The organism is Nitrospira sp. CMX1 (genome assembly GCF_054902215.1).
The window spans coordinates 1-56048 of record NZ_JBUBKD010000071.1; the positions used below are offsets into that span (position 1 = coordinate 1).

Sequence of the window (56048 nt, forward strand, 5' to 3'; positions counted from 1 at the left end):
GGGGAAAGCATGAACGCCAAACAAGCCGTTAAACGTTGGGTAATGGGCTTCTGCGGGGTTGCGACGCTGGCGTTCACGCCTGTTGTTGATATCACTCCTGCATTTGCTCACGGAGAGCGGTCCCAGGAACCATTCCTGCGGATGCGGACCGTTAATTGGTACGATACAGAGTGGGTTGGTAAGTCGACAAAGGTTAATGATGTCACAGAGTTGCGGGGCAGGTTTCACTTGTCAGAAGACTGGCCTCGTGCGGTCGTAAAACCGCACCGGACGTTCTTGAACGTCGGGTCTCCCAGTTCCGTGTTCGTGCGATTAAGCTCAAAGATGAACGGTGTTCCGATGTTCAATTCGGGCCCGCTCGATATTGGCGGCGACTATGAGTATGTCGTCAAGCTTAAGGCCAGACTCCCAGGTCATCACCACATTCACCCCATGCTTGCGATCAAGGAGGCGGGTCCGGTCGCTGGTCCTGGCGGGTGGATGGATATCACGGGTCGTTATGAGGACTTTACGAACCCAATTAAGACTCTCACTGGCGAAACGTTCGACTCTGAGACCATGGGTGGAATGACCGGAGTCATGTGGCACCTGTTCTGGGTGGTCGTTGCATGTTTCTGGGTGGGTTGGTTTATGATTCGCCCAATGTACCTGGTTCGTGCGCGTGTTCTGGCGGCTTACGGTGATGAGATTCTGTTGGATCCTATTGATCGTAAGGTTGGGGCTGCGCTTCTCGTGTTCGTCCTGGTGGTTGTGGTGGTTGGGTATTTGGCCGCTGAGTCCAAGCACCCGATCAGCGTTCCTCTGCAGGCTGGCGAAACCAAGGTGAAGCCATTGCCTGTGAAGCCGAATCCATTGACCATTGAAGTGACTCATGCGGAGTACGATGTTCCTGGTCGTGCCTTGCGTATGAATCTCCATGTTATCAACAATGGTACTCAGCCAATCAGCATTGGGGAATTCACCACGGCAGGTATTCGGTTCACCAACAAGGTTGGTGCGGCCAAGGTGGATCCAAACTATCCGCCAGAGCTGGTTGCAAGTGCCGGATTGACCATGGATAAAGAGAGTGCAATCCTTCCAGGTCAGACGGTTGATATTAAGATTGAGTCGAAAGACGTTCTGTGGGAAGTGCAGCGGTTGGTGGACATTCTCCACGATCCGGATCAGCGCTTCGCAGGGTTGTTTATGTCTTACACCGAGGGTGGTGAAAGGCTTATCAATCCAGTCTGGGCTCCAGTTCTCCCTGTCTTCACGAGATTGGGAGCATAACGAGCTCGGTCGCGGATAAGTAAGATGTCGGCCCGTCTCATCGCTAGATGAGACGGGCCGGTGTTTTATTGGGCTAGCCATACCTATGTCTTCATGTGTATAGCTCAAGACTTCTTCTCCTTGGTCAGTGGCACACTGTCGATGAACGTGTGCATGGGCGGCTTGCCAGAGCACAAGCGGCTCTGATGCGGGCGCTGCTCGTTGTGCTCCTGGATCCACGCATCCAAATCAGCCTGGAGTTCCTCCAGCGTTTGATAGATCTTCTTCCGGAACGCCACGCGGTAAAACTTGTTTAACATGGTCTTGTGAAACCGTTCACAGATCCCATTGGTCTGGGGATGCCGCGTCTTGGTGCGGGTGTGATCATTGTTCTCCACGGCCAGGTACAGTTCGTACGCATGGCGCTCTGGAGCCCCACAGTCTTCTGTACCGCGATCAGTGAATTGCCGCCTAAGGCAAACACCTCCCACATAACCCCCCAAGAAACCACAAATGATGACTCTGGCACGATTGGTGCTGATGGGTCTGGTTTGTCTGCTTCTAGTGACAGCGTAGTGACAGGTGGTGTGGAGAGAAACCCTAATCATACCACTAAAAATGACTAACTACCTGCGGTTTATCAATACACAGGTTAGCGGAAGGTCATGCTGCTCGAAGAACGGCAAAACCAGGTCGTCGAGCAATTCTGCGGCCGTCACCGGCGTCTTGCGGTCGTACAGCTTGGCAAAGCCGACCTTGCTGTAGGTATCAATGAAGGTCTGTTGATAGATCAGGCCCACTCCCTTCAAGGTACCGACGTAGAACGTATCTTGCGCGCCGCAGTACCCAGGCCATTCGCTTTCGAATTCCCCGTGCGCTTCTTTATCTGCCGTGGCCTTTTCTCACGCTACCACTTGTGCTTCGGTCAGCACTAAGCCTTCTTGCGCCACTGTTGCTTCCAACGCCTTTAAGCGTTTCCGCATCGTTTCAAGATCATGGCGGAGCCAGATACAACGCACGTCTGCTGGATAGATGCTCAGCGCCTGCTTGCGCAGTTCATTCGCCACGCGGGTCTGTCCTCACGCTGGTTGCTCAATGGCGATCTGCACGATCATCTGCTCGACATCCGGCGCCACCAGGTTCTTCAGGAGCGGCTTCTGTCGTGATATCTCCTGGAGGGCGGCTTCACCGCCTGTCTCGTAGAGTTCCTTAAATCGATAGAAACTGTCACGGCTCTACCCCATCAACTGACAGGCTTTGGAGACATTGTCGAGTTGCTTCGCCAGTTCCAACACGCCGGCTTTCATCTTGATGATCTTTTGCTCCGTCGTCATTGTCCGCGCTCCTTCCGTGAAGAGGGAGGACTCTAGCTGACTGTCAGATTAAACTCTAGCTTTCACAATTGAGAGGATGATGACTATGTGAGAAATCATCGCCAAGTGGCGTGCTACATCGTTCAGGTGTTTGGTGGCCAACTTGCGGTCAGTAGCTGGTTTCTCGTACCACATAGTTTCCTTTCTCATATTGATAGTCAGCGTGAACTGATTAAGTTGTTGCCTGCTCTCAGCAAACCAAGATGTTGTTGACGTAGGTGTAGTCTTGCCTGTGTATGCGGTGGTTCTTCGCTTGTGCAAAGAACCATCGTCGATATGTCATCGAGTGGTATTGTCGAGTGAGAGAGCCGCTGCCGTTTCCTAGTGGGTTGCCGGCAAGATAAAGCGGACGACTCTGGCATCGTCATTGTTTGTGGGAGTATTTTTCGAGGCGACCACGCCCTTCCATTCCACGGCGGCGGCATGTGTCAGGTCGGAGTCAAAGTAAGTCCGAACAGGGCGTCAGTCGGACCCCCGAAATCAAGAAGGGTGATACCGTTACCGTTCAGCCTCGTCTCGCGCTGGCCGTTGGGCGTGAGTAAAACGACAGCTCCGTCTTGACTGGTGGCGGTTGGTTTCCCTTGTCCAACGATCAAGATATGTTGGTCCAGCAAGACTTTCAGTATTCTGCTCCGATCATCTCGGCCGGCAACGTCCTTGCTACGGGGATCCTCATCTCTGGTACCCTCGGATGCATGGCGAATCAGAGAGAAGAGGAGGTGAGAAAGGGAGCCCACTGTGCGTGGCAAATCCACGACCATAGTGTGTTTCCGGTAAAATATCGCAAGGCATTGCTAGAGCAGGAGGTGACGGTGATTATCCAGGAGACGGCGGCAGAGATTGCGGATCGGTTTCCGATCGAGATGGAAGCGATTGGAACGGATAAGAATCACATCCTTCTGCGCTGCAGTGCGCATCCGAAAATGGCGCCGGGACGGATGGTGCCGATCGTCAAGCGCCTCACAGCCCGAGAAAACTTTCGACGGAAACCCGCTGTGGAACGAGTACTGTGGGGCGGGGAATTTTGGACTGACGGGTACGATGTGGCGACGGTGGGGGAGCGAGCGAACTGGCAGACGGTCGAACGGTCTGTGCAACGGCAAGGGCAACCCCACGACAATCTCCGGCAACTCCGAATGTTTTAGTTCTGTGATACCCCGCAGCTTGCTGCGGGGAGCTTTATTGAGAGTTGCGCCACCCTCTCCATAGGTTTTGTCCCACGTTCCATCGGATAAAAACCGTGCACTGAGCCCGGATTCTGCAGTTGAGATGCGCTTAGGGGAGGCCCTGGACGCCTGATGCAGGGATCGGAGGGGTGATGCAGCGGGATTGGAGGCCTGAATCAACTCGTCGGGCTCCGTGAGCAACCATTCCAACTGCGCCGCAATTGGCAGCCCAGCGGAGAGTGTCCGGAGGCGGTGGAGGAACTCCGGTCGTTCCTCCGGTGGCACCGCAAACCGGACGCGCAGTCGTCTGGCCTTGGGAATCAGATCGGCTCCAACCAGGAATACCCGATCCCGGACCGTCCGCAGCCGCCGTTCAAACCAACAGGACGGAAGCACCGTCTCCCGGAACCCCACCAAGAAATTGTAGAGGACGCAGCCCGTTCGGAAGGCCGCATCGGTCGCGTCAAACGACTGGAGACAGAACGTGTCCAGACTCAGATCCTCTTTCAGCTCCTTGATCCGATTCTCGCTGTCCGCGCGCTCCGCGTACATGCGGGTCACCAGCTCCGCGGCGTAGGGCACGGAGGTGACGAAGACCCGATAGGTATAGCCCGGACACTCGATCAGCCGTCGCCCACTGGCGTCAGGCCGGTCGGTCAGTGTTTGACGCAGGCACACAAACCGCCGGTGCTGCCCGTGCCAGGCTGGCACGGTAGCCATGAGGTCGGCGACCGCGATGCCCCGCGCGAGGGGGCACCAGTCGGCTTCGGGAATCCGGTGGATCACCAGCTTGCGTATGAACGGCGTCAACCGCGCCACGACGATGTACGGAAGCTCGCGCGCGTCCAACGCGGTGAGAAACGCCGTCACACAGAACCCCGAATCCACCCGCACCAACCCGATCCGGTGCCCTGGCGGTCACATCGTCAGCGCTTGGGCCAAAAACTCCCGCGCACCGTTTGCCGTCCCGGTATGGCCGGCTCGTAAGGTGGCCCACAAGAGCCGTCGGCGTTCGCTTAACCACGCGACCACCGGATGATGGGAGGGCCGCCCATGTTTGATCGGGGTATGTCCCTTCAGGCTGCCGCCCTGCTCGCCATATCGACAAAAGACGGTCAAATCCAAATCCAGCGTATGGCCCAGCAGAATCGGCCGCATCGCCCCCAACGACACTCGCAGCAGGGCCTCGGACACCTCGATGGTGTGCCCATAGCTGAAACCGTGCAAGAAGCGTCGGAGCGTATCCGGGGATGGAAATCGGCGAAGTTCCAGCAAGCGCGGAAGCAGCGGATCCCGCCGATACCGGGTGAAATGCTCAAACCGTGTTCGTATAAACAGAGAGCCCATGGCTGATGAACAACCATGGGCTCTGGACTTCAAGTCCTTTGGCTGGATTTCTGCCGATCAACAGGGGGATCGGCCATTCGTGGACAGTTGCGTTGCGGTTCCGCTCAGATCATAGGGTTGTGCCTTCTCGTGTAGGCGTACGCGCTATTCGGCACGCTGCTCCTCAATCGTATTTCCTCTATGCGTCGAGAAGTTATAGGTGGAGAAACTTCCTCAGCCAGGCTTTCAGTCGTCGTGTCTGCATCGAATTCTCGAGTCCTCTGGCTTGCCCGCGCTGACGTTTGAGGCATCGGCACTTGATGCACCACAGTGTTGGATTCTGGTGACAGATTGGTTCATGACAGCGCTGGCAGGCCATCACAAGTGAAGAGGAACACAGAGGTGATTCCATGGATTGCACCTGTCTGACTGATCTGTATATGGTGTGGGGTTTCGACATGCTATCCCTACTGATAGTCCTCGTTGAGTGATTTGAGAAAGGCTGCGAGTGGAACAAGATCAGCGGGTTTAAGCGCGATCCCTCGAAGCTGAGTCGCACCGTTGCGCAGTGTTCCGTTCCGTGCAAGATCTGATACCTCTTGGTAAAATTCCAGAACGTCGTCGAGACTGTCGAATTGGCCGTTATGCATAAAGGGGGCGGAGTGCCCAAGGTCACGCAGACTCGGGGTCTTAAATCGAGCGATGGCACGATTCAAGAGCTCGCTCTGTGATGCGGAACAAGGCTGGTCCTCATCGCAGAGAATATTTCTGATCTTGGCCTGGGGTTCAGGCTTATCGGAGTTGGCAAAGACGTTCCACAAACCTAGATCGGTCAATGTGGTCCCGGCTGCGGGAATGGCTCGGAATCGTTCGCTGGCGGTCGGATGTTGTTCGGTTGCCGGTAAATCGTCGGCCGTTCGTGTGGCAAGCGTGGGAATCGCAAGAGTTAGAAAGGCACCAGAGCCATGGCCTGAGACTTCATCGTATTCCTTCTGGGTCGTTCCCGTATTGTGAGCCTTGAAATCGGTGAAGTGTGGAGCAGCATGACAGGCAATACAGTTCCCAATCTTGCCGCCAGCAAGTTCTGCTGGTGAAATGGGGATGGTCGCTGGTTCAGAGAGGAATATTTTTAGGCCGGCGAGCTCAGTGGATCCAAATTCGAACGCCTGGGTGTGAAACTCAAATTGTCCATCGGATCGATTAGGGTTGGATGTTACAAATTGGGGAGCAAAGCCTGGCGCGGTAACGAGTGCTTGGAGACGGCGACTATAGGCCAACGGCGACTCATTCGAATCTGGTTGTTGGGGGAGCCCATTCAGAGAGAGAAAGACATCGAACGGCGAACGGATGGGTTTCCCAGCTTCCGTGGTTTGTGAAAAGCGGAGCCCGTTGACATAGGCGGCCACTACTCGAACGACGGCGTCGAAGATTTCCTGGTCGGTTCCTGATCCAACAAACGTACGGAATTGGGGTGGGAGTCTTAGCTCTTTAGGGATGTTCGGGTTTGTGCCGGTAAACAGAATGCGGTAGGAGAGGCCGGTGTCGGTCAGATCGAAGGAACCATCGTCTCCTCGGAGGACGTTTGCGATGTGCGCAATGGCCTGCGCCTTTTCTCCGGGGAGCCAGCCGAAGTTCCGACCCGTAAAGGTTGCCGCAATCAATTCTTCGATCGAACTAAACTCGGCATCGAAGTGGAGTAGGATGCCGTCTGGTCTATCGAGGGTCGAGTTCACCAGGGGAGGAGAGTTTCTCGGGGCGTGTGTCTTGCCGTCGGCTCTCGCCGGGATCGGACTGCGGCGCGCAAAATCGGCGTAGGTTCGCATACCTCCATCTGGAGCGGCTAGGACATCATCGACAAGGTGGCAAGCACGGCAATTCATCGACATGCCCTTGAATGGTCCTGGATCGATCGGTGCTCTTACGGTTTCGACAGTATCGACGATGACATCTCCGGTCTTGGGATCGTTGATGTTGCCGCCGTTGTCGAGGAATATCTTGAATGTCTGGGCGAAGCGTGTTTCGAGAAAGAGCCGCTCACCGACAGCCTCCTCCGCACCGGGTGTGCCGGTATCGGCAATCGGAGGCGGTGAGCTCCCTCCACCGGAACAGGATACGAGCCCAATGAGGAGAAGGATCGAAAGAAGAAAGCTCAGCGAGAGCGTTGGTTGAGGTGGAAGGGCCGTAAGACTCATGATGGCGCAGGTCCTTTCTTTCGTAATAAGTGTGTTGTCCGTTCTGTGCTGTGTCCATATCCGTGGTTTGCGAGGGGGCAGCATCATTTGTTGGGAGGCAAGGGGCCTCGGGAGGCGAGGCCCCTTGCCCGTTACAGTGGGAGGGGTGGGGCCTCCCACTTTGAAGCCGGCGTAGGTAGTACGCCGGGGGGAATATCGACTCTCTGCGTTCCGAGAAGGTCCGATGGCTGGTTCCCAAGGAACTCGATAAGAATGTCAACCACAACAGGATCAAACTGAGTGCCTGAGGCGATCCGTAGGATTCGGAGTGCGATGCAATCACGCAGGGCTCGATTGCGAATCTGTGGCACCTGAATGGCCACAAACGCGTCAGCAACGGCTAGAATTCTCGCTCCCAACGGAATGAACTCTCTCCTGAGACCGTAGGGGTACCCTGATCCATCCCATTGCTCATGGTGATGCGCGATCATGGCAGTCGCCTCCCGGAGGAAGGCAAACGGCTCAAGCAAGATAGATCCGAGTCGAGGATGATTCTGAATAGTTGCGTAGGAGTCCGCATCGAGCGGTTGTCGACTCGTCCGCAGGGGAGCAGGGAGCATCAAGAGACCGATGTCATGGAGGAGAGCAGCCAGCTCCAATTGGTGCAGGACCTCCTTATGCAATCCCATGGCTTGTCCGATTTGCATGGTAATGACCGAGGTGGCTTCGCCATGTCCGGCTTGCCAAGGCAGAAGGCAATCTAGTTCCTTCGTCACTTGTCGAACCAAAATGCTCTCCAAATCACATCGGGATGTCGGAGGAAGATTGAGTCGGTCGATCTTCTGGAGCATGCCTTGAATGGTAAGAACAGCGGGTTTGACCTGATCAACGCTATGGATATGCATGAGGCTACCTCCTGAAAAACAAAGAGCCCGAAACCACTTGTGTGATTCCGGGCTCTGGGTGAACAACCGCTGGCCGCTAACGGGATCTGTGTTTGCTCTATTGTAGAGCTACGATTCCGGTGGTCGTTTCCCCCCCATGAGCGGCTGTCCGAGCACCCACATTTCATATAGTGGAACAACCATCATGACCAGAAAGCTTAGGGTCATCAGCGTGTCTCCCGTGAGCATGGAGAGCACAAAAATCGGAGACACGTAACTGATGAGCCAGGGCGACAGCAGATCAAGTATGACTCCGCCAAATCCGGCCCAGGTGACGATGGCCTTGAGGGCGTGGCTGGCATTGGTCAGGTACATCACATGGATCAAAATCATGAATACAACCGGCATGGTGAAGAGGTGGAAATGAGTGATTTCCGCCAACTCTCGAAACGACATGGGCTCGCCGAAAGTGGCATCCGATCCGCGATAGTGTTCAGCAATGCCCTGTGGTGATAATCCTGTCATGCTATGGGCCCAAAAAAATGAGAAGCAAAATCCGACGAGCATCAATAGTAAAAACAATGTGTAGAGCAACCGGATATGGCGATCAGAGTCACGCAGCCTAAATTTTCGGTTGAAGTTTCTCATGTCTGGGACGCGGGGTCCGCTTTGACTAATTGCCAAATATCGACGGCAGGAAGCCTTTGTCCTTTTTGGAGACCACCGTATCACTACCGATTCCAGCCGGTTTCAGGTAAAATTCGTCGACCAATACCAGCACTCGTTTAATTCCGGCGCTCATGGAACGGACGGACATGGTGGCACCAGAGATGTTGATGATGTCCTTATTGATCCGGACTGGGTCGAGGACGGACTTGCCCTCATATTGTGTGTTAAACCGCTTCTGCCGAACTTCACTACCGCGCGCTTCGCGGAAGACCAGTAGCTCGATATCTGAGACGAATCCTTTGTTATCGATGCCGACCATGTAGGTCATCGGTTTGTGTTTGCCGATCGTGTTTTGCACGACGGCGTAGCCATCGATCTGCGTGCCGGTTTCTCCGATATAGACGTCGAATGATTCTTCAGGAAACTTCCAGCCGATACGCTCCTCGATCTGAGTTTTTTTCTCGGGATTTAGTCTGATGATCTCTTTTCGGACGCGTTCGGATTTTGGGAACATGAGCTTCAGGCTCTCGTCTTCTTTGAGATAAACCTCAGCCATATTCATCTCTTGATCGGTGAGAAAGCGTTTCAGATCGGTATCCCAAATACGCTCAGCTCCGATTGAGAGGGTAGGGATTAGAGATAGAGTGATCAATAAGCACAAAAGGCTGATACTCATGGGTTGGTTCCGCACCCTTTCTCCTTGATTCGAGCATTGAGTTTATCCGTGATCTCGTCCATTACTTCCTCGGAAGGCTCTACAGGCCACCATTTTGCCGCTTGCTGAGAGGCCCCACCCCTCGCGTGCCAACGTTGCCGAATCTCAAGGACATTGACCGAGGACTGGCCATTGTTGTCCCTGACGGCCACTGTCAACCGGGCTCGTTCACGATTGCCAAATCCCTCGCGTCCAAAGATCCCATAGGGACGGTTTTTCCCTTCCATTTCTATCCATGCCGTTTCAATCGTTCCAGTACTTTTGTTTTCTGATGTGACTGAGTAGCCGTTCATGGTGTCCAACGTTGTGTCCCAGACGGTATCGTAGGGGCAGAGGAATGTATGATCACGGCTTCCACTCAATGAGGCACAGGCTGTTAATGCTAAAACGGGGAGGAGAAAAATTACGCGCATGAGTTGGTTCCTATTACATGATGTTATGGAGGCCGGCAGAACCGGCCTCCATAAACTCTCTAAAAATACGTTGCTGCTGAAAGGACGAGCGCACCATCATGAATCCGCTGTCCGTTGTTTGCGTTAAATGCCTTTGGCATATACTGGTAGCTTATCTTGAATACCGTGTCTTCAACTGGGCGATAGTTCAATCCGAATGAAATCTGTTCGAGCTCACCCGCATTCTCTCCTTTATTATCCAAATTCAAATTGACTCGATCGTAACGAATCACAGCTGTGAAGGTTGATCCTTCGCCAAATCGCTTGGGTGAGAGCTTCGTCAAGAACGACGGCATGAAGTGGTAATTCCCTTGGACGTAAAACCCTTGCAGTCGCTGGGGGGGGGTAGCGAGTGAATTCAGCGAGCCGAATCCGGTCAGCAGAGAACCCGGCGTAAATCCAAAGCTGCTTCCAGGAATTGCACGGGAGTTATTCCTGGCATAAGCCCACGCCGCTTCACCGATGAGTTCGAACGGCCCCCGTTGGATTGTCCAGTCGATAGCGAAGATACTGAGGGGATTATAACTCGTTGGGGAAGAATTGCCGTAGTAGCCTGACCCTGCGACTTCTACGCCAAGCATCGGACTGTATGCTAGACGCCCAGAGACCGTTTTCCCATTATTGATATCGAGCCCGTCTGAGGCGGAACATTTTCGTTGGCGAGCAGCTTTTGTGCCAGATTCCTCAGAAATACGGGGGGTACCGTCGCTATCATATCCACAAGGACCTGTCGAAAAATAGACCTCATAATCCAGCTTTCCGGTTCGACCAGGGTACAACGTACCGTAAAGCCCGGCACCGGTTTCCGAAAGGGTTGTCGGAATGATGAATTGGCTCACAAGTGGCCGATCGGTCAAGTCATTTAGTGGTGAGTCATGGAGAAGGTTGAATTTGCCGATTGGGAGGAGAAGAATTCCAGCCCGGAGATTGATTGGTTCGTTTATGAGATAGTCTATATGGGCAAATTCCAGACTGATCTCAAACTCATTGGCTGCTCTAATCCCATGCTCAATTTCAAGTTCTGAGGCGAATTTTACGTGTTCCGTGATATCCGCGTAAATGAACGGGACGAATCGTTGTTGGTCGAATCCGTTAGTTGTGCCTTGGCCATAGCCTGTTTCCAACACGCTGTTTCGATGGGTGCGGTATTGAATGTCCATGTAACCGCCAACGATGGCCTTAGGCGATGAGACAAATGGTTTTGCATAGATCAGTCGACCTGACCCGCTTGAGCCGAACGATAAAGGCTGTGCCTGGTCCGTGCGGCGTTCTTTGCCGACTTCCGGAAGCGAGCCAATCCCTGGCTCAGCAACCGGTGTTGCTGTACCTTCGCGCCGTTCAACGGCACCTTCTCGTCGCTCGCGTTCTTGCAGGCGTTTTTCTACTGCCTCATCGACCAACTTCTTAATTTCCTCCGGGGTCATGTTTTCCGCGAATACCGGCATGGCCGGTAAGCTCATGATCACAAGAGCCCCGAGGATTGACCGTAACTTCATCGGTATCCTCCCGTATTAATGGTGTTGTGGTCTGACTCGGGACTCGAGGGTCTCTGGTCTTTAGCGTAACTCGTATGGATGGTCTAGGTACGACTGCCTCCTGTGTGAGAGAAGACTATGTGGAAACGGTTCCCCACCCTTCGATTGAAGAAAAAGGGATGACGACAATGCGTTTGCACCGCTTACACTTGAGCTCGAGCCCTTGTCCGCACACTTTGGCGATCAATTGCCCGCACTCACAGCGCGTCTCAAGAATCTGGTGACTTTCGGATAAGGAAGCTCTTGCACTTGTCATAAATACACGAGCCGCTGGCTTAGGTGAAATTGAGAACGATTATTAATATCCTGATCGGTGCTCTGCTGTCAAGGTAGAATTTCAGTCGAGTAGAGCTGCCAGTGTCTCTACAAATTTCGTATAATTTCCAGGCAAGTATGAAGCTTGGTCTGGCTCAAGGAATGTTCGTGCTGACCTCGACGCTGGCTTGTGGGGATGTGTGACCCAGCTGATATGACGGAGAGTCTGGTTGTTGGGCAAGTTATGGCGGTCTTGACAGGTGATCAATCTCGGCGGTATTTGCCAGCCGTACGGTTGGACAACCACACGTCTCACAAGCGATTCCAAGTTGAGATGAACCTCCACGATCGATATGTTGCTGTGAATCTGCCGTCCGGGCAGTACCGGCTGTCACACGTACAGATTGGTGAAGGACCGTTCATGTCTATGGCGGATGTCTCTATGATCTTTGTGGTCGATGTTCCTGTTAGTACGTATGTGGGGACTTGGAGGCTTGGAGTTAAGTCACCGTATTATGGGAGGATGATTGTGGTCTCGGTGTTTGCTGATCAAGCCGAGGCGGTGAGGGTACAGGACTTTCTCGCTGACGAGTATCCGGCCTTAGGTGGGTGCCCAGTGCTTGAAACACTCCTGCAAGCGGCACAACTGGAAATACGGCTCTATGAGGTCATGCCGTACCCGCGGTATCCGAGAGACTTTCGCCGGCATTGATGGTAAGGGTGATAGGACAATGAAAATCTCTCAATCCTCTCTCAGCTTCTTGACGATCCTCCTTCTTGCTCTGATCATGCTAGGAGGTTGTGCAGAAATACGCTCAGCCTCTCCGTCCATTGTCACGAAACGTGCTCAGATGCACATGGGGACGCTTGTGACGGTTACAGCCGTTGCGTCGGACAAAAAGAGGGGTGACCATGCTGTTCAGGCTGCTTTCGATGAGATTAAGCGACTTGAACAGTTATTGAGTACGTGGCGTTCTGATAGTGAACTCTCACGGGTGAATGCCGAAGCCGGTCGTCAATCTGTCGAGGTAAGTCGAGATACATTTGAGGTGGTGGTGCGATCTCTGGAAATGGCGCAACTCACACATGGAGGCTTCAATATTGCGCTGGGACCTGCAATCGAAGCGTGGAGTGTAACCGAGCGACAGGATATTCCATCCGAGAGCGAGTTGCAGCACGTGAAGCCCCTCATCGACTGGACGAGCATTCGCGTGGATCACGAGGCTCGAACCCTTTTCCTGCCACGCAACGGAATGAGAGTGGATGTTGGTGGAATTGGCAAGGGATATGCCGCCGATCGAGCGGTTGAGGAGATGAAGCGGGCAGGAGCTGAAGGGGGAGTGGTCGCATTGTCAGGAGACATCAAAACATTCGGCGCGCTTCCGGATCGCCGTGGATTTCCCGTCGGTATCAGACACCCACGGGAAGAAGGAGCGTTGATTGCCGTCATTGATCTGCAAGATGAAGCGATCTCAACAGCTGGCGACTATGAACGGTTCTTTGAACGGGATGGCGTGAGGTATCATCATATCCTAGACCCTCACACGTTACAGCCGGCACGTGGATGTCAGAGTGTGACGGTGATTGCCAAGGACGGTGTAGTTGCCGACGGGCTCGATACAGGGATTTTTGTCCTGGGACCAGAAGAAGGGATGGCGTTGGTAGAACGCCTATCGGACGTCGAAGCGATCATCATCGATGCGAACGGCACCATGAGGGTGTCCTCAGGGCTTCGTGATCGGTTACGCATACGATGAGGATGACAGGCGATTATCGGGCCGTCCGTAGATCGTAGCTGATAGAGAGTTTTACCGATATCTGAGGGCGTTCAAGTGGATGATCAAGTTTCACGGGTGGACCGTTTCTGACGTCCTCCAACGCCACCTGGTCCAAGGTGGCATTCCCTGAACCCTTGGCGATGCGCACATTGCTCAGCGAGCCATCTTCGTGCAAGAGCGCAATCAGCGTGACCTTTCCTTCAATCCCCTCGGCACGCAATGCTGGGGGGTAGCGCTTGTCGAGGCCTTCGATCCACTTTGCCATGAGAGTGGTGAGCCATCGATAGTCGATATTGGCTGATTGCTGTGAGCCGGACGATGCTACCGGAGTATTAGGAGAGGTTGAAGAGGGGCTCATCTCTGATGGTGCTGGGGGTAACTGATTCATGTCGGTGTGGGGAACCGAAGCTTGTTCAGTTGGTGGCACGAGCTGAGGGGATGAAGGAGCTGGCATCGCTTGTGGTGCGCTTGATTCGTGCAGAGGTGGTTCCGCCTGTTGATGTGGCGGAGCGAGCTCGGTTGTTGGTTCAGGTGGAGCTGAAGCAACCGGTGTTGATTTTATACGTGGAACAGGACGTATCGACGAAGGGGGATGCTTGGTTGGCGGAGTCGCTGGCGCGACGGGAGCAAGGGCAGATGCCGTTCCAGAAGGCGAACGAGTGGCCATCATGGCAACATCCCACTGGAATAGTTCCTCTTGTGGGTCCAGGTGGATACGCTGTACGAGCAGGATGCTGGCAAGAATCAAGCCGACATGTAAGAGGCACGAGAGAAACCAGCCAGTGACTGTGAAGTTGGAATAAGGCAGCGGAGGTTGCAATGAGCCTGGCATTTAGAGCCGAATGACCTCCAAGCTTACCTGATGAAATCCTAAGCCTCGAATCTCATCGACGAGGGCGACGAATTTTTCCAGCAAGGTGACCTTATCTGCACGAACGACCACCGCCGACTCGCGGGGTCGAGTGCTCAGGGCCGTGGGAAGACCGCCTTCTGGGATCGGCGTATCGTTGATAAACAAGTTCCCGTCCGCCGTCAACGCAATCACGATGGGCACGTCTTGCCGATCACTGACCGCTTTCGCTTTGGCGAGATTGACGGGGATTTGCCCCGTGCTGATGAAGGTGGCCGTGGTCAACACGATGACCAGCAGAACCAACATTACATCGACGAGCGGAATAACGTTGATTTGATCAATGTTCCGTTCCATGTTGTGCCTTATACTCGGTCAACAGTTCAGTGACGCGACGACGGAGTAGGTTGTTCATCACGACGCAAGGAATCGCGACCAAGAGTCCGACGGCGGTCGCCTTTAATGCCAGACTTAACCCAATCATGATTGTGTTGACCGCCATGGTTCCAGACGTTCCCATCGTATGGAACGTTAACATGATACCAAGCACGGTTCCGAGGAGGCCAATATAGGGAGCATTGGCGGCAACGGTGCCGATAATCACCAGGCGCTGAGTGAGGGTAATTTCCAGCAGCTGCGCGTTGGAAAACTGGGAAAAGTTGATCCGTTTGTAGAAGAGCCACCGTTCGATGGCCACTGCGACGGACCACACACTGAGCACCAATAAGAGACCGATAACCCCGTAATCAATCACGTCTTTCAATGCGTCCATCGCGACTCCTTACAGTGTGGAAGGGGGCGTAAGCCGGGTGGGGTTGGGAACCTCAACGCTGATTCATCCATGCCAGATCTCAGGGGAGGCTGTCAATCACCACCTACGTCCAGTTTCTCCCCGTGTCGCAATGGACGAGGGGGCGGTTCGGCCTGAAACAGTACGGTATGGGTTGCCGACACGCGGAGTTCGACGGAGGTGCCTTCTTGGTAGACGCTGGTCGAACTTTCACTACTATGGACGAGCTGACCGGAAGGCAATTGAACCCTGTACAAATTTTCAGATCCGCGGAACTGTCTTGCCACGATTTTGGGTTCAGCGGATTTATTAGGCACAAGATGCACGTCGTCTGGGCGAATCATGACGACCACATGTTCTCCTTCAGAGCCGGTGATCGTATTAGGGAACTCTCCGAGCTCGGTGTGAACCGCTCCCTGGTGAATCTGGCCGGAAATGAAGTCGGCGTGGCCGACAAAGTCGGCCACGAACTGTGTGGCCGGGAGATGGTAAATGAGTTCAGGGGAATCCATCTGCTCGAGTATCCCTTGATTCAATACAGCGATACGGTCAGCCATGGCAAAGGCTTCCTCATGGTCATGCGTGACCATGATGGTGGTAGTGTTCATCTGATGTAACAGGGCGTGAACCTCTTGGCGCATACGACTGGCCATGTCGGGGTCCAGATTGCTGAATGGTTCATCCAGCAAGAGTAACACCGGATTTTGCACCAACGCCCGTGCGAGTGCCACTCGTTGCTGCTGTCCTCCCGATAATTCATGGGGGTATCGGCGTTCAAATCCTTCCAATCCGGTCAGACACAGCATCTCATCGACCCGACGTGTTCGTTCTGCCCGAGGTAAGTGGTTGAGTCCAAACGCAATGTTGCCGGCGACACGCAGGTGCGGAAAGAGCGCGTATTCCTGAAAGACCATGCCGACGCGGCGATGTTCTGTCGGAATCGTCTCCGAGGGGGATGAGACCACCAGTCCCGATAAGTGAATTTCCCCAGACCGTACGGGCTCGAATCCGGCGATGGCCCGCAGAACGGTGGTTTTCCCGCAGCCGGATGGTCCAAGCAGGCAGAGAATTTCACCTTCTTTGGCGGAGAATGAAATATTGCGAATGGCAGGTTGATGTGGATCGTAGGCACAGGAGACCGAACGAAGCTCCAAGATCGAAGTTCTCTGAGAGAAGAGTTGAGAGCGTGTGTGGGGGTGGTCGATATTCATCGGTCTGGTCTTTGCCGGTATGTTCGTGATGGTTCCTTACGCGGCCCGCCAATCACGGGACAGCAACAAGACGAGGGCAGGCAGACCGACAAGCACAATCAAGAGGGCAGAGGGAGCCGCCAGTTGATAATATTCTTCGCTTGCTTCCAGCCAGACGCGGATGGCTAGGGTGTCGAATCCGACTGGGCGGAGCAGGAGTGTGGCGGGAAGTTCTTTCATCGTTTGAAGAAAGACCAGGACCCAGGCCACGATGATGCCATTCCGGATCAGTGGCAACGTGACCTGTCGCACGGTCTCGCGAGCGCTCAGCCCGAGGGTGCGGGCAACTTCCTCAAGATTGGGTGTGATCTGCTGGATTGCAGGCTCGAGTGATTGTAGACCAGCCGGGAGGAAATGCAAGACGTAGGCGAGGACCAACACAATCACTGTTCCATAGACGACCGGTATCAGGTTGAGACAGAGGACCAATACGGCGAGTGCGGCCACTGGCCCTGGTAACACGTAGCCGGCATAGGCGGCCTGCAGGCAGCCGATGTTGAACCATGTGGGTTTTCGACTTGCCAGATAGGCCAACGGCAGTCCGATGAGCACACTGGCTGTGGCAGCCAGGGTCGCGAGCAAGGCACTGTTCCAGACAAAGCCGAAGAACCGTGCATCGAGAGTGGCGAGAGCCTCCGGAGAGAAGCTCCACATGATCAGGAGGCACATGGGGACACCGAAGGCTGCTCCCATGATCACGGAGAGACATGCGGTCAAGCCTACTGTCTGGAGCCAGCTGCAATGGAATCGTTGTGGAGCGCGGTAGCGACCAGCCGTTTGATAATAACGACTCTTCCGGCGAAACCATCGTTCGGTTAATAAGAACAGGAGTGCCAGGACGACCAACAACAGGCTCAAAATACTGGCGGCCTGGTTGTCCAACTGGCCGGTCATTTGTTGAAACACGGCATAGGTCAGTGTTTGGTAGCGTAACAATGACACCGCTCCGAAATCGGAGACCACATACAGGATGACCAGTGCGACACCAGCGACGATCGACGGTCGCAACAGCGGGAGAGTGACGAAAAAGATTCTCCTCAGGGAGGAGGCGCCACAGGTACGGGCGACTTCTTCAAACGACACGTTGAAATTCAGGAGTGCGCTGCGGGTAAGCAAATAGATGAACGGGAATGTCGCGAGCGCCATGACCAAAGTGACGCCCATAAAACTTTGAGGCGAGAAGATTCTGGCTTGAGGGCCAGCCACTAGTTGCCAAATGTGCTCGACTGGGCCGCCGAATCCCAAGAGGTAGTTGAAGACAGAGGCCAACACGTACGTCGGCATGGCCAGTGGAAGCACGAGAGCCAATTCCCAAAGTCGGCGTCCAGGAAATTCAAATCGGGTGACGATCCATGCGGTCGAGACACCCAGTCCGAGCGCGAGTATTGCGACAGCCCCGGCCAAGAACACCGTGTTCCAGAGGAGCTCAGGTACACGGGTTGTCCAGAGGCGAGACCAGACCTCCAAATCGGCTGAAAAGGCGAGGGCTATGATATAGATCAATGGGAAGAGAATCAGCGCGGCACTGGCCAGAGCAGCCAATTGGAGGGAGGAGAACGATGATGAGCGGGCGGCAATCACAGGTCACTCGGGGTTACCGCATGCCCACTTGCTCGATGAGTCGCAGGGTGGGTGCCCGGAGTTCAGCAAGCTTGGCCAATGGCACCATGGCCGCTCGGAAGTTCTTTCGCTCGATGAGAGCCGGGTCAGCTTGAACCTCGGGATGGAGTGGATATTCTTTGTCGAGGTCGGCGAACAGCTTTTGACCTGTCTGCGCCACGAGGAATTCGACGAGCAGCTTGGCCTGTTCCATGCGAGGCGTGTGCTTGAGGATACCGATGCCGGCCACGTTCATAATGGCTCCCATCCCGCCTTCCTGTTGATCAGGCATCAACACGGCTACCGGCGCGGCCGGTTGTGTGGCGAGGTGCCGGTAGACATAGTAATGATTGACGATACCCAGCGCGACCTGACCTTTCGCGACCGCATCGACGATCTGGGAACTGTTCTGGTAGACGTGCGTCCCGGCGTTGTCGCGAAGTCCCTCCAAGAATTTCTTGGTGCGATCATCACCGATGCTCGCCCGGATTACGGAGACCCCTGCGTGCAGATATTCGCTTCCAGCGTTCGGAATGGCGAGTTGTCCCTTCCATGCAGAATCGGCCAAGTCCAGCAGCGACTTGATTCGGTCCGGTTTTACCATAGTGGTGTTGTAGGCGATGATCCAAAATCGTCCTGACAAGCCGATCCAGCTGTTATCCGTTGCGCGAAATTGAGGAGGAATCGCCCTTTCGACTTCGCGCATGCTCAGTGGTCGGAACAGTCCAGCCGTGCGGGCAATTTCCAAACTTCCGGCGTCGTTCGTGATGAACACATCAGCAGGACTTCGGGTGCCCTCCGCTTTCATCCGGTTCACCAGTTCGGTTGTCCCGGAGGACAACAATGCGATGCGGATGCCGGTCTTTGCGGTGAACTGGTCCAGAACCGGCTTGATCAACCGTTCTGCCCGGCCGGAGTAGACGGTCAACTGGTCGGCGGCGGTTGCGACGCTCGGAATAATAATTATGGAGAGGCACAGGGCGGCACAGGCCGCTGCTCTGCCGATGTGCGGACAGCGCTTGGCAAACAGAGCGGTACGAGGAGCCCGGTGAAGGAAACTCGTCACAATAAGACCTTTGTACGAACAAGAGCGGACAAATTTGAAATTGATAAGCTATATCAAAAAGAATAGCAGAATCAATGGATGGGGGTCAATGACGGCAGCGGGAACAGAGTCCATAGAGTTCAAGTCGGTGGGTGCTGATCGTAAAGCCGTTTCTGGTCGCGACTTCCTCTTGGAGACGCTCGATATCGCAGTTTTCAAATTCCACGATCTTGCCGCAACCTGTGCAGATGAGATGATCGTGATGGCCCTTATGGGACACGTTGTCATACTGGGTCTGCGTCCCAAAGTGTCGTGCTTGAGCGAGCCCCGCCTCGCAAAACAGATTAAGGGTCCGGTAAATGGTAGCAAGTCCGAGATGGGGATCTTTGCGGGCCAACTGGTGGTACATCTGCTCGGCCGTGATGTGCTCTTGCTTCAAAAACGCGTCGAGGATCAACTCACGCTGGCGCGTAAATTTGAGTTGATGTCTCCCGAGATGTTCTTTCAGAATGCTCATTTCCTTGGCATGTTTGGACATATCGCAGCCTGCCCCTCCCAGGGGGGGAATTAAAGACGAAATGAAGCAGTGGGTCAAGAGCTTCTTGTGGACTCCCACGAGGCAATGGGGTTCCCTTTGACGGGCGCTTCCATGACTGTCTATAGTGGGGGCCTCGATCTTAGCGCAAGGAACGTGTGAGAACACCCAGTTACATTCTTGTGGATCGTGCCCTGTTGCTCTACATTGTGCAACTAGCCGAACCCCATGGGCTGCTGAGCGATGTCAAGCTGCAGCAGCTCTGTTTCCTGTGCGAGCTCCAAACCTTCGCCAAAGGGTTCAAGGCGCTCCATTTTGAATTCTTCCGATTTGCGTACGGAGCCTTCAGTAAAGAGCTGGATAATGACGTGACGTCGCTCCGTCGGAAAGGTCGGATTGAAAACTTCACCGTTTCAGATCAGGCCAAGGAAGAGGCGATCCCGTTGCTGCTCGCAGCTGTTGAAGGGGTGGAAGCCAACGAGCGGGTGAAAGAGATCATCGAGGCCGTCGTGGCGACCTATGCGCCACAAGACAGTGGGACGATCACGAACTCGGTCGAGGCGGTGCAGTTGACGACGCCCCAGGATCCTGAACTCAAAATTCCGATTCGAGATATCGTGTTCCACACCACATTGCTTGTGCCGCATCGGATTGAGGTGCAGGCTGAATTCACCATCCCTTCCGGTATCGCGGCAAAACTCAATGCCGCGCTGGGGTATGAAGCCAGACCGGCGTGGGACACTCAGAGTTGGTAGAGGTCGCCGTATTTTTGTTCCGCATAGTTCAGGAAGGGCTCGGGGCGGAGTGAGGAGCCCGTAATCCGTTCGGCCAGGTGGGCTGGTGTGAACATGCGGCCCCAGTGGTGGATCTTCTGCTCCAACCATCGGCGCAGGGGGAGCAATTGCCCTGTAGCGATGGTATCCTCCAATTGTGGGATCTCCAATTTGGCCTGTTCGAAGAATTGGATAGAATACAGGTTGCCTAAGGTATAGGTCGGGAAATACCCGAAGGCACCGAACGACCAGTGGACGTCTTGCAATACGCCTTCGGCATCGGAAAGTGGTCTGATGCCGAGATATTCTTCCATCTTCTTATTCCAGAGCAGAGGCAATTCGTCCGGCTGAATCGTGCCTTCCACCAGCCCTTGCTCAATCTCAAACCGCAACATGATGTGGAGATTGTAGGTCAGTTCGTCGGCTTCCACGCGAATCAGCGAGGGCTGCACACGATTGATTGCGGCATAGAATTGTTCGACGGCCATGCCGTGCAGTTGGTCCGGAAAGGTCTGCTGTAAAATCGGAAAAAAGAAGCGCCAGAACGGCCGAGAGCGTCCGACGCAGTTCTCCCAGAGACGGGATTGGCTCTCATGGATCCCCAGGGAAACCGAGTCACCCAGCGGCGTGCCGAAATAGCGCTGATCCAGACCCTGGTCGTACAGCCCGTGTCCGCCTTCATGGATACAGCTGAACAGGCATGACTGGAGTTCCCGTTCATGCACGCGAGTTGTTACACGTACATCGGTCGGATGAAACGAGGTCGTAAAGGGATGAGCTGAGAGATCCAGCCGACCGCGTTGGAAATCATATCCCATTGCCGTCAAGACCAATCGTCCGAATTCCACCTGCCGGTCATGGTCATAGGCGTGGTGCAGAACGCGGTCGTCAATCTGAACCCGACTCTGGGTAATCTTTTTCAGCAACGGCACCAGGCGAGCCTTCAGCAGGGCAAACATCGGTTGGAGGGTCGCAATAGTTGCTCCTGGCTCATACACATCGAGCAATGCGTTGTAGGGTGAACCCTGATAGCCAAGGTACTCCGCTTCTTCTCGTTTAAGCTGGAGCACTGTTTGCAGATTCGGAAGGAACATCGAAAACTTGTCGCGCTGTTTGGCCTCTGCCCAGACCTGTTGGGCGAGGGAACATTCCCGACTGAGCTTCATCACAAAGTCCGATGGGAGCTTCTGGGCGCGGTTGAAGTCTCGCCACACTTCTCGTAACAGCGATCGTGACGGTTCATCCCATGTGTCGCCTGGTTGTTCGGTTGCCTGGCCGGTTGCCGGATCCACCCACTGAGACAAGAGCGACCGTACCTCTGATGACACCAATTTCTGATGGGCGATGCCTTGAAGCACTGCGATCTGTTCGGCCCGTGCTTCCCCTCCGCCGGTCGGCATATAGGTTTCCTGATCCCAGGACAACACCGAGGCGGCACTGTTGATCCGTTGAATTTCCAAGAGTCTTGTCGTGAGAGGTTCCAACGTCGTGAGGGTTTTCAAATCGGCCTCCTGTTCCCTATGCTAAGATTCGTGTTCGCAATTCCGTAGTTGGGCGCAGTGTACGCAAGGGGCGACGTGTTTTCAAATAGCGGAGAGAAATTCCAATGGAAAGATTAGTTCCGTCCGAGATCGAAGCCTACGCCGAAGCCCATTCCATGCCGGAATCCGCCGTCTGTCGCGCCTTGCGCGAAGAGACTCAGCGGACGATGGAATATCCCCAGATGCTGGTTGGCCCGTTGGAAGGGGCCTTTCTCAAAATGATGACCAAGCTGGTCGGTGCCACACGCGTGCTCGAAATTGGGATGTTCACCGGTTACAGTGCCCTCTGCTTTGCCGAAGCCTTGCCGGAACATGGAACGGTGATCACCTGTGAGGTCAACGAAAAGTCAGCAGCAGTGGCTCGACGCTATTTCGCGCAGGCTCCATTCGGGAGCAAGATCAGTATAAGCATTGGACCGGCGCTGGATACCATGCCAATGCTCACAGGACCGTTCGATCTCATCTTCATCGACGCCGACAAGATCAATTACCTGAATTACTACAGACGCTCGCTCGACTTGCTGGCGCCGAACGGCGTCATCTTGATCGATAACGTGCTCTGGAGCGGAGAAGTCTTGAAGCAGCCGCCGCCTGATGAATCTACGGCTGCCATTCAGGAGTTAAACCGCACCGTTGCCGCTGATCCTCGCGTGAGCGCAGTGTTGGTGACGGTCCGGGATGGAGTTTTGGTGATAAAGAGAACGGGCTAGTAAGGTGATTGACTGGTCCCGCTTAGAAGGTAGAAGCTGAGATTACTATGGTTTTGATTCAGCCAGATGATCAGCAGCTACGGCATGTGCTTCTCTTCAGCGGCCACATGATCGATGCGCCGACGAGGCCGACTCCTCGATTCCCTGCGGCCAAGGAACCGATTGCGGCGCGGAAGATTGCAGAGGCCTTAGCTCGATTCGGCGCTGGTCCTGGGGATCTGGCTCTGACGCAGGGGGCCTGCGGTGGCGATCTGTTGTTCACCGAGGCCTGTCAGCAGCGAGGGGTGAAGGTGCAGTGGCTGCAGCCCTTCGAGGAACCTGAATTCATCCAACGGTCTGTCGTGTGCCACAGCGAGGCGTGGCGGGTCCGATATCTGGCGGCCAAAGCCAAACTGACGACTGAGATTCGCTCCGCGCCACGAGATCTAGGCCCATTGCCTACAGGTGGCGATCCCTATGAACGGTGCAACCTCTGGCTTCTCTCGACGGCCATGTCATATGGTGTCAGAAAAGTTCATTTCATCTGTCTCTGGGACGGTGGGGGAGGTGACGGTCCTGGTGGGACTGCGCATATGTATCAAGAAGTGAACAGGCAGACCGGCCAGGTTATCTGGATTGACAGCCGTACCCTGTAATCGAAACTGACGGAGCTGAATCCATTTCGATACAGGGGTGTATCCTTTTAGATTCTCTATCCTGATCTATCCACACTAGCATTGAGCGAGATGTGTTCCCGTGAGCCTTCCGGGAAGCCTGGGAATGCTGTATTCTCCCTTCCTGTAGTAGAGCCTAAGTGTGACATCGTGCTCGTCCTCCTCCAGCTTACGGAGTGGCAAGTCGCTTGCTTCGTGTTCTAGAGGGGATGGAATCTCAACAGTGTGCAGTGTCGAATATGACCACAGAAAGGAGATGCTATGGCGAAACGAGCGGTGCTCATCGGGATCAACAAATATCAAATTCCCGGGTCAGATCTGAACGGATGTGTCAATGACGTGAAGAATCTGAGCGGGGCACTGAAAACCTATTGTGGATTTGCGGACAAGGACATCACGACCCTCATCGACCTCAAGGCGACGAAGAAGGCGATGCAAACAGCGATTGAGAAATTGATCAAGGGTGGGAAAAAGGGCGACACCTTGCTGCTCCACTATTCGGGACATGGCTCGAATGTGCCGGATGACAATGGGGATGAAGCGGATCACCGTGATGAGATTCTGTGCCCAACCGACCTCGATTGGAAGGATACCCTGCGCGACGACTGGTTGCGAAAGACCTTCGATAAGCTGCGAGTCGGTGTGAGTCTCACCGTGATTATGGACTGTTGCCATTCTGGGACCAATACGCGCGCCATTCTTCCGCCGGATGCGCCGGTCCGAGAACGGTTTCTCCCATGCCCACTGGATCTGATGGCGACTGAATCCGGTCGGAAGCTGCGCGGAACGCTTCGTGGTCAGCTGGGCAAGGCGCCACGCGGACGGAAGCGAAAGAGCGATATCGTCCACGCCGACATTCAAGAGATGTTGATCACGGGCTGTCGCGATACACAGACTTCTGCTGATGCCCATATCGGCGGTACGTATAACGGTGCGCTCACCTATTATCTGGTCGAGTCGATCAAAGAGGCGCGTGGTCAGCTGACCTACCGTGAACTGCACCAGCGGACCATCGCCAAATTGAAGCAGAATGATTACGACCAAGTACCCCAGCTCGAAGGGAAGCGCGCGTCGTTCGATAAGCAGTTTCTCAGCTAGGAAGGCTAAGGGCCCCAGCGGCTTGAACGCATTGTCGGGAATAGCACCCGTGTTTTAGGGAAGTTGCTCTCCACGGGAGAGGGCGAGATCTGCAGGCGTGATACAGGAGATTTCGGTCAACAATTCCCGTGCTGCTTCCTGTAATGAGTATCAGACATTCGATCAGGAGGCGGAGCGGACACTGGCAGAGCATATTCAGACATCGGGTTTTTGGTGCTTGATGGCCGACGGGTTCGCGCAAGGCGCATCAGCAAATTATCCTTGTTCTGAACATGGGCGAATAATCGCATTTCCGTGTTCATTGTCCAGTGTATCGCATAAGCGACAGAGAGGAGGAAGCGATGCCGCAATCTGAAACCCTAGAGCGTGAGATCCGTAAGCGAGAGGCCCATAGCTATCTGAAGGGAAAATATGTGCGGTTTGAGACTGCGGACAGACTGTGGAAACAGCTCAAAGATGATGATGAGATATCATTGGCCCGTTCTGTCATTGCCAAGCTACGGAGTGATAATAAAAACCTTTCCGATAAGGTTCCATTCGATAAGGAAAACAAGCTATGCCAGCAACATGCTGAACTGACCAGCAAAGACCCTGAACTGAGTGTTCAGGTGCGTCACGACGAGGCGCTAGAGATTCTCGGTCGAAAATTTCCACTAGAGGATGCGTCACTCGATGGTAATGGGGAAGTGTTGGGCATTGCCGGAGGAATTTGCAAAAGGCGATGGATGGATTTAGGGCAGTATGAGGATTTGCGCCGTGCTACCGACTATTACATGCGAGGAGCGAAAGGGCCAGTGGGTGACGATGGATATGCCTACATCAACGCAGCCTTCTTGCAAGATCTTCTGGCACATGTCTCTGGGGTCGAGAGCGATACTCGAAGAGAAGCTCGTGCTCTTCGTGAGAAGATTCTCCAAGAACTCACCCCATTAGATAAGATAGCAGATGACTGTCGTTGGTGGAATGCTGCAACGCGTGCCGAGGCTCTATTTGGCCTCGGACGTTATAAAGATGCGGCTGAGGCCTTTGCGGCAGTAACGCAACGCCCAGTACCCTGGAAGTTGCAGACGACAGCACAGCAGCTCGCCACGCTAGCCCATCTGCACAATGATCGCCCACTTAATAATCCGGACATTCATGCGGTGTTCGAGGCACTGCTGCCAGGAGCTGCAACGGTGGCACGTTCGGCGTTAATTGGCAAGGTAGGTCTCGCACTCTCAGGCGGTGGATTTCGGGCGTCATTCTATCATCTGGGAGTGCTGGCGCGGCTAGCTGAGCTAGATGTGTTGCGACACATTGATGTCCTTTCTTGCGTTTCGGGAGGGAGCATCGTCGGAGCCTGTTACTGGTTAATGCTACGCAACCGGTTGTCAGCGCAGGCTCCTCTAGCGCACGCGGACTATATCAAATTGGTTCAAGATCTGATCGAGCACTTCTCCCAGGCTGTTAATCAAAATCTTCGAGGGAGGGCTCAGCCATCCAAGAGAGAAGTTCTCTGGGGCTTTATTACTGGTGATAAAGGCGCGATTGATACTCAAGAAATTGCCGAGGCTCTGGAGCAATACTTTTATAAACCGTTGTGGAATGATGATAAGCCGCTTGATATGCATTATTTACCATTCATACCCAAGGACCATGACCCTGCCCTTACGGGTAGTCAGCACTTCCATCCGGGCAAACACAATTGGTTGCGAAGGGATAGGGTGCCGGCTTTAATCCTAAATGCAACGACGGTGAATACTGGTCATAACTGGCAGTTCACACCGACTTGGATGGGCGAGTCACCTTGGACGATTCACAAAGCGGCGGATAGTGTGCCACGCCTTGAAAGGCATTGGTATGTTCCTCATGAGAAATGGGCGATCTCATTGGGGAGGGCGGTCGCGGCTTCTGCCTGTGTTCCTGGAATTTTTGAGCCACTACGAATCGATGATGCGTATGAGGGATACAAAATCCAGTTAGTTGACGGTGGAGTCTATGACAACCAAGGCACTGCGGCGCTTTTGGCTCATAACTGCACGGTGTTACTTGTTAGCGATGCGGCGGGACAGCTTTTGTTGGAGCAGGCACCCAACCCGGGGGTTGCGGGATTAGCCGCGTACGCGTTGCGTGCTCAAGATACGTTGATGGAGCGGATCCGGGGAGCCAATTATGCAGACTTAGATGCCCGGGTCCGTACGAAGCTGATAAGAGGGTTGCTGTTTCTTCACATGAAAGATGGATTAGATGCCGATTCCATTCGGTTGAAGTTCTCCCAAGAACCATATGAAACACGGCGGGAGCCTTTATCGCGCTTGGGGGTGCGCAAGGATTTCCAAAAAGCGGTTGCAGAATTGCGGACGGATCTGGACGTCTTTACCGAGGACGAATCTAATGCCCTCATGGCTTGTGGGTATCGAATGGCTGCCATGGCGTTTGAATGGGACTTACAACAATTCGTGGAACTCTCCACGACGCCTATTACTGGACAATGGTCCTTCGCCGAGATGCTGAAAGAGGTGGAATCCACGGATGCCTATACATCTCGGAGACAACAATTGCTCGACGCGTTGCATGAAGGGAGTAAACGAAAAATTAAGTCTCTCTCTCCATAGGAGAAATGTCACGTCTGTTCTATACGTGGGGATCGGCTGCAGTCATGACGAAATCCGAACCATTCGTGGAGCCCTCCGAGTAGGCTTGGACGTTTTCTGATGGAGGAATGCACTCATGAGTAGAAAACAGAGAAGTCCGAAGGTGAGTGATGCAGATCGTGTGGTTCGTAATATGGATTGGGATGAGTTTGAGGCCCGGCTGTCCCGATCTACCCGAGAAGGGAAATCACGGGCTGCATCCGATCAGACGTTACGCGACTACTTTGGGCCGGAGAAATTTGAACGTCTCCAACGTCTGGCGGAACGGGTGCGATCGGTACGCAGCAAGCGAGAGCCGCTTCGGGGCAACATTATCTTTATCCCTGGCACCATGGGTTCCGAATTGAGCGTGACGGAAGACGGCGACGATGATGTCGTGTGGATTAGTTTTCTCAGACTTATCGGAGGAGGCATCAACAGACTACGGCTTGCGAAGGATGGGGTCCGGGAAGCCGATCCGAACCTACGGGTACAGCCCAGCGGACTCGACAAGGACAGTTACGCCGAGACGATTTTGTGGTTGAAGGCGTATTGGAACGTAGAGCCGCTTGCCTATGATTGGCGAAAAGACGTGGATCTGGCTGCCGAACGGTTGAAAGAGCTTGTCGAATCCACGTTCAAGGACCAACCGGTCCACATCGTCGCCCATTCCATGGGGGGCCTGGTCTCCCGGAATTTTATTCGGCTCTATCCCAAAGTCTGGAAGGCCATGGTGGAACCGAAGAAAGGGCAGGGCGGGCGACTCATCATGCTCGGCACACCGAACTATGGGTCCCATGCCATTGTGCAGGCCATGGTCGCCAAGGAAAAACTTGTGAAGTGGTTGGCCGCTGCAGACTTGTGTCACGACCTGGATGAGGTGCTTGAAGTGCTGAATGGGTTCGTCGGGAGTTATCAACTGCTCCCGGCTCCCGCCAAACTTCCGGCATCGGAACAAGCGATCTATACCCCGAGCAATTGGGGCTCGTATCCCATCGTGGCGGCACATCTCGTCCGTGCGCGAAAGTTCCATGAGGATCTTGAGGCGTCGGCCACGATCGATCCGGAGCGGATGACCTACATCGCCGGCTGCAACCGGGAAACGGTATGTACCGTCAAGGTCGAGACTCCCGGTCTGTTCGAGTTCGGCGCCACGTGGAACGGTGATGGACGGGTCACGCATGCGCTCGGGCTCTTGCCCGGCGTGCCGACCTATTATGTCGACGAAATTCATGGAGACCTGCAGAAGCATGAGCAGGTGCTCGAAGCGGTGGATGAAATTCTGCGTACCGGGAAGACCGGCGTATTGGCGACACAGCCGGTCGCTGCCCGTGCCATCCGATCGGTCACTTCCGCGCGAGTCCGTGCGGTTCAAGATCGTCAGGATGCCGGGCGGATTCGCCGCATTGCGGAAGAAACGGAGGCGAACGACAGCACGGTTGCCGATCGCCGTCGGGCCGAAGCCTTGCTCAGGCAAGCGGTCATGGCGCAGGCTCCTTCAACATCCCGGGCCGTCACCGATTCGACTGAGGCGAGGGCACGTGAGGAGCAAGTCGAGAAAAAGCCGGTACAGCAGACGCTCTCCCTCAATATAGAGGTGGTCCATGGGGACATTCGCGATATCAAGGCTCCGGCCGTCGTGGTGGGGCACTACCGAGGCGTCCCACCGGTGCGAGCAGTCGGAGCGTTGGACCAGGCGCTCGACCACTGGATTTCCAAAGCGGTCACACGCGGCATGATCGGCGGTGGACTGGGTGAAGTGTTTCTGATTCCAAATCCGCAGAAGGCCCTTGCGGCCAATGCCGTGATTCTTGCCGGGATGGGGGAGTATGGGCGCTTCAACCGGGAGGATCTTAATCTGTTATTCGCCAATGTGACGTATGCGGTCACCGCCCTCGGCTGGCGAGAATTTGCGACCGTTGTCGTCGGCTCCGGAGAAGGGAATTTGTCGTTGGATCAAGCAATGGAAGGCATGCTGGAGGGGGTGGGCTCAGCCCTCGGACGATTGGGAGCGCAAGGGCGGCTCAAGGTCCTCCGTGTAGTGGAATACGAGAAAGACCGTGTGAAGGCCGTCGAAAAGGTCTTGAGAAAGATCGAGGAGAATCACGAGAGTGGGTTGAAACTGACCGTGACGAAAAAGACATTGCCGAAGCGAAGCCGTCGCGCGGCCCCGGTGCCGCCGAACAACCTCGATACGATGCAAGGCAGCCGTATTACCATCGAGCGGGACCGTGATGCATTTCGCTTCTCGGCCATCACGAAGCAAGCCGTGATCCCCGTTCGAGAGGTCGCCGTTCAATCCGCGTACGCGGAAGGGGCTGCCGAATTGCTGAAAGAGTCACGAACGCTGAAAGAACAGCGCAAATACGGGAAACTGTTGCATAGCTATCTGATGCCGGAAGACTTTGAAAGCATGATCGACATGACGCCGCTTACATTGATGGTCGATCGTTCGACGGCGGCCTTTCCGTGGGAAATGGCGGCGTTCGAGCGGCAGGGACAGGTGCTGTTCTACGGACCGGCGCGTCAACTGACACGTCAGTTCCGAACCACCCTGTCCGGTGCTCCCGGACTGATCGCCCCACCCATTCCAAACCGTTTGCGAGTGTTGGTCATCGCTGATCCGGCTCCTGAGGCGGAGTGGCAATTGCCGGGTGCACGGGAAGAGGGTCGAACCGTGGTGAAGATTCTTCAAGCCATGAAGCAGGAACAGGGTATCGATCTCACGATTGAGCAACGGATCGGGGCCAATGAATGTGATCCGGTCGAACTGCTCGCGTTGATCCTGAGCGAAGAATTCGACCTGATTCATTACTCGGGACATGGGGATTTCGACGAGAAGAATCCCACTAAGAGCGGCTGGATTTTCGGGAAGGACAGCATCCTGTCGGCACGGGAGATTTTTCGGGCACGGCGTGTGCCGCGTCTCATTTTCGCCAATGCCTGCTTCTCCGGAGTGATCCGACAGGGGCGACCGTTTACCCTGCAGGAATCGAATCGTAACCTCGCCGGCCTGGCTCAGGCCTTCTTTGAGCGAGGGGTCGAAAATTACATCGGCACCGGATGGCCCGTGGACGATGCGGCGGCCTTGGAGTTCGCGAAGGTCTTCTACACCGAAGCGTTGTCCGGTCAGGAGCTGGGGGCCTCGTTATCGAAAGCCAGAGAAGCGATCCTTGCAAGCGGGTCGACCTGGGGAGCCTATCAGCATTACGGCCAGGCTACGGCGAAATTGCTCACTCTGTCAGGAAGGAACGCAGCAGCCGAACCGGAGTCGTGAGGAGCGTGAGAGCAGCAGCATCGTTGTGAGGCCACAATTGGCGAAACGTGGAGGGGCCGGCGAATAGATGAAACTGCTAACTGTGTATTGAACGGGAAAAGCTGATAACCGTGGAACGACCGCGCTTGTTTCTCTCTGCCGTCAGTGAAGAACTGCGGACTGCCCGGCAGACTATGGCCAGGACGGTCCGCACGCTCGGCTTCGATCCTGTCTCGCAAGACGACTTTCCCACCGGGTATGGCGAGCTGCGTCAGTGGCTGCGCGAGCAACTTGATTCCGCCGAGGGTCTCATCCAGCTTGCGGGCGTCGGCTACGGCGCTGAGCCGCCCGAAGTCGATCCAGACTATGGCCGCATTTCCTACACGCAGTTCGAATTTCTCTATGCCTACAAACAGAAGAAAAAGACCTGGCTCATCGTCATTGACAAGGATTTCCCACGGGATAAGGCATCCGACCAACTTGACCTGCCACGCGACGACAATCATCCCGACCCAGCCAGTTATCAAGCCGAACGGCGAACACTCCAGCAGCACTATCTCGCACGGCTTAGACAGCAGAATCACCTTCGCCATACGGCGAGCAATCTCACCGAATTAGATAACATCGTCCTCCGCTTGCGCGATAAACTGGGTGAATTGCGGCGGGAATGGGATGACTGGCTTCAGAAGGACGCCGGCTTCAAATCTCGCACACTGGCCAAACAAGACTATGCCGAAGCCAAACTGGACAAAGTGGCGGCAATGCTCGAAGCCATTTATGCAGCATCCGCAACCCAAACTGCATCGGAGCGTACAGACGATGTTGTGTTGCGAGCCCAACGCGAAGAGATCGAGGCGCTCCGTGCTCAGGTGCAGGCAGGAGCAGCACAGCATCAGGCTGATCTCACGAATGCGGAAAAGCAATATGTGGCTGAGTTAGCGGCTCGCGATCGAGTCTACGCGCAAGAGATCGTCGTCTTTCGGAAGGCGGTGAAGGATATTGCGGACACACCGGAGGGGGTTGCGGCCTTGACGCGCTTCAACGCCGGCGATGAACCGGGCGCCATCACGGTGTTGGATCAGCTACGGGCGGCGCACAATGCGGCTCGGCAGAAACGGGCCGACCTGGAGAGCGCGGCGGAAGGCCGGCGGATCGCCACGCTGGCGCTGGAAGCCCGCACGAGAGGGAAACTCACGACCGCGCAAGTCATCACGCGATACGAAGAGGTCACGCGGCTCGATCCGGGCGTCCATTGGGATTGGATCGAGTTGGGGCGCTTGTACGAAGACAGTGGCAACTTACCGGGTGCATTGCGGGCGGCCCAAGCTGCAGGCGTGACAGCGGAAGACGAGCGGGACCAATCGGTCGCGAATAACGCCATCGGGGATGTGTTGGTGGCGCAGGGCGATTTACCGGCGGCGCTGACGGCCTTTCGGGCGGGCCTCGGTATCGCTGAGGCCTTAGCGATGCGCGATCCGGCGAACACCGGGTGGCAGCGGGACCTGTATGTCTCATACTGGAGATTGGCAGATCTTGCTGAAAAACAGAAGGCTACTAAGGAAGCACTCACTTATTGGAAACAAGCCTATGACGTGCTGTCTAAGATCGACAAGCGAGGCTTGCATCTGTCACCAGAAGATCGACAGTATTTAGCAACCCTGCAGGAGAAAGTTCGTGCTGGTGCCCAATGATTTCTGCAAACTATTGGCCTAAATCAGTGCGGGGCGGTCACCGCCCCGCACTGGGAAAAAGAGATCACTTCGTTATGGCCTGCGCGACATCCAGCACTTTGACATCAAAGTGCAGCGTTTTCCCGGCCAGTGGGTGGTTGAAATCGAGTACGATCGTCTCGTTCTTCACTTCGGAGATTCGCGGATAGACGGTCTTCCCATCGTTGGTTTTCCCTTCCAACTGCGTCCCCACCTTTTGCGCATCCGCCGGCACCATTTTTCTATCCACTTCCTGAAACGCTTTGGGGTCGACGGTCCCGTAGGCTTCTGTCGGGGCGACGGTCACTTTCTTTTTCTCCCCGACAGCCATGCCCTCCAACGCTTTTTCCAGACCGGGAACGATTTCATGATTGCCTTGCGTCAACTTCAAGGGCTCTCCCCCGACATTGGTATCGACAACCGATTGATCGTCGAGCTTCAGGGTGTATTCGAGGGTGACTTGTTTCCCGTTCGACACGGTCGTCGGCGACCCTCCTTTCTTCACATCGCCGGCTGAGGCACAGGCTGCGGCAAAAAAGAGGATCACGCACCAACCGCAGAATGACGGAAACATCAATGAACGTCTCATAGGGCACCTCCTGTGAGAAGTGGGTTGTGAGTAGACTGGAAAGGGTCGCAAGTGAGATGGGTGCAGACGGGCGATCGGTTCCAGACTCTGTTGTGTGGATACTTTTCACGCTACCACATCATCTCACGTGATGCTACCCACAAAATTTCAACTGTTCTATTGTGAGACAGACTGAAGAAACAGCTCGTATCAATGGTTGGTGATCGGATCGCACTAGGAGAGGCAACAGACAGGATTTTGAAATCTCCGAAGAAAGTTGTATCGGTGACTGATCTGGGTACAATGCGAATGAAGCCATGTTGAGAGGACTACACGTAAAGGAGGAGGATTATGGCGCGTCGGACGAGCGGTGAACAGAGAGAAGCGAACAGCAATGGGCGTCGTGCATCGGACGTCAAGGTAGGCGGAATAATCGGCGCTCGCCGAGCCGGTCAATGGGAGTCGCCTTCCGTCGGACCTACCAACGGAAGGTCAGAGGCTCACACGGAAGGCCAGGCCCATCTCCATCGGCAAATCGCGGAACTCGCCTATGTTCTGTATGAGCGAAGTGGTTTCCAGAACGGGAACGACTTAGACCATTGGCTGGAGGCCGAACGGCAAATCAAAGAACCTCGCGGCCAGGCCGCGTAACGCGGCATCGGAAATCCACTCCAATTGTGTCTGCTCTATCAGGTTGCGGGACACCTCTCCGTTCATCCGTTCGATGAACTCACCGCAGTCTTCGAGAGACCTGTCCTGAGTGGATCGAAGGGCTCAAGCCGAACGGAGCGGTCATTCGATCTCCCGATGTTTTCCGTTCGTGCCGAGCTCTTCGACTTACTCAGGACAGGCTTGTCGAAGCATGAGCCCTTCGGTTGACTCAGGCCAGGCCCTTCGATTGATCCAAAGCAGAGTTGCGTCATACGGCAATCAGCCGTCAGGCATTGGCTCCTATGGTTTCCTGGTATAGGTGATCTCCATCATCTTTGTTTCTTTCCGGCCGTGGTGCGCACTGTACATCTCAACCAGTTGATGATTGGCATCGATGATCTTCCAGATGGCCCGATGAGCCATCGTGCCTCCGCCCGGCTCTGCATGTGTCCCTCGCAGGGTAATGGTTTTTCCGTCGGCGCTCCCGGTTCCCTCCATGATGAAGACGCCGGTGCCTCTCGTATCCACCCAGACCGTGACGTATTTCTTCCGAATGTTGTCATAGGCGTCAATGCTCATGCCGGTGAACGGTTGGCCCATCATCTGGCCGTGGAACTCTTGGTGGAGAAATCGTCCCTCCATCAGCATCCGTGACTCGGCTGTGCCGGTGGATTCCATGGGAGGCTTGCCCGGCTCCATCCATTCCTTCGTGGTGGTGGTCCAGCTGCCGACCAATGTCGCAAAGAGTGCATGCGGTTCGCCGGGTGTGGCGGCTTGCCTCCACAGCTCCATCATGGCGAGCGGGTCCATCGGCTTTTGCGCTTTCTTGTCGTTGGCCAGGGCCGGTGAGACGGCGAGCATGAGGCAGAGTGATGTCAGGACGAGGAATGAGAGTCGCATGATCGTCTCCTTCTGGATGAGGGAATTGTGAACCGTCTTGGTGGTTGTCGTTTCACCCAACATGGATCGACGCACTGTAGCATGGCGTCTGTGCGATTCGCAGGGGTTCAGATCGGCGGTACGGGAATACCGCTTGATGGGAATGGAAGCTTTTCACAACGGGGTGGGGCTATGAGGCGATTTGTTGTATCCCGTTGAGGAGCGTGAAGAGATGGAGAGGATTCGTGGATGATGGGAAGAATGTCCGGACAGGGGAGAAGGAAGGCTGAGAGGCCTGCCTCTCAGCCTGAGAAGCCGAGTCTCCCCTATGGTTTCCTGGTATAGGTGATCTCCATCATCTTCGTTTCTTTCTGGCCATGGTGGGCACCATACATATCGAACTGTTGGGTATTGTCGTCGATCAACTTCCAGATTGCACGATGCGACATCTTCCCTCCGCCTGGTTCAGGATGTGAGCCTCGTAACGTGATGGTCTTGCCGTCCGGGCTGGCGGTGCCTTCCATCATGAAGATCCCGGTTCCCATCGAGTCCATCCACGCAGTCATATATTTCTTGGTCATGTTGTCGTAAGCATCGATGCCGATGCCGTTGAACGGTTGGCCCATCATCTGTCCGTTGAATTCCTGGTAGAGGAATCGTCCGTCCAGCAACATCTTCATCTCGGCAGTGCCGGTGGACTCCATCGCTGGTTTGCCGGGCTCCATCCATTCCTTGGTGCTGGTGGTCCAGCTTCCGGCTAGAGCGGCAAATTGCTTGTGCGGCTCGCCGGGCGTGCCGAGTTGCTTCCAGAGTTCCATCATCGCCTCTTTGTCCATCGGCTTGTCGTGCTTCTTATCCTTGGCAAGAGCAGGGGAAACCATCAACGCAACACACAATGTGGTAACGGTAAAGGATAGGAAACGCATGGGGGCCTCCTTGTGGTTGGTGAACGTATGTGCCATGTGATTTGATCTGATACCAAGTGTCCTGTTCAATAAATATGTCAGCCTCGCCGCGCGGCCTCGATGGCGGCCACGTCGATCTTCTGCATCGTCATCATGGCATCGAAGGCACGTTTGGCCTCCTCGCCGCCTGTCGCCATTGCCTCCATCAGCACGCGCGGCGTGATCTGCCAAGAGACGCCCCACTTGTCCTTACACCAGCCACACTCGCTCTCCTGGCCGCCATTGCCGACAATGGCATTCCAGTAACGGTCGGTCTCCTCCTGATCGTCGGTCGCGATCTGGAAGGAGAAGGCTTCATTATGCTTGAAGGCGGGACCACCATTGATACCCATGCAGGGGATCCCGGCGACGGTAAAGTTCACCGTGATGACCTCGCCCGCCTTGGTGGAAGGGTTATCGCTCGGCGCGCGGTAGATCGTGCCCACGGCGCTGTTGGGAAAAGTCGCCGCGTAGAAACGCGCGGCCTCTTCGGCGTTGTGGTCATACCACAGACAGATCGTATTCTTTGCAATCGTAGACTTGGCCATATCGGCTGCCTTTCTGTTGCGCAATCGCTAAGTGTTCGTCCTGTCCGCTGCGAAGTTCTCGTTCACCCTAAACCTCACGATCCGTCCGATCAAGGTGTAGGGGATGGATCTATCCAGCGGGAACTTTGCTGTCGCCTTCCCACTGAGATAGGATGAGAGCTCTTTCTTGAATTGTTTTCGAATAGTCGTGGTCATCGGATAGATGCTGAGATGGGCTTTAAACCCGGCGAAATAGATCAACGGGCCGTTGAGTTTCAGCGCTGGAATCCCGTAGCTGATCGTTTCTTCAGCGCCAGGTGCCGCTCGCTTGATTGTCGCCCGGATCTTCTGGAGTCTGGTCTGAACGGAACCAGGGAAACCGGCGATATAAGCATCCACTGTTTTGACTATGGCTCGTTTCCGATTCATTGAATCTGCTCGACCAGGTATTGTTTCCCGTGCACGGGGAGCCCTTCTGCCTCATCTGCATTGAACGGGGATTTGTCCACAGAACCTACCAGACATTGCCGGGCAGGTTTCTCAGACCAGCCCAGCTGCGTTACTCGGGAATCTCAGCCTCCACAAGTTTGCCCAGCAAGACCAGTGACTCTTGCCAGCCGAGGTAGCACGCCTCGGGAGGAATCACCGTGGGGACGTTTTCTTGCACGATGTTTACGTCAGTTCCGCACGACACCTGTGTGAGCGTCACTGTCACGTGCATGTCACCCGGAAGGTTTGGGTCATCGAATGCGTCGGTGTAACGGAGTCGTTGGTGTGGCACGAGTTCAAGGTACCTGCCGCCGAACGAGTGGCTCTTGCCGGTTGTGAAATTGGTGAACGACATCCTGAAGGTTCCCCCGACCTTCGCATCCATGTGATGCACCTTCCCCGTAAATCCATTGGGTGGTAGCCACTTCGTCATTGCATCGGAATCAAGAAACGCTCGATAGATCCGCTCGGGTGTTGCACGAAACACACGGTGTAGGCGAATGGTATTGGTGTCCATTATTTTTTCTCCTCATTCCGGATATGAGTGGCCTGGTTTTTCAGTATGCGCGTGGCCGGCCGGAGATACTTGTGCCGGCCTCTATGCATTTAGTCGATCAGGAACATCGAAATCGACAGCCCGCTATCCTCCCGCCATAGCGCCTACGATCAACAACGGCTCGGCCCCACTTGCCACGGTGCCGGGCAGGGGAGTCTCTGTCGGGTGATGCGACAAGTCCTGTTCGCAGGCAAAGAAGCGGATGAACGGTCGACGGCGTCTTGTTACGTGGTCTCGGATCGTGCCTTTCAACATCGGATGCTGACTCTCCAAGACGTCGAGCACAGAGTCCACTGTCACGGTGCCGGCGACGTCCAGTGTGACCTCTCCGCTGATCCTTGCGAGTGTCCGAAGATGTTGAGGCAGAATCACACGTACCATAAGTCACTTTCGGAGGTTTCGAGTTTCACGTTTCGAATCCAGGATATGGAAACCCGAAACCAGCAACTAGAGATTGTTCGCGTTTCAGGCTGACAGTGTTTGGACTTCGACCGACAGCACTGCCGGCAGATCCCGTACGATCGGCTCCCAACGATCTCCTCCATCGGGGGACCCGTAGATTTGACCCCCCGTGGTGCCAAAATAGATGCCGCAGGGATCAAGCTGATCGACCGCCATTGCATCCCGCAAGATGTTGATATAGCAATGGTGTTGCGGCAATCCCTTTGTCAGCGGCTCCCACTCATTTCCTCCGACCCTGCTACGGTACACGCGCAGTTTTCCCTCGGGCGGATAGTGCTCAGAATCGCTTTTGATGGGAACGACAAAGACTGTGTTCGGCTCGTGCGCATGCACCGCGATTGGGAATCCGAAATCGCTCGGCAGATCGCCGCTGATTTCCTGCCATGAGGCTCCGGCATTGTCGCTTCGCAGCACGTCCCAATGTTTCTGCATAAACAGCACGTTGGGGCGCGATGGGTGCATCGCGATGCAATGCACGCAGTGACCGACTTCCGCATCAGGATCGGGCAGCTCAAACTGAGACTTCAAACCTTTGTTTACTGGACGCCAGGTCTGGCCTCCGTCATCGCTGCGGAAGGTGCCGGCGGCTGAGATGGCGACGAAGAGTCGATCGGGATGGTTCTTGTCCAGCACAATCGTATGCAGACACATTCCCCCCGCGCCTGGCTGCCAGAGCTGACCTTTGGCACTTCGCAGGCCTGCCGATTCCTTCCAGGTCTTGCCTCCATCCGTGGACTTGAAGATGGCCGCGTCTTCCGCACCGGCATAGACCGTATCCGGATCGGTCAGCGACGGTTCAAGATGCCACACCCGCTTGAATTCCCAGGGCCGCTGAGAACCATCGTAGTGCTGGTGTGTCGTAAGTGGCTGTCCTGTTTCGGCGGAACTGTCGTAGAGGAACATATTGCTCTCGCCCTTCGGCATGCCGTCGGATCCCATGAGGTCTTCGGGCGTTGTGCCTGGTGGATTCCAGGTTTTTCCACCGTCGTCTGAGCGTTGAATGACTTGACCGAACCAGCTGCTGGTCTGCGACGCGTAGATTCGATCAGGATCAGCAGGAGAGCCCTTCAGATGATACAGCTCCCATCCGCCGAAATGCGGGCCGTTCACCGTCCAGTTTTTGCGTTTGCCGTCTGATGCGATGATGAACGCACCCTTTCTTGTTCCGACGAGTAGCCGAATGGTGCTCATGGGCGACTCCTTTCCGCTTTATCTCGCACAAGCATAGTGGTTTTAGTCTTCATACTCAGCACTGTCCGGTTCCAGGCAATCCAGAAATCTTGGTCACCGGTCGCACCTCGACCGTTCCGATGCGTGCCCCAGGCACTCGTTCGGCAATCTTGATGGCCTCTTCCTGATTCTCGGCGTCGATCAAGAAGTACCCGGCAAGCTGTTCTTTGGTTTCCATGAACGGGCCGTCAGTGACGATGGCGTTACCCTCTCGTATTTGAACAAGAGTCCCAGTATTTTCAGGCTGCAGCGGCGAGGCATGGATATATTGTCCCTTGTTTGCGAGTTGGTGGCAGAGTCGGATGGATTCCGCGAGCATGTCTTTCCTGGTTCCTTCGGGCATGCCCTTGAACACGTCTTCGTTGTGATGAACGAGCAGCAAGTACTTCATGAGGTGCCTCCCGTGACATAAGATAGTCGTTGAAATAGGCGGAAATCGACACAAGGGAGTTGTGTGCTCAAACTTGTTGAAATTGTGTGACGTTTTCTCATGTGGCCGAAACCGCCCCGAGCTGGCAATGTCATTCGTGCCATGAGCTGCCCTCCCGACAGTGCATTCTGTCCTAGATTTTCATGTGATATCGATCCGCATAAGAATCTGTGAAGAAGGACCTACGATTACAACTTGTAGAAACAACGACTCACATGGCATAAGCTGTACCTACGTTCGCCGTGTCTTATGCGGATCGTCCTACCCATTGGTAGGCAACACGAGGAATGAGATGTCTCCAGAGACCATCAGGTACAACAAGCAGCAAGAGCCTCGTCACAAGGAAGTGTGTAACTGTCTTGCCGAGGAAATCGACCGACATCTGTCTGGAGCGGACAATAAGATATGGCATGCGCATCCGGTCTGGTTTTTGGACGGGAATCCCATTGTCGGATACAGCAAACAGAAGCCAGGTGTACGACTGATGTTTTGGAGCGGGGCAGATTTCGACGAAGCAGGATTGAACGTCGTCGGGAAGAAATTCAAAGATGCATCCGTGTTCTATAACGATGTCTCAGAAGTAAGAAAGATGGATTTGCGACGATGGCTGAAGAAAGCCAAGGCGATTCAGTGGGACTATAAGAATCTTGTCAGGCATAAAGGGCGGCTGGAGAAGCTGAAGTAGGGTGCAAGGTACTGAAAACCATTGAACGTATGGCTATATAACCATAACATTTCCATTGGGGTCAGGTTGCGGTTCATACTCGGTGTTGTTTCAAAGCAAGAAGAAGCCTATGAAGGTCACTGAAATCGCGTTTATCTGTTACCCGGTTACTGACCTGAAACGGGCCAGACGATTTTACGAAGAGGTGTTGGGCCTGAAGCAATCACGGATGTTCGGTGCTGAGGAACAAGGGTTCGTCGAGTATGACATCGGTCCCTGTACCCTTGCGATCACCAATTACAGTGCGTCTGATTGGAAACCGTCGTCTGGTGGTGGGTCGGTTGGGCTCGAAGTAGAGGATTACGATGCTGCGATTCAACAACTGAAAAAAAGTGGTTGTCTCTTTCGCGTAGAACCGATGGAAACGCCTGTGTGTCACATGGCCGTCGTTTCTGATCCTGACGGTAATTCCGTGACAATCCACCGGAGAAAATCTGGATGAAACCGATTCGTCTGGTGAGGATGCGTTTTACTGCTACCCAGACCCACTTGTTGTAGGAGAGAGTTTCTGCTCCATTCACTTTTCTACGGAGTGTAAGGCTCATGCACGGTACGTTGTGAAATCCACCAGATGTTTCCATGCTGATCTTTCACACCTCCCTGTCGATCGCCATATGGCATGTCGGCGACTTCCATCACTAAGATTGCCCCATTTTTGAGAGCGCGTTGCATGGATGCATCGGCGTCTTCAACATACAGATAATAGGCGGCAGCCATGGGTGTGTAGCGTTCGGTGGCTTCGCTGACCATGACGGTTGAGGTGCCAAGGTTGACTTGAACGTTTTGGATCAGGCCGTTCGGTCGCATGGTCCGGCATACTTCTGTGCCGCCAAGACCTTGGGCGAGGAAGCGCACAAAGCTTTCTGCATTGGTCACGAAGAAATAGGGTGTCACCGTGTTGAAGCCGGGAGGGATATACATGTCACACCTCACACGTGAATGGGTAATGTGGTGATGCGGAGAGGCAGTCTAGCGGAAACGATGCTGTTCCACTACCGGCAGATCAGTTGTTGAAGAAAGCAGAAGAGCATGACGGTGCTCTAGATTGCCAGTATCTGTTACCGAGTAATGGATTTCCGATGGGTTGACCGGTGTTACAAAGGTGTGCTGGGCTTACGACGATCGCAGTGTGATGGTTGGAAGAAAGCGAAACCATTCTGAATCCCTCAAACCAAGGAGACTCCATATGTACGATGTGAATAATATCAAGAAACTGCCCAAGCTTGGTTCTCACGCCAGTGAAGCGTGGAAGAGTTTTGTCGCGTTCGACAAAGCCGCGCTTGCCGACGGGGCCATTCCAAGGAAGTACAAGGAGCTGATGGCCATTGCAGTGGCGTTGACCACGCAGTGCCCCTATTGCATCGATATCCACGTAGACGCGGCTCGCAAGGCGGGAGCAAGTGACGAGGAACTTGCCGAGACGGGCTTCGTCGCGGCTGCGCTCCGTGCAGGAGCGGCGGTCACCCATGCGACCCATCTCCTGAAGGAATAGCATCTTCTGTTCAGTTCAATTCCATCAGACGTTGTCTGAGAAACCGTTGCTCTGGCTCTTGCTTTGTGAGAGCCAGGGCTCGTTCATATGAGGTGCGGGCATCGGTCTTCTTGCCCAATCGTCGACAGAGGTCAGCTCGTGCCGCATGCGCGAGGTGATACTGTGCCAATGTCCCGTTCTCCAGTAGGCTATCGACCAATGCCAAGCCTTTTGCCGGTCCATCACGCATGGCCACTGCGACTGCTCGGTTGAGCTGAACAATCGGTGACGGTTCGACTCGCAAGAGGAGGTCATAGAGTGCGACGATTTGTGCCCAATCGGTTTCCCCTGCGCTGGACGCTTCCGCATGGACGGCAGCAATGGCGGCTTGGAGTGTATAGGGTCCGATGCGCTTCATGGACAAAGCCCGTTCCACGTATGAGATGCCTTCGCTGATCTGTGCTCGATTCCAGAGTGACCGGTCTTGCTGTTCCAAGAGCACAAGATCGCCGTTGGCCGACGTGCGGGCCTGCCTTCGCGATTCGTGCAAGAGCATCAAGGCCAGGAGTCCTATGACTTCGGGATCCGGCAAGAGTTGTAAGAGGAGTCGGCCAAGACGAATCGCTTCGCCGGAGAGATCGGCTCGCGTGAGCGATGTTCCGAAAGAGGCGGAGTAGCCTTCGTTGAACACCAAATACACCACGCGTAGAACAGCCTCAAGGCGTTCCGGTAGCTCTGAGGGTGGAGGAACCTCGTAGGGGATGCGTGCATCACGGATCTTTGCCTTGGCACGGACGATCCGTTGAGCAATAGTTGTTGGCTTAGTGAGGAAGACGCGGGCGATTTCTTCCGTCGTCAAGTTGCAGACCTCACGGAGTGTCATCGGGATTTGGGCATCGGATGAGAGGGCCGGGTGGCAACAGGTAAAGATCAGCCGCAGACGGTCATCCTCAATGGGTTCGTCCGTCTGGTCCAGTGGATCGCTGGTGGTGGCCTCAATGTGTTTTGCCAGTTCAAGTAACGATGCATCATGGCGGGTACGACGCCTCATGCCGTCGATGGCCTTGAACCGTCCGGTGGAGACAAGCCAGGCTCGTGGATTGGCTGGGATTCCGTCACGTGGCCATTGTTCCATTGCGACGGCGAATGCTTCTTGTAACGCTTCCTCCGCCGCATCGAAGTCGCCAAGCAGGCGGATCAAGGTAGCAAGGACCTGGCGCGATTCAGAGCGGTAGACCTCATCAACCTTGATGCGGGCTCCTCTTGCTGCATCGTCGTTCATGTGACCGTTAGTCTGCGCATCCGAGCTCTTTCATCGGACGTACTTCGATACTGCCGAATTTAGCGGCGGGAAACTGTGCCGCAATGCGGATCGCATCATTCAGGTCCGGGACATCGATCATGAGAAACCCGCCCAGCTGCTCCTTCGTCTCGGCAAAGGGGCCATCGGTGGTCGTGGTTTTGCCCTCTCGGACTCGGACGGTGGTGGCGGTCTCTATCGGATGGAGCGGAGAGGCGGCAAGCAATTGGCCGGCCTTTTGTAGCTTCTCGCAGTACGACATGGCGTCATCCGAGATGGCACGCCGTTTGTCGCTCGGGAATGCATTCAAGATCTGTTCTTCAAGATAGACAAGGCAGAGATATTTCATCATAGCCTCCTGGGTCATGTGTGTGGGAAGTAGGCGGATATCTGGGCTACTTGGCTCGCTCGTTCATTTCCCACAGGGCAAAGGTATTGCCCTCCGTGTCAAGGCAGATGGCGAAGTAGCCCATCCCCGGCACGGCGGTCTTTGGCTTGCACAGGGTTCCACCGAGCTTCTCCACCTTCGTCGCCGCTTTGCTGACTGACGGGACACCGACATAGTTCGTGATCGGTTGTTGCGGATGCATCCGTGGCATCATGCCGCCATCCGGTGACGCGTCTGGTCCTCCGGTGTCGATATGCCAGTAGTCGTTAATGGCGGCGGGCAGCTTGGCAAACGTCCAGCCGAACATCGATCGATAGAACTTCTGGGCCCGGTCCAGATCATCGGCAGGAACCTCGAACCAGACAATGCTGGCAGCTGGCCGATTCTTCTTCGGTGTTTTCGTTTTCCTCTTCGTCGCCATGGGGTCCTCCTCTGAGTTTAGGGGTAGCCGGATCAACTGGTCATACTATAGTCGCTGGGGAAACCTGAATTCGACAGGTGTCGCAAGCTTCTCGGACATGAGCTACATGGCATGGTACGTGCCCATCCGGGCTTGTCGTGTTGACTTGGAATTTGAGCAATGAGAAGTCTATAGTCGAGGCCACCACCATGCCTCAACCCAAGCACACCGCAGCGCTTTCAACTGCTACACGTCAGCTTCTACGTCCGCTCGTTCGAATTCTTTTGCGAAACAACGTGTCTCATCGAACGTTTGCTGACTTGGCCAAGCGAGTCTATGTGGAGGTGGCGAACGCTGAATTCGGCATTCCCGGCAAGAAGCAGACGGTATCGAGAATTGCCATTCTCACCGGATTGACGCGAAAGGAAGTGCAGCGGTTGCTCATGCCGCTGCCTGATTCCAGATCCATTGCGGAGAAGGAATACCATCGCGGATCGCGAGTGATCACAGGGTGGCTCCGCGATCCAAAATACGGCGATGGGAAGGGGCATCCTCGCCCGATTCCTCTGGAGGGAAGAGGCGCAACATTCAGTGCGTTGGTGAAATCCTACAGTGGGGATATCCCGGTGCGAGCTGTGCTGGATGAGCTCTTGCGGGTTGGTGTCGTGAAGCAATTGAAAGACGGACGGATTTGTCTTGTCTCTCGGGGCTATATCCCTCTGAAGGGTTCGGCGGAAAAATTGCAGGTGCTTGGGGCGGATACCGCCGATCTCATCTCGACGATCGATCACAATATCCATCTGAAGCCTAGGCAGCCGCGCTTTCAACGAAAAGTGATGTATGACAACGTACCCATAGACGCGGTAAAGGAATTTCGTACGTTGGCAGCTGCCGAGGGGCAAGAATTGTTGGAGAAGCTGGATCGTTGGCTTGCACATCGTGATCGCGATACGAATCCGGCGTCACAGGGGAGCGGCCGTGTGCGTGTAGGACTCGGGATTTTTCAGTTTGAAGAACACAACTCATCTGAGTGATTCCACCTGGGGCAATCCCTCACTATGAACCCTCGCAAGGATCAGCATCTTCTTTCCATCATCGCCTTGTTTGCGTTGCTGGCGTCGTGTAGCCCTGGTCCTCAAGCCGGCGGCGGGATCGGTGGAACGGGACAGATTGCTTCCATTGCTTCAGGCCCCATCACCGGGTTCGGCAGCATTTTTGTCTCAGGCGCTGAGTATGATACGACGCATACCTCGATGCTGATCGACGGGAAGCCGGGAAGTCAGAGCGACCTTCAAAAAGGGATGATCGTACGCGTGGACGCCACGTTGACTGAGCGATCCGGTACGAAGGATTTACCGCTGCGTGCGGCGAATACGTTGCTGTATGAGGATACGCTCGAAGGATTCGTCCAATCCGTGGCTGCGGATGGCTCCCACCTCGTGGTCTTGGGTCAGATCGTCACCGTCACGCCAACCACCAGCATCGATGCCAGTATCCCGGGAGGCACCGTTCTGAATCTGGTGCCTGGTCGGGATCTCGTGGAAATCAGCGGGTTCGTTATTGGAGAGGGAAGCATCAGAGGAACCTTGATCAGATTGAAAACATTCCATGCGGGGCCCGCCGTTCCGGATTATCAGGTCAAGGGATTCATCACACGCCACAAGCCTGATCAACGTACGTTCGAGATCGGTTCGCTGACGGTCGATTACAAGGGGGCGGTATTGAATGATTTGCCTGGGCAATCAAACAGCGTGTGGGATGGTCTGTTGGTTGATGTCATAGGAACACAGATGGTAGCAGCGGGTGGACAATCTTCCGGCCTTCGTCTTACTGCGATGCGTGTGCGGTTGGAAGGATTGGGCTCCATAGACAGCGAAGAGGCTGTGATAGAGGGATTTGTAACTCGGATGCTGAGTCCAGACAACTTCTTTCTCGGAAACGTGCAGGTGGTGACGAATGCCGGAACGATTTTCGAAGGGGGTACCCGCAGCGACATTCTCGTTGGAGGACATCTCGAGGTGCACGGCACTCTAGTCGGTGGGATTGTGAAGGCGACAAAGGTGGAAATTGAGGATGCCGATCTGAAAGGCCTCGTGACGCAAGTGCTCGATCCGAGTCGATTTGTCATCGGCACGGTCCAGGTGCTGACGAGCTCCGTGACCGTCTTTACGGGAGGGACCGTCAACGATATTGTCGTTGGAGCGCATGTGGAGGTGTATGGATCGGTGGTCGATGGTACCGTCAACGCAACGAAAGTGGAGTTTGAGCAAGAGGCGAGACCTCAGACAACAGGATCCGCAGTTCCTCCTGCCGATCACACCGTGCCGTGATCCAAGGTTGTGTTCGTCGATTCGAAGGGTCAGACAGCGCTCGATTGCAACGCATCATTGCACCTATTCGTTTTTCGGTAAGGGATCAGCAACAGAATCAGAAAACTTCTGTGCGCGAGCAGGTTTCACCTTTGTATTTCTGCATGATTGCTCTTCACTCCCGTCCTTGCCGTCCGTTCTGCACCTTACCGGCGTCTGTCGCCGGACTCAGATCTGAACCGATCTCTTGACAGGGACCTGCAGCGGTCAGACTTGATACGGTCCTGCTCATCACTCCGTCTATGCGTGAGGACGCCCCACATCGGTGTACGATATTCTGATTTCGGCGTAACGGAATAACGGCATGAGCTCAACTGCGTCCTCGCAATCAGGATTGTGATCGGCCGGAACGCGGTGAACGCAGCCGTTGGCTGCAGATCTTGCTTGTGGGAAAAGTATCCCAAGTCATCGATCGAGTCAAGCAGCACATTGGCGTGGCACCTGGATCATTATGGCAGGAACGGCTGTATGTCTGTAGGTATTCCCCTACATTGCGAAATCAGGCGCCTCTTTCGGGCATCCCATCCATCCGACTATCAGGACATGCCTTGCCTAACATTCTTAAATTGGGATATATTTCCCAAATATGAAAACGGTCATTGCGGCGGCGTGGATTGGCATCGCTCTCACGACGAGTGTTGATGTCGATGTAGTCATCTTCCTGCAATGACCCTGCTGTGAACGGAAATAGGTTGTCCATCGACTCATTGATCCTCCTCATCCATTCAACTCTGTTTCTCACGTTAATAGGCCACAACCGGCATCGTTCCATGTGTGGGATGAGTACTTATGTTGGGTATGCGTGCGGCGCGGCACCACATTTGCTCCACGGTTAATCGTTGTTCGGTGTTGCTCTGATGCGACGCGGATTCTGTGTTGCCTGATGGACGTCGTGGTCTGCACATGTCGTAAAAAGCCGCAGGCTACGAACAGGGGGTGTATGCCTGAACTAGTTGTGCGGATTGAGGAAGGGACACATATGAAGATCACGAACCTATGGCGCACACTTCTGATCGCCGGCATCGTTGTCTGGCCTCTGATCGGCGACACCACAGACCGAAAGACACCGACGGCCCCTGAAGAGTTTCTGAAGATGGCCAATCCAGTGACACCGACAGCTGAGATGCTGAAGGAGGCCGCGACGATTTATGACAGCCGGTGCAGCAAGTGCCACGGATCCGGTGGGAATGGAAAAGGATCCGCCACCAAAGATTTGGACGTTAAACCAAGGGATTATACCGATAAGAGTCTGATGCGGACCATCCCGGACGGGCAACTCCTTTGGGTCATCGCAAACGGAAGCGATCCGGACACCACGGAAATGAAGGGATACAAGAAGAAGCTCTCGGAAGAGCAGATGTGGAGTCTCGTGCACTACATTCGGGCCTTTGCACAGTAGCGGGCCTCAATCTAGATGGAGGAATTATGCGTTTGCGTGTGTTGATGTTGGCCGTCATGTTCGGCAGTTTGGCCTCGGGGCTTGTGACGCTGCTCGCGCCGCAAGAGGCGAAAGCGATTCCGGCGTTTAGTCGGCAAACCGGAGAATCCTGCTCGACGTGCCATGCCGCGTTTCCTAAACTGAACCAAACAGGACAAAACTTTCGCACCAATGGTTTTCGCTTTCCTGAAGACAAAGAGTGGCACGACATCCAAGATATGAAACATGTCCCAATCTCTGGCGAGATTGAGGTCGAAGCAGAATTCAATAAGGATCGTGGCGTGGGAGCGGGTGGCCAGGAGACCTTGTTGAAGATCGATGAACTTGCCCTCTTAGCGGGGGCCCCGCTTGGGAAAGAGGGCCGATTTTCTGGCTACGGGGTACTGAATTTTTCCGAAGGCAATGTGGCAGTGGGGCAGGCCTATGGGCAAGTCAATGATCTCATCGGTCAAAAAGCCCATGGCCTACTCAATGTCAAACTCGGCCAGTTCGACATTGCCTTGCCGTTTCTCTCGTCCACCCAACGAGTGATTAAACAGCGGTATTTCGCGCAGGAGGCGCTAGGTGTGCTCGGTGCCCGTGGGGATGGAGGGAGCACAGAGGGCGAGGCGACTGAATACTACAACACGGGAGTTGAGCTCAACGGGCAAGTAGTCTCAAAAGAAGCCGGTGGGATCACCCACCGATATGCCGTCGGTATGTTCCAACCGAAATCGCTCGGCGGTATCAACCATCTCGGCTTTCCTGGCCTCTATGCCACCTATTCCATTCAATTTTTGGAGCGATTTACCCTGGGCGCCATCTATAAGCGAGACGTGGTAAATTCCGCGCTCGATCCGTTCGTCGCGTCTGGCAAGAAAGGGGTCGATAAATGGGGTATCGCAGGGGAAGTCAAGCTGGGTCCATTCATTGCCACTGCCGGATATTTTCGATCGGACGGTCTTCCGGACACCGGAAATGGCACGTTAACGAGCACCACTCACAATAGGACACTGCAAAATTACATGGCCGAGATCCTGTTCATTCCACACGATATACCGTTCATCCCTAACAAGAAACTTGTGCTAGGGGGACGTTTCGACCATATCGATCAGGAATTGGCCCAATCGAGTAGTCGTACAACCTTCATGGGTCGGTACTATATTGCCCCCAGTGTGTATATACAGGGAGAATGGCGCGTCCATGACGGGGGCAGTGTGGCGGGCACCTCGGCACAAGATTCATTTGGTGCCCGTGGCTTTCTCGTTGCGCTGTATTAAAGGTGCCGTTTGACAGAGTCCGCTTCGTGATGGGTAAAGTATGGGTAAGACTTCCCTACACGTATGAAATCGAGTGACCGTCTTGTACCGCACCATACTGAATCGGTGGTGCAGAAACTTCTCGAATGAATAGAAAAAGGGTCGGCATTCCATTTCTGCTGAGCGGGTTGTGCCTGTTCATCAGTGCCTGTGCTACGTCTGGTACGGTCGAAGACACCATCTTTTCGGATGGTCCTCGAGGTGCTGTGTTGCTCCAACACGTGGACGATTCATGGTTCACGACCGCCCATCCCGTCTCGGTGAGTCCTCTCCTGCTGACCCACATGTTGCGTGGCGTCCAGGTTCAACCAGCACCCGATGACCAGACGACGGCGCTGCGGGTTTTTTCTGACGAAGAGATAGCCTTTCTTAGCCCGTTGATGAGTACGGCCCTCTCCAAAGCCACAAAGAATCAGCTCGTGGCCTTCAGAGTGGCGCAGAGCACCGATCCCGGTGGAGCCATGACCGGTGGGCTGCTGTTTACCCGTGGACGACTCTTGCATTTGTGGCTGACCTACTACCGAGCCCCCAATATCAGAACAGACGCCGGAACCACGCTGGATCGTCAGGCTCGTAATCCGCAAGGGCTGGCACCTCGCCAGCTGCGTTTTGTTCCAGAAACAGCTCAGCGATCCAGTCACAACCAACAACCGGACGTGATCGATCCCCCTCCCCTCGCCACCCTTGTCATTGACTACACCATGCTCGCCACCGTGTTGAATCTGCCGTCTGAGGTTGCGCCAGCTCAGCCGCTTTCTGGAGATGCTCCTCTGCCTCCCGATCACGGAATCCCAGCTGCGCAAGCAACTCGAACCTCACCGAGTGAGGAGACCCGGGTGCTCAAAGAATTGGTGGAAAAACAAGCTATCGAACTCGATGCGCTGAAGGAAGATATGCGTGCGCTGCGCCGGAGGCTCTCCGAGAGGGAGGTCCCACCGTTGAACTCGCCGCTGCGCGAACAGAACCCCTAAGGGAGTCAGTCGACAGCGGGCCTCATGTTCACGTACTGGGGTGAGTGTGCAGCGGTGCGCCGGGCACAGAAGGCTTTCACTGTTACATCATGAGAAAGATCCCGGACTGCGCTGTTATTTTGCCAAGGTGATTGGTACGGACAATAAGCAGGCCTTATGAAAGATGACGACGATGGCTACGATCCTACTGGTTGAAGACCATGACGACCTCCGTGCAAACATTCGCCTTCGGTTGGAGTTGGACCATCACCGAGTTGTGGAAGCTGCCGATGGGACAGAGGCACGTCAATACTGGAGATCGTTCACATTCGACCTGATCATCACTGCTTTTTCGATGCCGAGCATGAACGGGCAGGAGGTTATCCAGATGGTATCTGCCGGCCAGCCGACTCTCCCGATTATTCTGATGTCCGATGGAATAGAGGAATCTGTGCTCTTGTGTATTCTGCACCGCTTTCCGTCGGTTCGATATCTGCCGAAACAAATCATCAGTACTCACCTTCCAATCTATCTGAGCGACGCATTAAGGATGAAGCCTGCCATGTCCGATCGGCTATCAGATGCGCGACCGCAGTTGACGAAGACAGTCTAACGCGATTCCGGGGACTGTGTGGAGAGATCCTCTTGTTTTAAATGGTTTGGATGGGGGCTGCTATGCAAGCAGCAGCCTTGCTTGATGGTGTGCTGATCTGGCTCGAAGCGGACAGGCGCCGGGCAAATATGTTCGCAGCCGATGTCCTGAAGAATTGATCGGTACATATCTGACAAACTGGTTCCGACGCAATTGGGTAATGTGTCGATAGTCAGCCGTCGGATGGAGGGATACCTTGGTGCCCACCGGGTAGTGCGTCTCTTGTCCTCCCGGGAGAGACGTCCCTCCATCTTTCCCTCCTTGAACGATCTCAATGAGTTCAGTCACTATGGAGTGACGCCCCCCCCTAATCTGCGCTGAAACACTTCATCGGGCAAAACATATCATCCGAATTCAAGTAGACGAATGCACAGCGGAATCCATGCAGTTCAACCGCGATGAAGAACTATGCAATAGTAGCCCGCATTATTCGTGAACACTTTTGCCGCAATCGTCAACCCGCTGCTCTGACACACCTGCGATCGGCGGCTCGTTCCTCGTATCCTCGACGTCCTACACGAGGACGCCTTAGACCCTCCGGGCTCCGTGCGCCGGTCTCACAACGCGCCTTGGTAATTTCACGACGAATTGCCATGAATAATGCGGGTTAGCCTGAGCGAACATTTTCCGGCTCTGCCAGTTCATTGTCACAGCTCGCTAAGCTATGCCCTATCGTGTGGGGGGTGAGGCGGACGAACTTGCCTCTAGGGAGATTCGCAAGGGCCACGTGCCTGGGCAGCAGCAAGCAAACTATCTTTGGCTTTGAAGGAGTGTGAGTGGCGCTTTACTGACGGCAGTCACCCTCTCCGGCTCAAAGAACTCATGTGCTGGTACCAATCGGCCGAGCATGAGTGTTTAGCGATGACAGTCCCTTCTTGATCGTGAGGCTGTGCACGTCTTCTTCTCAGTGAGATGCCTTTTGTCTGTAAAAGCGTGTATTTGATGACCCATGCGGGAAGGGGAGATTCTTCGTTCAATCCGATCTCTGTAACAAACACGCGAGGGTGGTGGTGAAACAATGGCCACGCTCAAGATGAGTGCTCAAGATCTCTCGCGTACGACTGATGACTGTACGCTGCGTACGCATATTCATACGTACGTGAACCCCTACGTTGTGAGAATGATTCAGTGTGGGATAATTATCCCAGTTCATTAAAAGCTGATTAATTGAGGCAACTGTATTCGTGTAGGCATACACCACATCCTGGCGCCTCATTGCAAAACATTCATCAATCGGGCTTTGCAACTTACTTTTGTGTTCTTGGAAATCGTTAGCAACTGATGAATAGCGTGGGGAAAATATCCCAACTATGCAGCGCGTGTCGTCGCTGTATCGCATAATGCTCGCGACCATATTCACTCGAAGCAATTGTGTGGTTGTAGTTCTCGCCCTACGACAATAAGGCTCAAAAATACCATCCATATACTCCATGGATTCGTCCTTCGGAGCGTCTTCACCTTCCTAACTCTTTGAAAAGTAGGAAGTCATACGCGTGTATTTGCAAAACAATTCACTGCAGGCGCCTGCAAGGCATGACTGTTGCTCCAGATGCACTGCATGCAACACAAGCTTTGTGAACAGTTCTTTAGCGTCGACCGGCTGTGGTTGTGCACCATGGCGGATGTGTTTACGTAGCGACCTTCCATAGACCACTCAGGACGAGCGTAAGGGCAAAACGCGAGGTTGGGCCAGGGCGTGGGGCGGTCATGTTTTTAATGATCGTATCCCGTGCAGGGACTTCTTTGTCCCGAAAGAGTCGTGCCTTGGTGGGAAATGCAGGTGTTCTGGAGAACGGTTGTAGGAAGTGGGATGCGTAGGCAGGTAGGGCTGACAAAGCGTTCTCAAGCATGTGCCGAGGTCATGCTTGTTGAAGGGGATGGCAGCCTCGGACATGAAATTGGAAAAGGAGGAGAACATGAAGATCACCAAGCGAGGTCTTGCGGTACTGGGTGCAGCGATCGTGGCGTGGCCCATCGGGGTGCTTGCAGGAGAATTCAAGACGCCGATCGCCCCCGAGGAATTCCAAAAAATGGCGAACCCGGTCCCGCCCAATGCCGAAGTCGTGAAAGAGGCGCCGAGTGTGTACGAAAGCAAATGTAGCAAGTGTCACGGTGACAGGGGGGATGGCAAAGGCTCTGCCACGAAGGGTTTGGACGTGAAACCACGGAATTATACGAACAGGTCCGTGATGGAAAAAATTCCTGACGGCCAGCTGTTTTGGATCATCGCCAATGGAAGTGACCCAGAGGCAACTGAGATGGGGGCATACAAGAAAAAGCTCTCGGAAGAGCAGATGTGGGCGCTCGTCCACTACATTCGCACATTCATGCGCTGATCACGCGAGATCTGGAACAAGAAAGGAAACAGAATGCCAAAGAGATGGTTCTCATGTGCAGTTATGCTCGGGGTTGTGGGATCGGTGGTATCAACAGTCTTGGTCCCCAAAGAGGCCGAGGCCATCCCCGCGTTCAGCCGGCAGACAGAAAAGTCCTGTTCGACCTGTCATCAAGCACTCCCTAAGCTTAATCAAACAGGCCAAAGTTTTCGGATGAACGGATTCCGATTTCCGGAAGACAAGGAGTGGACCGACATCCAAGATATGAAGCACGTCCCGGTCTCCACGCGTATTATCGTGGAAGCCGAATACAACAATGCGGACAACAGTAAGCCGACCTCCAAGCTGGGAGTGGCCACCATTGAACTCATGGCTGGGGCGCCAGTGGGTACGACGGGGGTGTTTTCTCCGTACATTGATATCGGCTATGCGAATCGTACGCTCGCGGTCAATCAAGCATATGGACAGATCAATGACCTGCTCGGTCCCACCGGCCAGGGCTTATTGAATCTTCGATTCGGCCAATTCGATATCGCGCTGCCGTTTCTGTCGCACTCGCAACGCGTGATGCGACAGCGGTACTTTGCCCAAAGTGCGCTCGGGGTCCTCGGGGCTCGCGCTCAGACCGTCACCCCGCCGGGTGTTCCGGTCGCCGATGAAGCGTTGGAGATTTACAACACCGCGGTGGAGCTCAACGGGCAATGGGTCGGGGAAAACGTCACCCATCGGTATCTGGTGGGGGTATTTCAGCCGCAGCAGATCACGGGGGTAAACCGGCTCGAAAATCCAGGGGTCTATGCCACGTATGCGGCAACGATTTTTGACAACTATCAGATCGGGGCCATCTATAAGCGGGATGTCGTCAACAATCCCTCGGTCGTCATCCCTGATGGAAGGAGAGCCCTGAATAAGTGGGGAGTGGCTGGTGAAGCGAAGTGGGGACCGTTGATCGTTACGGCGGGGTATTTTCGGTCGGCGGCGCTCGATCACCGCGATCTTCAGAATGTGTTGGTGGAGGGCCTCGTCATCGCCAACAAAACCTGGTCCTTTGGTGCTCGATGGGATCATTTGATGCAACAGGGAGCCCCTTCCGGTTCACGGACGACGGCCATGATTCGGTACCACATTACCTCCAGTGTCTACATTCAAGGAGAGTGGCGGGTAACGGACTCGTTCAATGCGGGACAACCGAATCCCGTGCAATTCGAACAGGATTCGTTGCAGGGACGATTGTTCGTCAATGCGGGATTTTAACCGATCAGGTTGAGAAACTTGAACTCAGCTCTGGCCGGGTTTTCAGGAGGCTCGTCGTATCAGACGTATCAAGGCTGCGGACTGAGAGGGAGATAATGTCCCATGTTTTTTGATCTCGGGCGTTCCCCGTAATCCGCCACGGGGTTCTCTGCTGCTTTCAGAGGTCTTAGAAACTGAGATCTAAGGTGCTCGCAGCAAGCTGCGAGCAGCTTCATTGAGGTTGGGGTCGGGTACCTTCGGAATGTACCCTGTCCCTCTCTATATGATGTTACGTGGATACTACGACATAAATGGGAGAAAGGAAGATTCTGAATTTCTGACCATGACCGGCCTGGTGGCCAGCGAGAGTGTGTGGGAGGTGTTTGAGGTCAAATGGCAGGAAGTGCTTCAGGCCCATGGTGCATGGTCGTTTCGCATGAGTGACGTCATGTATCTGAAGGGGGAGTATTCGCGTCATCATGGGTGGGATGACAAACGTGTTGATGCGCTGCTTCGTGACCTCTGGAATCTATTGGGAAAATTCAGCTACGGTGATATCGGACTGAAATCAAATCTTACGGCAGTCTCCTGCACTATGGTTATGAAGGATTACCGTCAGGCGAAAAAGGAGTATCCACAGCTGATTGAGCCTGAGGCTATCTGTGCGAGTTCCTGTCTGCAATGGCCGAGTGATCTTGATGATGATTCTGATCGCCCCGCTGAGATCGTGATGGTCGTTGATCGCCATGCGTGCTTTCAAGAGCTTTCTGGTCGGGTTTGGGGAGGGAGTAGCAAGCAACCAGGAGTTGGAGGGCTCAAACAGATCAAAAACGTGGTTTATCGAGATCGCGTACCCATAGAAATCTCCATAATCGACAGGGCTCCCTTTGAAGCGACGGAGATGATCGCCTGGTTGGTAAATAATCGTCACAACATCCAGTCACGCATGCGTCGTTGGGATTTCGCGACTATCATTGCGATGAAGCACTACATGAAGACCTATGACTATGCCGCGTTGATGGAAACATATTGTGTTGCATAGCGACCTTTGAGGGAGTGATCCACATATGAGAATTGAACGCCATCGAGTCTTATACGTTACAAAACTTGACCGGCTGAAGAGTTTCGTGCTGCTCGGAGCGATATCTCTGCTTACCGGTGCCTGTGCTTTTGCCAAATTGAAGGCAGTCGACGAAGTACTAGTCGATAATCCACACGGTACCGTATTTCTCCAGAAAGCTGAGGATGTGTGGTTCCGAACAGCCCACCCCTTTGATCTAAGCCCGGACCTTCTCACGGCGATATTTCGGGGTGTCCGCGTTCTGGATTCGTCATCCGACAGGACGACAGGGGATCGCATCTTCTCAGACGAAGATACACAGTTCCTGAGTATGCTGATGAGTAACGCTCTCGCTAAGGCCAACAAGAGCCAGGTCGTCGGATTTCGTGTAGTGCACGACATGAAGGGCAGGCAGGAGACAACCGGCGGGATGTTGTATGTACAGGGGCGGTTGCTGCATCTCACCTTGACGCACTACCGTGCATTGCACCAGCATTTCAAGCAGACCGGTCCGTCGGGTCGTTTGGACCCCAACCCTACCGGGTTGGATCAACATCAGATCGTGTTCAGCCCGGCAGCAGCGAAGAGGTCGAGCCGCAATGAACAGCCGGATGTGATCGCTTCATCTCCGCTCGTCTCACTGGTCCTAGACTACGAGGCTCTGATCGAGGGAACTTCGCTCTCGCCCACCTTGGTTCACTCTCGCCCGATTCGCCCAGAAAAAGCATCTGTTTTCCGGCAGATCATTGAGCCAATGTTTCCGATGAACAGTGCTCCGGTTCCTCACGACGGGCGACCCCTATCGGATGATGCGAGTCGAGCTACTCTCGCGCCGGTTCCAGGGAAAGAAGCTGAACGAGAGGCACTTAAGGAGGAGGTGCGTATACTCCAGCAACGACTGTCCGAGCTAGATGGCGAAGTGCAAAAATCAAAGAAGCCCTAATCTAGAACTCAACAAGACCTTGATAAGTCAGTATCGGCTTCTGGTTCGTGAAGCGATCAGCGACACTGCTGTCTGACGAGTGTGCCAGGTTAGGTCGAGAAACGTGATGACCTCTCGCTCGAGGAGGTCCTGGGACAGGGGGCTGAGTTTTCCTTTACGCCCGCGGCTCTAACGGTGAATCATGCGGCAGTCAGGATTAGAAAGCGAGCTTGGTAAAACCGGATGGAGGGATACCTTGGTGCCCACCGGGTAGTGCGTCTCTTGTCCTCCCGGGAGAGACGTCCCTCCATCTTTTCTCTATCGTCGGAAGATTGTCGGTTCCGGCCATCAAATGATCGCTGCATGTTCCCAGCTTCTCGTGGCGGATCATACGCTCCCTTCACTGTTGACTGTCTGAGCTTACGGCTGAAATGAAGCGGACAGAGAATCCAGGATTCTTGTTTAGGATTCAGCTCCTGCTACGGTGAGTGTCTCACTTTCGACGTCCTCCAACGCTGCACCATGTTGATTCTGTTGGTATTGTGCGGCGATCAGCGAGTAGAACACTATCAATCAGGACGACTGCAAAGCCCAGTGTGGCGGTGAGGGCCGAGTCCTCCTGACGGAGTCGACGCGACTGGGTGCGATAGGTTCATCGGTCATCAAACAGTTTCAGAGTCCGAGGAGTGAGAGGACTGAGAGGACTGAGAGGACTGAGAGGACTGAGAGGACTGTACCTTGCGTTCATTGTCGATTTTTGGGAACACCGCAGTCTTGC

56 protein-coding genes and 3 pseudogenes are annotated in these 56048 nt (G+C 54.6%); 26 read left to right on the top strand and 33 right to left on the bottom strand.

Annotated features, from left to right (window positions below; translation table 11 throughout):
• Positions 1-1269: methane monooxygenase/ammonia monooxygenase subunit B (locus ACYX34_RS17805; RefSeq protein ID WP_462077925.1), on the top strand; the 1269-nt coding region annotated here is incomplete at its 5' end.
• Between the two features lie 104 nt (positions 1270-1373).
• Here the strand turns inward: ACYX34_RS17805 and ACYX34_RS17810 are convergent.
• Positions 1374-1709: pseudogene (locus ACYX34_RS17810) on the bottom strand (integrase core domain-containing protein); the annotation flags it as partial.
• 171 nt (positions 1710-1880) lie between these two features.
• Positions 1881-2582 (bottom strand): annotated as a pseudogene (locus ACYX34_RS17815) (helix-turn-helix domain-containing protein); the annotation flags it as partial.
• Between the two features lie 734 nt (positions 2583-3316).
• Between ACYX34_RS17815 and tnpA the strand changes: the two are divergent.
• Entirely contained in the window at positions 3317-3766 is a 450-nt protein-coding gene (gene tnpA, locus ACYX34_RS17820; protein ID WP_462077978.1) for an IS200/IS605 family transposase, read from the top strand.
• A gap of 276 nt (positions 3767-4042) precedes the next feature.
• Here the strand turns inward: tnpA and ACYX34_RS17825 are convergent.
• From ACYX34_RS17825 to ACYX34_RS17860, 8 genes and pseudogenes are all read right to left on the bottom strand, one after another.
• Positions 4043-4681 (bottom strand): annotated as a pseudogene (locus ACYX34_RS17825) (transposase); the annotation flags it as partial.
• A 24-nt stretch (positions 4682-4705) separates the two neighbouring features.
• The gene (locus ACYX34_RS17830) at positions 4706-5134 is read right to left on the bottom strand and encodes a hypothetical protein (protein ID WP_462077926.1); all 429 of its coding nucleotides are present in this window, start codon (positions 5132-5134) and stop codon (positions 4706-4708) included.
• Between the two features lie 446 nt (positions 5135-5580).
• Positions 5581-7305 (bottom strand): hypothetical protein, encoded by a 1725-nt coding sequence (locus tag ACYX34_RS17835; RefSeq protein WP_462077927.1) that lies wholly within the window; start codon positions 7303-7305, stop codon positions 5581-5583.
• A gap of 131 nt (positions 7306-7436) precedes the next feature.
• Positions 7437-8189, bottom strand: coding sequence for an HD-GYP domain-containing protein (locus ACYX34_RS17840; protein WP_462077928.1), 753 nt, complete (start codon positions 8187-8189; stop codon positions 7437-7439).
• A gap of 108 nt (positions 8190-8297) precedes the next feature.
• Positions 8298-8693, bottom strand: a complete 396-nt coding sequence (locus ACYX34_RS17845) for a hypothetical protein (protein ID WP_462077929.1) — start codon at positions 8691-8693, stop codon at positions 8298-8300.
• Positions 8694-8841: 148 nt separating this feature from the next.
• A complete protein-coding gene (locus ACYX34_RS17850) occupies positions 8842-9513 on the bottom strand; it encodes an FMN-binding protein (RefSeq protein ID WP_462077930.1) in 672 nt (223 codons plus the stop codon).
• Positions 9510-9965, bottom strand: a complete 456-nt coding sequence (locus ACYX34_RS17855) for a hypothetical protein (RefSeq protein WP_462077931.1) — start codon at positions 9963-9965, stop codon at positions 9510-9512. The genes ACYX34_RS17850 and ACYX34_RS17855 overlap by 4 nt, the downstream gene beginning before the upstream one ends.
• A 59-nt stretch (positions 9966-10024) precedes the next feature.
• Complete coding sequence (locus ACYX34_RS17860) at positions 10025-11500, bottom strand: TonB-dependent receptor (protein ID WP_462077932.1); 1476 nt, start codon at positions 11498-11500, stop codon at positions 10025-10027.
• A gap of 508 nt (positions 11501-12008) precedes the next feature.
• Between ACYX34_RS17860 and ACYX34_RS17865 the strand changes: the two genes are divergently transcribed.
• A complete protein-coding gene (locus ACYX34_RS17865) occupies positions 12009-12506 on the top strand; it encodes a hypothetical protein (protein WP_462077933.1) in 498 nt (165 codons plus the stop codon).
• Between the two features lie 145 nt (positions 12507-12651).
• A complete protein-coding gene (locus ACYX34_RS17870) occupies positions 12652-13551 on the top strand; it encodes an FAD:protein FMN transferase (RefSeq protein ID WP_462077934.1) in 900 nt (299 codons plus the stop codon).
• 13 nt (positions 13552-13564) lie between these two features.
• Here ACYX34_RS17870 and ACYX34_RS17875 read toward each other — a convergent pair whose 3' ends face one another.
• Positions 13565-13960: an energy transducer TonB gene (locus ACYX34_RS17875; protein ID WP_462077935.1), complete on the bottom strand. Its 396-nt coding sequence runs from the start codon at positions 13958-13960 to the stop codon at positions 13565-13567.
• A 50-nt stretch (positions 13961-14010) separates the two neighbouring features.
• Between ACYX34_RS17875 and ACYX34_RS17880 the strand changes: the two genes are divergently transcribed.
• Positions 14011-14358 (top strand): hypothetical protein, encoded by a 348-nt coding sequence (locus ACYX34_RS17880; protein ID WP_462077936.1) that lies wholly within the window; start codon positions 14011-14013, stop codon positions 14356-14358.
• A 46-nt stretch (positions 14359-14404) separates the two neighbouring features.
• On the opposite strand, the gene ACYX34_RS17885 is transcribed toward ACYX34_RS17880, so the two are convergent.
• The 6 genes from ACYX34_RS17885 to ACYX34_RS17910 all read right to left on the bottom strand — a co-directional run bounded on the left by ACYX34_RS17885 (position 14405) and on the right by ACYX34_RS17910 (position 19644).
• On the bottom strand, positions 14405-14779 hold the full coding sequence (locus ACYX34_RS17885; RefSeq protein WP_462077937.1) for an ExbD/TolR family protein: 375 nt from the start codon (positions 14777-14779) through the stop codon (positions 14405-14407).
• On the bottom strand, positions 14763-15194 hold the full coding sequence (gene exbB, locus ACYX34_RS17890; RefSeq protein WP_462077938.1) for a TonB-system energizer ExbB: 432 nt from the start codon (positions 15192-15194) through the stop codon (positions 14763-14765). Before exbB ends, ACYX34_RS17885 begins: the two co-directional genes overlap by 17 nt.
• A 92-nt stretch (positions 15195-15286) precedes the next feature.
• A complete protein-coding gene (locus ACYX34_RS17895; RefSeq protein ID WP_462077939.1) occupies positions 15287-16423 on the bottom strand; it encodes an ABC transporter ATP-binding protein in 1137 nt (378 codons plus the stop codon).
• A 36-nt stretch (positions 16424-16459) separates the two neighbouring features.
• Entirely contained in the window at positions 16460-18043 is a 1584-nt protein-coding gene (locus ACYX34_RS17900) for an ABC transporter permease (protein ID WP_462077940.1), read from the bottom strand.
• A gap of 13 nt (positions 18044-18056) precedes the next feature.
• Positions 18057-19127 (bottom strand): extracellular solute-binding protein, encoded by a 1071-nt coding sequence (locus tag ACYX34_RS17905; RefSeq protein WP_462077941.1) that lies wholly within the window; start codon positions 19125-19127, stop codon positions 18057-18059.
• Between the two features lie 85 nt (positions 19128-19212).
• Entirely contained in the window at positions 19213-19644 is a 432-nt protein-coding gene (locus ACYX34_RS17910) for a Fur family transcriptional regulator (protein ID WP_462077942.1), read from the bottom strand.
• Between the two features lie 155 nt (positions 19645-19799).
• Here ACYX34_RS17910 and ACYX34_RS17915 point away from each other — a divergent pair, with 155 nt between their 5' ends.
• A complete protein-coding gene (locus ACYX34_RS17915) occupies positions 19800-20396 on the top strand; it encodes a hypothetical protein (protein WP_462077943.1) in 597 nt (198 codons plus the stop codon).
• Here the strand turns inward: ACYX34_RS17915 and ACYX34_RS17920 are convergent.
• Positions 20384-21916, bottom strand: a complete 1533-nt coding sequence (locus tag ACYX34_RS17920; protein ID WP_462077944.1) for a carboxypeptidase M32 — start codon at positions 21914-21916, stop codon at positions 20384-20386. The two genes, ACYX34_RS17915 and ACYX34_RS17920, sit on opposite strands and share 13 nt — an antisense overlap.
• 104 nt (positions 21917-22020) lie before the next feature.
• On the opposite strand from ACYX34_RS17920, the gene ACYX34_RS17925 reads away from it, so the two are divergent.
• The 6 genes from ACYX34_RS17925 (at position 22021) to ACYX34_RS17950 (ending at position 31975) form a co-directional block, all read left to right on the top strand.
• Complete coding sequence (locus ACYX34_RS17925; RefSeq protein ID WP_462077945.1) at positions 22021-22665, top strand: O-methyltransferase; 645 nt, start codon at positions 22021-22023, stop codon at positions 22663-22665.
• A gap of 47 nt (positions 22666-22712) precedes the next feature.
• On the top strand, positions 22713-23300 hold the full coding sequence (locus ACYX34_RS17930; RefSeq protein ID WP_462077946.1) for a hypothetical protein: 588 nt from the start codon (positions 22713-22715) through the stop codon (positions 23298-23300).
• A gap of 279 nt (positions 23301-23579) precedes the next feature.
• Positions 23580-24416, top strand: coding sequence for a caspase family protein (locus tag ACYX34_RS17935; RefSeq protein WP_462077947.1), 837 nt, complete (start codon positions 23580-23582; stop codon positions 24414-24416).
• A 473-nt stretch (positions 24417-24889) separates the two neighbouring features.
• Positions 24890-27010 (top strand): patatin-like phospholipase family protein, encoded by a 2121-nt coding sequence (locus ACYX34_RS17940; protein WP_462077948.1) that lies wholly within the window; start codon positions 24890-24892, stop codon positions 27008-27010.
• 115 nt (positions 27011-27125) lie between these two features.
• Positions 27126-30305, top strand: coding sequence for a CHAT domain-containing protein (locus ACYX34_RS17945; RefSeq protein WP_462077949.1), 3180 nt, complete (start codon positions 27126-27128; stop codon positions 30303-30305).
• A gap of 110 nt (positions 30306-30415) precedes the next feature.
• On the top strand, positions 30416-31975 hold the full coding sequence (locus ACYX34_RS17950; protein WP_462077950.1) for a DUF4062 domain-containing protein: 1560 nt from the start codon (positions 30416-30418) through the stop codon (positions 31973-31975).
• 64 nt (positions 31976-32039) lie between these two features.
• Here the strand turns inward: ACYX34_RS17950 and ACYX34_RS17955 are convergent, their stop codons facing one another.
• On the bottom strand, positions 32040-32582 hold the full coding sequence (locus tag ACYX34_RS17955) for an FKBP-type peptidyl-prolyl cis-trans isomerase (RefSeq protein ID WP_462077951.1): 543 nt from the start codon (positions 32580-32582) through the stop codon (positions 32040-32042).
• Positions 32583-32912: 330 nt separating this feature from the next.
• Between ACYX34_RS17955 and ACYX34_RS17960 the strand changes: the two genes are divergently transcribed.
• A complete protein-coding gene (locus ACYX34_RS17960) occupies positions 32913-33212 on the top strand; it encodes a DUF2934 domain-containing protein (protein ID WP_462077952.1) in 300 nt (99 codons plus the stop codon).
• Between the two features lie 300 nt (positions 33213-33512).
• Here the strand turns inward: ACYX34_RS17960 and ACYX34_RS17965 are convergent, their stop codons facing one another.
• The 8 genes from ACYX34_RS17965 to ACYX34_RS18000 form a co-directional block, all read right to left on the bottom strand.
• Positions 33513-34112, bottom strand: coding sequence for a DUF1579 domain-containing protein (locus ACYX34_RS17965; protein ID WP_462077953.1), 600 nt, complete (start codon positions 34110-34112; stop codon positions 33513-33515).
• A gap of 305 nt (positions 34113-34417) precedes the next feature.
• Positions 34418-35017, bottom strand: a complete 600-nt coding sequence (locus ACYX34_RS17970) for a DUF1579 domain-containing protein (protein ID WP_462077954.1) — start codon at positions 35015-35017, stop codon at positions 34418-34420.
• Between the two features lie 77 nt (positions 35018-35094).
• Positions 35095-35568, bottom strand: coding sequence for a VOC family protein (locus ACYX34_RS17975; RefSeq protein WP_462077979.1), 474 nt, complete (start codon positions 35566-35568; stop codon positions 35095-35097).
• 42 nt (positions 35569-35610) lie between these two features.
• On the bottom strand, positions 35611-35991 hold the full coding sequence (locus ACYX34_RS17980) for an iron chaperone (RefSeq protein ID WP_462077955.1): 381 nt from the start codon (positions 35989-35991) through the stop codon (positions 35611-35613).
• A gap of 130 nt (positions 35992-36121) precedes the next feature.
• A complete protein-coding gene (locus tag ACYX34_RS17985) occupies positions 36122-36568 on the bottom strand; it encodes an SRPBCC family protein (RefSeq protein ID WP_462077956.1) in 447 nt (148 codons plus the stop codon).
• A 123-nt stretch (positions 36569-36691) separates the two neighbouring features.
• On the bottom strand, positions 36692-36988 hold the full coding sequence (locus tag ACYX34_RS17990; RefSeq protein ID WP_462077957.1) for a ubiquitin family protein: 297 nt from the start codon (positions 36986-36988) through the stop codon (positions 36692-36694).
• Positions 36989-37072: 84 nt separating this feature from the next.
• Positions 37073-38260: a WD40/YVTN/BNR-like repeat-containing protein gene (locus ACYX34_RS17995; protein ID WP_462077958.1), complete on the bottom strand. Its 1188-nt coding sequence runs from the start codon at positions 38258-38260 to the stop codon at positions 37073-37075.
• Between the two features lie 55 nt (positions 38261-38315).
• Positions 38316-38690, bottom strand: a complete 375-nt coding sequence (locus ACYX34_RS18000) for a YciI family protein (protein WP_462077959.1) — start codon at positions 38688-38690, stop codon at positions 38316-38318.
• Positions 38691-39021: 331 nt separating this feature from the next.
• On the opposite strand from ACYX34_RS18000, the gene ACYX34_RS18005 reads away from it, so the two are divergent.
• The gene (locus tag ACYX34_RS18005; RefSeq protein ID WP_462077960.1) at positions 39022-39414 is read left to right on the top strand and encodes a DUF1801 domain-containing protein; all 393 of its coding nucleotides are present in this window, start codon (positions 39022-39024) and stop codon (positions 39412-39414) included.
• 109 nt (positions 39415-39523) lie between these two features.
• Positions 39524-39895: a VOC family protein gene (locus ACYX34_RS18010; RefSeq protein ID WP_462077961.1), complete on the top strand. Its 372-nt coding sequence runs from the start codon at positions 39524-39526 to the stop codon at positions 39893-39895.
• Between the two features lie 83 nt (positions 39896-39978).
• On the opposite strand, the gene ACYX34_RS18015 is transcribed toward ACYX34_RS18010, so the two are convergent.
• On the bottom strand, positions 39979-40374 hold the full coding sequence (locus ACYX34_RS18015; protein WP_462077962.1) for a VOC family protein: 396 nt from the start codon (positions 40372-40374) through the stop codon (positions 39979-39981).
• A 265-nt stretch (positions 40375-40639) separates the two neighbouring features.
• Between ACYX34_RS18015 and ACYX34_RS18020 the strand changes: the two genes are divergently transcribed.
• Entirely contained in the window at positions 40640-40945 is a 306-nt protein-coding gene (locus ACYX34_RS18020; protein WP_462077963.1) for a carboxymuconolactone decarboxylase family protein, read from the top strand.
• Positions 40946-40955: 10 nt separating this feature from the next.
• Here the strand turns inward: ACYX34_RS18020 and ACYX34_RS18025 are convergent, their stop codons facing one another.
• Genes ACYX34_RS18025 through ACYX34_RS18035 form a run of 3 tightly spaced genes read right to left on the bottom strand, consistent with a single transcriptional unit; the run spans position 40956 to position 43033 of the window.
• Entirely contained in the window at positions 40956-42206 is a 1251-nt protein-coding gene (locus tag ACYX34_RS18025) for an RNA polymerase sigma factor (RefSeq protein ID WP_462077964.1), read from the bottom strand.
• Between the two features lie 7 nt (positions 42207-42213).
• On the bottom strand, positions 42214-42573 hold the full coding sequence (locus ACYX34_RS18030; RefSeq protein WP_462077980.1) for a YciI family protein: 360 nt from the start codon (positions 42571-42573) through the stop codon (positions 42214-42216).
• Positions 42574-42619: 46 nt separating this feature from the next.
• Positions 42620-43033 carry a VOC family protein gene (locus ACYX34_RS18035; protein ID WP_462077965.1) on the bottom strand — a complete coding sequence of 138 codons (414 nt, stop codon included), beginning with the start codon at positions 43031-43033 and terminating at the stop codon, positions 42620-42622.
• A 188-nt stretch (positions 43034-43221) separates the two neighbouring features.
• On the opposite strand from ACYX34_RS18035, the gene ACYX34_RS18040 reads away from it, so the two are divergent.
• A complete protein-coding gene (locus ACYX34_RS18040) occupies positions 43222-44046 on the top strand; it encodes a DUF6502 family protein (RefSeq protein WP_462077966.1) in 825 nt (274 codons plus the stop codon).
• Positions 44047-44070: 24 nt separating this feature from the next.
• Positions 44071-45342, top strand: a complete 1272-nt coding sequence (locus ACYX34_RS18045; protein WP_462077967.1) for a DUF5666 domain-containing protein — start codon at positions 44071-44073, stop codon at positions 45340-45342.
• A gap of 538 nt (positions 45343-45880) precedes the next feature.
• On the opposite strand, the gene ACYX34_RS18050 is transcribed toward ACYX34_RS18045, so the two are convergent.
• A complete protein-coding gene (locus ACYX34_RS18050; protein ID WP_462077968.1) occupies positions 45881-46081 on the bottom strand; it encodes a hypothetical protein in 201 nt (66 codons plus the stop codon).
• Between the two features lie 240 nt (positions 46082-46321).
• On the opposite strand from ACYX34_RS18050, the gene ACYX34_RS18055 reads away from it, so the two are divergent.
• The 4 genes from ACYX34_RS18055 (at position 46322) to ACYX34_RS18070 (ending at position 49680) form a co-directional block, all read left to right on the top strand.
• Positions 46322-46780, top strand: a complete 459-nt coding sequence (locus ACYX34_RS18055; RefSeq protein ID WP_462077969.1) for a c-type cytochrome — start codon at positions 46322-46324, stop codon at positions 46778-46780.
• A gap of 26 nt (positions 46781-46806) precedes the next feature.
• Positions 46807-48078: a hypothetical protein gene (locus tag ACYX34_RS18060; RefSeq protein WP_462077970.1), complete on the top strand. Its 1272-nt coding sequence runs from the start codon at positions 46807-46809 to the stop codon at positions 48076-48078.
• 125 nt (positions 48079-48203) lie between these two features.
• Positions 48204-49088 (top strand): hypothetical protein, encoded by an 885-nt coding sequence (locus ACYX34_RS18065; RefSeq protein ID WP_462077971.1) that lies wholly within the window; start codon positions 48204-48206, stop codon positions 49086-49088.
• A 172-nt stretch (positions 49089-49260) separates the two neighbouring features.
• The gene (locus ACYX34_RS18070; protein ID WP_462077972.1) at positions 49261-49680 is read left to right on the top strand and encodes a response regulator; all 420 of its coding nucleotides are present in this window, start codon (positions 49261-49263) and stop codon (positions 49678-49680) included.
• A gap of 60 nt (positions 49681-49740) precedes the next feature.
• Here the strand turns inward: ACYX34_RS18070 and ACYX34_RS18075 are convergent, their stop codons facing one another.
• The gene (locus ACYX34_RS18075; protein WP_462077973.1) at positions 49741-50007 is read right to left on the bottom strand and encodes a hypothetical protein; all 267 of its coding nucleotides are present in this window, start codon (positions 50005-50007) and stop codon (positions 49741-49743) included.
• Positions 50008-51635: 1628 nt separating this feature from the next.
• Between ACYX34_RS18075 and ACYX34_RS18080 the strand changes: the two genes are divergently transcribed.
• From ACYX34_RS18080 to ACYX34_RS18095, 4 genes are all read left to right on the top strand, one after another.
• Positions 51636-52055, top strand: a complete 420-nt coding sequence (locus ACYX34_RS18080; protein WP_462077974.1) for a c-type cytochrome — start codon at positions 51636-51638, stop codon at positions 52053-52055.
• Positions 52056-52088: 33 nt separating this feature from the next.
• A complete protein-coding gene (locus ACYX34_RS18085) occupies positions 52089-53309 on the top strand; it encodes a hypothetical protein (protein ID WP_462077975.1) in 1221 nt (406 codons plus the stop codon).
• Between the two features lie 262 nt (positions 53310-53571).
• A complete protein-coding gene (locus ACYX34_RS18090) occupies positions 53572-54330 on the top strand; it encodes a hypothetical protein (protein WP_462077976.1) in 759 nt (252 codons plus the stop codon).
• 25 nt (positions 54331-54355) lie between these two features.
• A complete protein-coding gene (locus tag ACYX34_RS18095) occupies positions 54356-55291 on the top strand; it encodes a hypothetical protein (protein ID WP_462077977.1) in 936 nt (311 codons plus the stop codon).
• The last annotated feature ends 757 nt before the right edge of the window (positions 55292-56048 follow it).

What these genes read in the sequence shown, in the direction of transcription:
- ACYX34_RS17930 (WP_462077946.1), top strand. Translation starts at nt 22,713, where the DNA reads ATGGTTTTGATTCAGCCAGATGATCAGCAGCTACGGCATGTGCTTCTC.
- ACYX34_RS18090 (WP_462077976.1), top strand. Translation starts at nt 53,572, where the DNA reads ATGATGTTACGTGGATACTACGACATAAATGGGAGAAAGGAAGATTCT.
- ACYX34_RS18025 (WP_462077964.1), bottom strand. Translation starts at nt 42,206, where the DNA reads ATGAACGACGATGCAGCAAGAGGAGCCCGCATCAAGGTTGATGAGGTC.
- ACYX34_RS18000 (WP_462077959.1), bottom strand. Translation starts at nt 38,690, where the DNA reads ATGAAGTACTTGCTGCTCGTTCATCACAACGAAGACGTGTTCAAGGGC.
- ACYX34_RS18040 (WP_462077966.1), top strand. Translation starts at nt 43,222, where the DNA reads ATGCCTCAACCCAAGCACACCGCAGCGCTTTCAACTGCTACACGTCAG.
- ACYX34_RS17895 (WP_462077939.1), bottom strand. Translation starts at nt 16,423, where the DNA reads ATGAATATCGACCACCCCCACACACGCTCTCAACTCTTCTCTCAGAGA.
- ACYX34_RS18005 (WP_462077960.1), top strand. Translation starts at nt 39,022, where the DNA reads ATGTCTCCAGAGACCATCAGGTACAACAAGCAGCAAGAGCCTCGTCAC.
- ACYX34_RS18035 (WP_462077965.1), bottom strand. Translation starts at nt 43,033, where the DNA reads ATGGCGACGAAGAGGAAAACGAAAACACCGAAGAAGAATCGGCCAGCT.
- ACYX34_RS17925 (WP_462077945.1), top strand. Translation starts at nt 22,021, where the DNA reads ATGGAAAGATTAGTTCCGTCCGAGATCGAAGCCTACGCCGAAGCCCAT.
- ACYX34_RS17965 (WP_462077953.1), bottom strand. Translation starts at nt 34,112, where the DNA reads ATGCGACTCTCATTCCTCGTCCTGACATCACTCTGCCTCATGCTCGCC.
- tnpA (WP_462077978.1), top strand. Translation starts at nt 3,317, where the DNA reads ATGGCGAATCAGAGAGAAGAGGAGGTGAGAAAGGGAGCCCACTGTGCG.
- ACYX34_RS17960 (WP_462077952.1), top strand. Translation starts at nt 32,913, where the DNA reads ATGGCGCGTCGGACGAGCGGTGAACAGAGAGAAGCGAACAGCAATGGG.
- ACYX34_RS17990 (WP_462077957.1), bottom strand. Translation starts at nt 36,988, where the DNA reads ATGGTACGTGTGATTCTGCCTCAACATCTTCGGACACTCGCAAGGATC.
- ACYX34_RS17935 (WP_462077947.1), top strand. Translation starts at nt 23,580, where the DNA reads ATGGCGAAACGAGCGGTGCTCATCGGGATCAACAAATATCAAATTCCC.
- ACYX34_RS17875 (WP_462077935.1), bottom strand. Translation starts at nt 13,960, where the DNA reads ATGAATCAGTTACCCCCAGCACCATCAGAGATGAGCCCCTCTTCAACC.
- ACYX34_RS17830 (WP_462077926.1), bottom strand. Translation starts at nt 5,134, where the DNA reads ATGGGCTCTCTGTTTATACGAACACGGTTTGAGCATTTCACCCGGTAT.
- ACYX34_RS17860 (WP_462077932.1), bottom strand. Translation starts at nt 11,500, where the DNA reads ATGAAGTTACGGTCAATCCTCGGGGCTCTTGTGATCATGAGCTTACCG.
- ACYX34_RS17980 (WP_462077955.1), bottom strand. Translation starts at nt 35,991, where the DNA reads ATGAATCGGAAACGAGCCATAGTCAAAACAGTGGATGCTTATATCGCC.
- ACYX34_RS17995 (WP_462077958.1), bottom strand. Translation starts at nt 38,260, where the DNA reads ATGAGCACCATTCGGCTACTCGTCGGAACAAGAAAGGGTGCGTTCATC.
- ACYX34_RS18080 (WP_462077974.1), top strand. Translation starts at nt 51,636, where the DNA reads ATGAAGATCACCAAGCGAGGTCTTGCGGTACTGGGTGCAGCGATCGTG.
- ACYX34_RS18070 (WP_462077972.1), top strand. Translation starts at nt 49,261, where the DNA reads ATGGCTACGATCCTACTGGTTGAAGACCATGACGACCTCCGTGCAAAC.
- exbB (WP_462077938.1), bottom strand. Translation starts at nt 15,194, where the DNA reads ATGGACGCATTGAAAGACGTGATTGATTACGGGGTTATCGGTCTCTTA.
- ACYX34_RS17870 (WP_462077934.1), top strand. Translation starts at nt 12,652, where the DNA reads ATGGGGACGCTTGTGACGGTTACAGCCGTTGCGTCGGACAAAAAGAGG.
- ACYX34_RS17845 (WP_462077929.1), bottom strand. Translation starts at nt 8,693, where the DNA reads ATGACAGGATTATCACCACAGGGCATTGCTGAACACTATCGCGGATCG.
- ACYX34_RS18010 (WP_462077961.1), top strand. Translation starts at nt 39,524, where the DNA reads ATGAAGGTCACTGAAATCGCGTTTATCTGTTACCCGGTTACTGACCTG.
- ACYX34_RS17885 (WP_462077937.1), bottom strand. Translation starts at nt 14,779, where the DNA reads ATGGAACGGAACATTGATCAAATCAACGTTATTCCGCTCGTCGATGTA.
- ACYX34_RS17865 (WP_462077933.1), top strand. Translation starts at nt 12,009, where the DNA reads ATGACGGAGAGTCTGGTTGTTGGGCAAGTTATGGCGGTCTTGACAGGT.
- ACYX34_RS17910 (WP_462077942.1), bottom strand. Translation starts at nt 19,644, where the DNA reads ATGTCCAAACATGCCAAGGAAATGAGCATTCTGAAAGAACATCTCGGG.
- ACYX34_RS17850 (WP_462077930.1), bottom strand. Translation starts at nt 9,513, where the DNA reads ATGAGTATCAGCCTTTTGTGCTTATTGATCACTCTATCTCTAATCCCT.
- ACYX34_RS17855 (WP_462077931.1), bottom strand. Translation starts at nt 9,965, where the DNA reads ATGCGCGTAATTTTTCTCCTCCCCGTTTTAGCATTAACAGCCTGTGCC.
- ACYX34_RS18045 (WP_462077967.1), top strand. Translation starts at nt 44,071, where the DNA reads ATGAACCCTCGCAAGGATCAGCATCTTCTTTCCATCATCGCCTTGTTT.
- ACYX34_RS17955 (WP_462077951.1), bottom strand. Translation starts at nt 32,582, where the DNA reads ATGAGACGTTCATTGATGTTTCCGTCATTCTGCGGTTGGTGCGTGATC.
- ACYX34_RS17985 (WP_462077956.1), bottom strand. Translation starts at nt 36,568, where the DNA reads ATGGACACCAATACCATTCGCCTACACCGTGTGTTTCGTGCAACACCC.
- ACYX34_RS18060 (WP_462077970.1), top strand. Translation starts at nt 46,807, where the DNA reads ATGCGTTTGCGTGTGTTGATGTTGGCCGTCATGTTCGGCAGTTTGGCC.
- ACYX34_RS18020 (WP_462077963.1), top strand. Translation starts at nt 40,640, where the DNA reads ATGTACGATGTGAATAATATCAAGAAACTGCCCAAGCTTGGTTCTCAC.
- ACYX34_RS17945 (WP_462077949.1), top strand. Translation starts at nt 27,126, where the DNA reads ATGAGTAGAAAACAGAGAAGTCCGAAGGTGAGTGATGCAGATCGTGTG.
- ACYX34_RS18095 (WP_462077977.1), top strand. Translation starts at nt 54,356, where the DNA reads ATGAGAATTGAACGCCATCGAGTCTTATACGTTACAAAACTTGACCGG.
- ACYX34_RS18050 (WP_462077968.1), bottom strand. Translation starts at nt 46,081, where the DNA reads ATGGACAACCTATTTCCGTTCACAGCAGGGTCATTGCAGGAAGATGAC.
- ACYX34_RS18015 (WP_462077962.1), bottom strand. Translation starts at nt 40,374, where the DNA reads ATGTATATCCCTCCCGGCTTCAACACGGTGACACCCTATTTCTTCGTG.
- ACYX34_RS17840 (WP_462077928.1), bottom strand. Translation starts at nt 8,189, where the DNA reads ATGCATATCCATAGCGTTGATCAGGTCAAACCCGCTGTTCTTACCATT.
- ACYX34_RS17880 (WP_462077936.1), top strand. Translation starts at nt 14,011, where the DNA reads ATGAAGGAGCTGGCATCGCTTGTGGTGCGCTTGATTCGTGCAGAGGTG.
- ACYX34_RS18055 (WP_462077969.1), top strand. Translation starts at nt 46,322, where the DNA reads ATGCCTGAACTAGTTGTGCGGATTGAGGAAGGGACACATATGAAGATC.
- ACYX34_RS17835 (WP_462077927.1), bottom strand. Translation starts at nt 7,305, where the DNA reads ATGAGTCTTACGGCCCTTCCACCTCAACCAACGCTCTCGCTGAGCTTT.
- ACYX34_RS18065 (WP_462077971.1), top strand. Translation starts at nt 48,204, where the DNA reads ATGAATAGAAAAAGGGTCGGCATTCCATTTCTGCTGAGCGGGTTGTGC.
- ACYX34_RS18030 (WP_462077980.1), bottom strand. Translation starts at nt 42,573, where the DNA reads ATGAAATATCTCTGCCTTGTCTATCTTGAAGAACAGATCTTGAATGCA.
- ACYX34_RS17970 (WP_462077954.1), bottom strand. Translation starts at nt 35,017, where the DNA reads ATGCGTTTCCTATCCTTTACCGTTACCACATTGTGTGTTGCGTTGATG.
- ACYX34_RS18085 (WP_462077975.1), top strand. Translation starts at nt 52,089, where the DNA reads ATGCCAAAGAGATGGTTCTCATGTGCAGTTATGCTCGGGGTTGTGGGA.